Origin of the sequence: Enterobacter sp. CC120223-11 (assembly GCF_900215375.1) — a bacterium.
In the GTDB taxonomy this organism is placed as follows: domain Bacteria; phylum Pseudomonadota; class Gammaproteobacteria; order Enterobacterales; family Enterobacteriaceae; genus Scandinavium.
The window spans coordinates 145,793-202,260 of record NZ_OBEF01000008.1 but is presented as its reverse complement, the minus strand read 5'-3'; the positions used below and the strand labels follow the sequence as shown (position 1 = coordinate 202,260).

Annotated in this window: 56 protein-coding genes and 1 pseudogene (1 of these 57 cut by a window edge); 26 read left to right on the top strand and 31 right to left on the bottom strand. The window is 55.4% G+C overall.

Annotation, left to right across the window (positions count from 1 at the left end; translation table 11 throughout):
• The 5 genes from pntB to CRO87_RS11830 form a co-directional block, all read left to right on the top strand.
• A protein-coding gene (gene pntB / locus CRO87_RS11850; protein WP_097163147.1) for a Re/Si-specific NAD(P)(+) transhydrogenase subunit beta crosses the window boundary here: on the top strand, window positions 1–659 show its 3' end. It extends 730 nt beyond the left edge of the window; 659 of the gene's 1,389 nt are visible here — the last part of the coding sequence; its start codon lies off the left edge, out of view; its stop codon occupies window positions 657–659.
• A gap of 108 nt (window positions 660–767) precedes the next feature.
• Window positions 768–1,406 (top strand): leucine efflux protein LeuE, encoded by a 639-nt coding sequence (leuE, locus tag CRO87_RS11845; RefSeq protein WP_097163146.1) that lies wholly within the window; start codon window positions 768–770, stop codon window positions 1,404–1,406.
• Window positions 1,407–1,904: 498 nt separating this feature from the next.
• Window positions 1,905–2,180 carry a metal/formaldehyde-sensitive transcriptional repressor gene (locus CRO87_RS11840; RefSeq protein ID WP_097163145.1) on the top strand — a complete coding sequence of 92 codons (276 nt, stop codon included), beginning with the start codon at window positions 1,905–1,907 and terminating at the stop codon, window positions 2,178–2,180.
• 24 nt (window positions 2,181–2,204) lie between these two features.
• Window positions 2,205–3,323 carry an S-(hydroxymethyl)glutathione dehydrogenase/class III alcohol dehydrogenase gene (locus tag CRO87_RS11835; protein WP_097163144.1) on the top strand — a complete coding sequence of 373 codons (1,119 nt, stop codon included), beginning with the start codon at window positions 2,205–2,207 and terminating at the stop codon, window positions 3,321–3,323.
• Between the two features lie 155 nt (window positions 3,324–3,478).
• Complete coding sequence (locus tag CRO87_RS11830; RefSeq protein ID WP_097163143.1) at window positions 3,479–5,170, top strand: methyl-accepting chemotaxis protein; 1,692 nt, start codon at window positions 3,479–3,481, stop codon at window positions 5,168–5,170.
• A 43-nt stretch (window positions 5,171–5,213) separates the two neighbouring features.
• On the opposite strand, the gene CRO87_RS11825 is transcribed toward CRO87_RS11830, so the two are convergent.
• Window positions 5,214–7,589 carry a glucose/quinate/shikimate family membrane-bound PQQ-dependent dehydrogenase gene (locus tag CRO87_RS11825; RefSeq protein WP_097163142.1) on the bottom strand — a complete coding sequence of 792 codons (2,376 nt, stop codon included), beginning with the start codon at window positions 7,587–7,589 and terminating at the stop codon, window positions 5,214–5,216.
• A 318-nt stretch (window positions 7,590–7,907) separates the two neighbouring features.
• Between CRO87_RS11825 and CRO87_RS11820 the strand changes: the two genes are divergently transcribed.
• Window positions 7,908–8,096: a YdiH family protein gene (locus tag CRO87_RS11820; protein ID WP_097163141.1), complete on the top strand. Its 189-nt coding sequence runs from the start codon at window positions 7,908–7,910 to the stop codon at window positions 8,094–8,096.
• Between the two features lie 73 nt (window positions 8,097–8,169).
• Here CRO87_RS11820 and uspE read toward each other — a convergent pair whose 3' ends face one another.
• The 6 genes from uspE to CRO87_RS11790 form a co-directional block, all read right to left on the bottom strand.
• Window positions 8,170–9,120 carry a universal stress protein UspE gene (uspE, locus tag CRO87_RS11815; RefSeq protein ID WP_097163140.1) on the bottom strand — a complete coding sequence of 317 codons (951 nt, stop codon included), beginning with the start codon at window positions 9,118–9,120 and terminating at the stop codon, window positions 8,170–8,172.
• A 139-nt stretch (window positions 9,121–9,259) separates the two neighbouring features.
• Window positions 9,260–10,012, bottom strand: coding sequence for a fumarate/nitrate reduction transcriptional regulator Fnr (gene fnr / locus CRO87_RS11810; RefSeq protein WP_097163139.1), 753 nt, complete (start codon window positions 10,010–10,012; stop codon window positions 9,260–9,262).
• A gap of 193 nt (window positions 10,013–10,205) precedes the next feature.
• A complete protein-coding gene (gene ogt / locus CRO87_RS11805) occupies window positions 10,206–10,721 on the bottom strand; it encodes a methylated-DNA--[protein]-cysteine S-methyltransferase (protein WP_097163138.1) in 516 nt (171 codons plus the stop codon).
• 9 nt (window positions 10,722–10,730) lie between these two features.
• Window positions 10,731–12,257, bottom strand: coding sequence for a p-aminobenzoyl-glutamate transporter (abgT, locus tag CRO87_RS11800; protein WP_097163137.1), 1,527 nt, complete (start codon window positions 12,255–12,257; stop codon window positions 10,731–10,733).
• 54 nt (window positions 12,258–12,311) lie between these two features.
• Window positions 12,312–13,757: a M20 family metallopeptidase gene (locus CRO87_RS11795; protein ID WP_097163136.1), complete on the bottom strand. Its 1,446-nt coding sequence runs from the start codon at window positions 13,755–13,757 to the stop codon at window positions 12,312–12,314.
• Window positions 13,757–15,067 (bottom strand): M20 family metallo-hydrolase, encoded by a 1,311-nt coding sequence (locus CRO87_RS11790; RefSeq protein WP_097163135.1) that lies wholly within the window; start codon window positions 15,065–15,067, stop codon window positions 13,757–13,759. Before CRO87_RS11790 ends, CRO87_RS11795 begins: the two co-directional genes overlap by 1 nt.
• Before the next feature lie 168 nt (window positions 15,068–15,235).
• Here CRO87_RS11790 and CRO87_RS11785 point away from each other — a divergent pair, with 168 nt between their 5' ends.
• Window positions 15,236–16,147, top strand: coding sequence for a LysR family transcriptional regulator (locus CRO87_RS11785; protein WP_097163134.1), 912 nt, complete (start codon window positions 15,236–15,238; stop codon window positions 16,145–16,147).
• A 381-nt stretch (window positions 16,148–16,528) separates the two neighbouring features.
• Window positions 16,529–17,092, top strand: coding sequence for a DNA endonuclease SmrA (gene smrA / locus CRO87_RS11780; RefSeq protein WP_097163133.1), 564 nt, complete (start codon window positions 16,529–16,531; stop codon window positions 17,090–17,092).
• On the opposite strand, the gene CRO87_RS11775 is transcribed toward smrA, so the two are convergent.
• Window positions 17,089–17,895, bottom strand: a complete 807-nt coding sequence (locus CRO87_RS11775; protein WP_097163132.1) for an IclR family transcriptional regulator C-terminal domain-containing protein — start codon at window positions 17,893–17,895, stop codon at window positions 17,089–17,091. The two genes, smrA and CRO87_RS11775, sit on opposite strands and share 4 nt — an antisense overlap.
• Window positions 17,896–18,063: 168 nt before the next feature.
• On the opposite strand from CRO87_RS11775, the gene CRO87_RS11770 reads away from it, so the two are divergent.
• Genes CRO87_RS11770 through pcaC form a run of 6 tightly spaced genes read left to right on the top strand, consistent with a single transcriptional unit; the run spans window position 18,064 to window position 23,116 of the window.
• Window positions 18,064–18,750, top strand: a complete 687-nt coding sequence (locus CRO87_RS11770) for a 3-oxoacid CoA-transferase subunit A (RefSeq protein WP_097163131.1) — start codon at window positions 18,064–18,066, stop codon at window positions 18,748–18,750.
• Between the two features lie 10 nt (window positions 18,751–18,760).
• Window positions 18,761–19,417, top strand: a complete 657-nt coding sequence (locus CRO87_RS11765; protein ID WP_097163130.1) for a 3-oxoacid CoA-transferase subunit B — start codon at window positions 18,761–18,763, stop codon at window positions 19,415–19,417.
• A gap of 9 nt (window positions 19,418–19,426) precedes the next feature.
• Window positions 19,427–20,629 (top strand): 3-oxoadipyl-CoA thiolase, encoded by a 1,203-nt coding sequence (gene pcaF, locus CRO87_RS11760; RefSeq protein WP_097163129.1) that lies wholly within the window; start codon window positions 19,427–19,429, stop codon window positions 20,627–20,629.
• Between the two features lie 9 nt (window positions 20,630–20,638).
• A complete protein-coding gene (locus CRO87_RS11755; protein ID WP_097163128.1) occupies window positions 20,639–22,003 on the top strand; it encodes a 3-carboxy-cis,cis-muconate cycloisomerase in 1,365 nt (454 codons plus the stop codon).
• Window positions 21,981–22,736 carry a 3-oxoadipate enol-lactonase gene (gene pcaD, locus CRO87_RS11750; protein ID WP_097163127.1) on the top strand — a complete coding sequence of 252 codons (756 nt, stop codon included), beginning with the start codon at window positions 21,981–21,983 and terminating at the stop codon, window positions 22,734–22,736. The genes CRO87_RS11755 and pcaD overlap by 23 nt, the downstream gene beginning before the upstream one ends.
• Window positions 22,736–23,116 (top strand): 4-carboxymuconolactone decarboxylase, encoded by a 381-nt coding sequence (gene pcaC, locus CRO87_RS11745; RefSeq protein WP_097163126.1) that lies wholly within the window; start codon window positions 22,736–22,738, stop codon window positions 23,114–23,116. The genes pcaD and pcaC overlap by 1 nt, the downstream gene beginning before the upstream one ends.
• Before the next feature lie 115 nt (window positions 23,117–23,231).
• On the opposite strand, the gene map is transcribed toward pcaC, so the two are convergent.
• The 5 genes from map to CRO87_RS11720 all read right to left on the bottom strand — a co-directional run bounded on the left by map (window position 23,232) and on the right by CRO87_RS11720 (window position 27,173).
• Window positions 23,232–24,011, bottom strand: a complete 780-nt coding sequence (gene map, locus CRO87_RS11740; RefSeq protein WP_097163125.1) for a type I methionyl aminopeptidase — start codon at window positions 24,009–24,011, stop codon at window positions 23,232–23,234.
• Window positions 23,992–24,210 carry a ParD-like family protein gene (locus tag CRO87_RS11735; protein WP_097163124.1) on the bottom strand — a complete coding sequence of 73 codons (219 nt, stop codon included), beginning with the start codon at window positions 24,208–24,210 and terminating at the stop codon, window positions 23,992–23,994. The genes map and CRO87_RS11735 overlap by 20 nt, the downstream gene beginning before the upstream one ends.
• A gap of 60 nt (window positions 24,211–24,270) precedes the next feature.
• Window positions 24,271–25,524, bottom strand: a complete 1,254-nt coding sequence (gene umuC / locus CRO87_RS11730; RefSeq protein ID WP_097163123.1) for a translesion error-prone DNA polymerase V subunit UmuC — start codon at window positions 25,522–25,524, stop codon at window positions 24,271–24,273.
• Window positions 25,525–25,592: 68 nt separating this feature from the next.
• On the bottom strand, window positions 25,593–26,552 hold the full coding sequence (locus CRO87_RS11725) for an omptin family outer membrane protease (protein WP_176504304.1): 960 nt from the start codon (window positions 26,550–26,552) through the stop codon (window positions 25,593–25,595).
• Window positions 26,553–26,741: 189 nt separating this feature from the next.
• Window positions 26,742–27,173 (bottom strand): universal stress protein, encoded by a 432-nt coding sequence (locus CRO87_RS11720; protein ID WP_097163121.1) that lies wholly within the window; start codon window positions 27,171–27,173, stop codon window positions 26,742–26,744.
• Window positions 27,174–27,482: 309 nt separating this feature from the next.
• Between CRO87_RS11720 and CRO87_RS11715 the strand changes: the two genes are divergently transcribed.
• Window positions 27,483–28,619, top strand: a complete 1,137-nt coding sequence (locus CRO87_RS11715) for an alpha/beta fold hydrolase (RefSeq protein ID WP_097163120.1) — start codon at window positions 27,483–27,485, stop codon at window positions 28,617–28,619.
• 3 nt (window positions 28,620–28,622) lie between these two features.
• Here CRO87_RS11715 and umuD read toward each other — a convergent pair whose 3' ends face one another.
• Complete coding sequence (gene umuD, locus CRO87_RS11710; protein WP_097163119.1) at window positions 28,623–29,054, bottom strand: translesion error-prone DNA polymerase V autoproteolytic subunit; 432 nt, start codon at window positions 29,052–29,054, stop codon at window positions 28,623–28,625.
• A gap of 171 nt (window positions 29,055–29,225) precedes the next feature.
• Between umuD and CRO87_RS11705 the strand changes: the two genes are divergently transcribed.
• A complete protein-coding gene (locus CRO87_RS11705; protein WP_097163118.1) occupies window positions 29,226–30,065 on the top strand; it encodes a DMT family transporter in 840 nt (279 codons plus the stop codon).
• Window positions 30,066–30,162: 97 nt separating this feature from the next.
• The gene (locus CRO87_RS11700) at window positions 30,163–31,152 is read left to right on the top strand and encodes an aldo/keto reductase (RefSeq protein WP_097163117.1); all 990 of its coding nucleotides are present in this window, start codon (window positions 30,163–30,165) and stop codon (window positions 31,150–31,152) included.
• 42 nt (window positions 31,153–31,194) lie between these two features.
• Here CRO87_RS11700 and CRO87_RS11695 read toward each other — a convergent pair whose 3' ends face one another.
• From CRO87_RS11695 to CRO87_RS11685, 3 genes are all read right to left on the bottom strand, one after another.
• On the bottom strand, window positions 31,195–32,151 hold the full coding sequence (locus CRO87_RS11695) for a hypothetical protein (RefSeq protein WP_217992671.1): 957 nt from the start codon (window positions 32,149–32,151) through the stop codon (window positions 31,195–31,197).
• A gap of 44 nt (window positions 32,152–32,195) precedes the next feature.
• On the bottom strand, window positions 32,196–32,927 hold the full coding sequence (locus CRO87_RS11690) for a MerR family transcriptional regulator (RefSeq protein ID WP_097163116.1): 732 nt from the start codon (window positions 32,925–32,927) through the stop codon (window positions 32,196–32,198).
• 215 nt (window positions 32,928–33,142) lie between these two features.
• Window positions 33,143–34,363, bottom strand: coding sequence for a diguanylate phosphodiesterase (locus CRO87_RS11685; RefSeq protein WP_097163115.1), 1,221 nt, complete (start codon window positions 34,361–34,363; stop codon window positions 33,143–33,145).
• A 334-nt stretch (window positions 34,364–34,697) separates the two neighbouring features.
• Here CRO87_RS11685 and ycgZ point away from each other — a divergent pair, with 334 nt between their 5' ends.
• The 5 genes from ycgZ (at window position 34,698) to CRO87_RS11660 (ending at window position 37,266) form a co-directional block, all read left to right on the top strand.
• Entirely contained in the window at window positions 34,698–34,937 is a 240-nt protein-coding gene (gene ycgZ, locus CRO87_RS11680; RefSeq protein ID WP_097163114.1) for a regulatory protein YcgZ, read from the top strand.
• 40 nt (window positions 34,938–34,977) lie between these two features.
• Window positions 34,978–35,277: a hypothetical protein gene (locus CRO87_RS11675; protein ID WP_097163113.1), complete on the top strand. Its 300-nt coding sequence runs from the start codon at window positions 34,978–34,980 to the stop codon at window positions 35,275–35,277.
• A gap of 42 nt (window positions 35,278–35,319) precedes the next feature.
• Window positions 35,320–35,586, top strand: coding sequence for a biofilm development regulator YmgB/AriR family protein (locus CRO87_RS11670; RefSeq protein WP_097163112.1), 267 nt, complete (start codon window positions 35,320–35,322; stop codon window positions 35,584–35,586).
• 100 nt (window positions 35,587–35,686) lie between these two features.
• Entirely contained in the window at window positions 35,687–36,247 is a 561-nt protein-coding gene (locus tag CRO87_RS11665; RefSeq protein WP_097163111.1) for a LuxR C-terminal-related transcriptional regulator, read from the top strand.
• A 92-nt stretch (window positions 36,248–36,339) separates the two neighbouring features.
• Window positions 36,340–37,266 (top strand): LysR family transcriptional regulator, encoded by a 927-nt coding sequence (locus tag CRO87_RS11660; RefSeq protein ID WP_097163110.1) that lies wholly within the window; start codon window positions 36,340–36,342, stop codon window positions 37,264–37,266.
• Here the strand turns inward: CRO87_RS11660 and mdcH are convergent.
• From mdcH to CRO87_RS11605, 11 genes are all read right to left on the bottom strand, one after another.
• Window positions 37,256–38,158, bottom strand: a complete 903-nt coding sequence (gene mdcH / locus CRO87_RS11655) for a malonate decarboxylase subunit epsilon (protein ID WP_097163109.1) — start codon at window positions 38,156–38,158, stop codon at window positions 37,256–37,258. The genes CRO87_RS11660 and mdcH overlap by 11 nt on opposite strands.
• Window positions 38,158–38,775, bottom strand: a complete 618-nt coding sequence (locus CRO87_RS11650) for a malonate decarboxylase holo-ACP synthase (protein ID WP_097163108.1) — start codon at window positions 38,773–38,775, stop codon at window positions 38,158–38,160. The genes mdcH and CRO87_RS11650 overlap by 1 nt, the downstream gene beginning before the upstream one ends.
• A 1-nt stretch (window position 38,776) precedes the next feature.
• Window positions 38,777–39,736 carry an AEC family transporter gene (locus CRO87_RS11645; RefSeq protein ID WP_097163107.1) on the bottom strand — a complete coding sequence of 320 codons (960 nt, stop codon included), beginning with the start codon at window positions 39,734–39,736 and terminating at the stop codon, window positions 38,777–38,779.
• Between the two features lie 138 nt (window positions 39,737–39,874).
• Window positions 39,875–40,675 (bottom strand): biotin-independent malonate decarboxylase subunit gamma, encoded by an 801-nt coding sequence (gene mdcE, locus CRO87_RS11640; RefSeq protein WP_097163173.1) that lies wholly within the window; start codon window positions 40,673–40,675, stop codon window positions 39,875–39,877.
• A complete protein-coding gene (locus CRO87_RS11635) occupies window positions 40,675–41,508 on the bottom strand; it encodes a biotin-independent malonate decarboxylase subunit beta (RefSeq protein ID WP_097163106.1) in 834 nt (277 codons plus the stop codon). The genes mdcE and CRO87_RS11635 overlap by 1 nt, the downstream gene beginning before the upstream one ends.
• Window positions 41,501–41,800 carry a malonate decarboxylase acyl carrier protein gene (gene mdcC, locus CRO87_RS11630; RefSeq protein ID WP_097163105.1) on the bottom strand — a complete coding sequence of 100 codons (300 nt, stop codon included), beginning with the start codon at window positions 41,798–41,800 and terminating at the stop codon, window positions 41,501–41,503. Before mdcC ends, CRO87_RS11635 begins: the two co-directional genes overlap by 8 nt.
• Before the next feature lie 10 nt (window positions 41,801–41,810).
• Window positions 41,811–42,671: a triphosphoribosyl-dephospho-CoA synthase gene (locus CRO87_RS11625; protein WP_097163104.1), complete on the bottom strand. Its 861-nt coding sequence runs from the start codon at window positions 42,669–42,671 to the stop codon at window positions 41,811–41,813.
• Window positions 42,671–44,326 (bottom strand): malonate decarboxylase subunit alpha, encoded by a 1,656-nt coding sequence (gene mdcA / locus CRO87_RS11620; RefSeq protein WP_097163103.1) that lies wholly within the window; start codon window positions 44,324–44,326, stop codon window positions 42,671–42,673. The genes CRO87_RS11625 and mdcA overlap by 1 nt, the downstream gene beginning before the upstream one ends.
• A gap of 312 nt (window positions 44,327–44,638) precedes the next feature.
• Window positions 44,639–44,932: a hypothetical protein gene (locus tag CRO87_RS11615; RefSeq protein WP_097163102.1), complete on the bottom strand. Its 294-nt coding sequence runs from the start codon at window positions 44,930–44,932 to the stop codon at window positions 44,639–44,641.
• A 384-nt stretch (window positions 44,933–45,316) separates the two neighbouring features.
• A complete protein-coding gene (locus CRO87_RS11610) occupies window positions 45,317–48,109 on the bottom strand; it encodes an autotransporter outer membrane beta-barrel domain-containing protein (protein WP_097163101.1) in 2,793 nt (930 codons plus the stop codon).
• A 406-nt stretch (window positions 48,110–48,515) separates the two neighbouring features.
• A complete protein-coding gene (locus tag CRO87_RS11605; protein ID WP_176504303.1) occupies window positions 48,516–49,139 on the bottom strand; it encodes a helix-turn-helix transcriptional regulator in 624 nt (207 codons plus the stop codon).
• A 756-nt stretch (window positions 49,140–49,895) separates the two neighbouring features.
• Between CRO87_RS11605 and CRO87_RS11600 the strand changes: the two genes are divergently transcribed.
• Window positions 49,896–50,531, top strand: a complete 636-nt coding sequence (locus CRO87_RS11600) for a LuxR C-terminal-related transcriptional regulator (RefSeq protein ID WP_097163099.1) — start codon at window positions 49,896–49,898, stop codon at window positions 50,529–50,531.
• Between the two features lie 353 nt (window positions 50,532–50,884).
• On the opposite strand, the gene CRO87_RS11595 is transcribed toward CRO87_RS11600, so the two are convergent.
• A complete protein-coding gene (locus CRO87_RS11595; RefSeq protein ID WP_097163098.1) occupies window positions 50,885–51,922 on the bottom strand; it encodes an AI-2E family transporter in 1,038 nt (345 codons plus the stop codon).
• Window positions 51,923–52,320: 398 nt separating this feature from the next.
• On the opposite strand from CRO87_RS11595, the gene mdtJ reads away from it, so the two are divergent.
• The 3 genes from mdtJ (at window position 52,321) to CRO87_RS11575 (ending at window position 55,266) form a co-directional block, all read left to right on the top strand.
• A complete protein-coding gene (gene mdtJ / locus CRO87_RS11585; RefSeq protein WP_097163097.1) occupies window positions 52,321–52,683 on the top strand; it encodes a multidrug/spermidine efflux SMR transporter subunit MdtJ in 363 nt (120 codons plus the stop codon).
• Window positions 52,670–52,999: a multidrug/spermidine efflux SMR transporter subunit MdtI gene (gene mdtI, locus CRO87_RS11580; RefSeq protein ID WP_097163096.1), complete on the top strand. Its 330-nt coding sequence runs from the start codon at window positions 52,670–52,672 to the stop codon at window positions 52,997–52,999. Before mdtJ ends, mdtI begins: the two co-directional genes overlap by 14 nt.
• Before the next feature lie 104 nt (window positions 53,000–53,103).
• Complete coding sequence (locus tag CRO87_RS11575) at window positions 53,104–55,266, top strand: EAL domain-containing protein (protein WP_097163095.1); 2,163 nt, start codon at window positions 53,104–53,106, stop codon at window positions 55,264–55,266.
• On the opposite strand, the gene CRO87_RS11570 is transcribed toward CRO87_RS11575, so the two are convergent.
• Together CRO87_RS11570 and CRO87_RS22900 are read right to left on the bottom strand one after the other, a co-directional pair.
• Window positions 55,267–56,091 carry a serine protease gene (locus CRO87_RS11570; RefSeq protein WP_097163094.1) on the bottom strand — a complete coding sequence of 275 codons (825 nt, stop codon included), beginning with the start codon at window positions 56,089–56,091 and terminating at the stop codon, window positions 55,267–55,269. It lies immediately after the preceding gene.
• Between the two features lie 260 nt (window positions 56,092–56,351).
• Window positions 56,352–56,468: pseudogene (locus tag CRO87_RS22900) on the bottom strand (acid-shock protein); the annotation flags it as partial.

Here is a 56,468-nt window from a genome sequence, read left to right as displayed (position 1 = left end):
CCGGTGCGCTGGTCGGTTCGTCCGGTGCGATCCTGTCCTACATCATGTGTAAAGCGATGAACCGTTCGTTTATCAGCGTGATTGCAGGCGGTTTCGGTACTGATGGTTCCTCCACCGGGGCTGATGAAGAAGTCGGTGAGCACCGCGAAATCAGCGCAGAAGATACCGCTGACATGCTGAAAAACTCCCACTCGGTGATCATCACCCCGGGCTACGGCATGGCGGTAGCGCAGGCGCAGTATCCTGTGGCGGAAATCACTGAGAAGCTGCGCGCGCGCGGCATCAAAGTGCGTTTTGGTATTCACCCGGTTGCCGGTCGTCTGCCAGGCCACATGAACGTGCTGCTGGCAGAAGCGAAAGTGCCGTATGACATCGTGCTGGAAATGGACGAAATCAACGACGACTTCCGCGATACCGACACCGTACTGGTGATTGGCGCCAACGATACCGTGAACCCTGCGGCGCTCGACGATCCGAAGAGCCCGATTGCCGGTATGCCGGTGCTGGAAGTGTGGAAAGCGCAGAACGTAATTGTGTTCAAACGTTCCATGAACACAGGTTACGCAGGCGTGCAGAATCCGTTGTTCTTCAAAGAGAACACCCACATGCTGTTTGGCGATGCCAAAGCCAGCGTGGATGCGATTCTGAAAGCGCTGTAATCCGGCTTATAAGTTTGTGCGTTTAAAGCCGTCTCCCGGTGAAAGGGAGGCGGCTTTTTTGTTATGATGCCCGTCACATTTCGAGCGGCAACGTGAAGGGAGAACAGCGTGTTTGCGGATTTCGGCGTACTGAATTACTGGACCTACCTGGTGGGCGCGATTTTTATCATTCTGGTGCCGGGGCCAAATACCTTTTTTGTGCTCAAAACTGGCGCGGCCTACGGCATTCGCACAGGCTACCTCGCCGCGCTGGCGGTATTTATTGGTGATGCGGTGCTGATGTTTCTTTCGTACGCGGGCGTTGCCACGCTCATCAAAACCACGCCGGTGCTGTTTAACATCGTTCGCTATCTTGGCGCGTTGTACCTGCTGTATCTCGGGATGAAAATGCTGTGGGCGGTCATCAAACAGAAGGCCGGTGAACACTTGCATCACGCCGATCAGCGCAGCACTATCTTCAAGCGTGCCCTGACGCTCAGCCTGACGAACCCGAAAGCGATTCTTTTCTACGTGTCATTCTTCGTGCAGTTTATCGACGTGAACTCAAGCACGCCGGGGCTGGCGTTCCTGATCCTGGGCGTGACGCTGGAAATGGTGAGTTTTATCTATCTCAGCTTCCTGATTGTGTCCGGCACGCTGGTGACGCGTTTCGTCGGCAGCCGTAAGAAGTTGGTCAAACTGGGCAACAGCCTGATTGGGCTGGTGTTTGTTGGCTTTGCGGCACGCCTGGCGTCGCTGCAGTCCTGATCCTGTCTGAACGCGGGTATCATGCCCGCGTGCTTTTCCATGCCATTTCCGCTTTTACAGATCCCGAAACAGTCTCTGTATTGATTCAATAAATATCCCGCCAGAACGCTTTTTTAATCCAGAAGGGCATTTACCGCTTTAATATTTTGCTTAAGCGTTTTACCTGCCACGGCTTTAACACAAAAAGTTCTCGAGGGGGTTGAATCAGAAACATACGAGCACTCAACCTCGCTGGAGTAAGCGCCGAGCACCTGTGGCGGGGTTGCTGCCGGATCGACGGAAATCATAAGGACAAGATAATATAAGGGCGTCATAGGAAATATTAAGTCCATTTAGTGGATGAATTTTAATCAGTGCGGATTATAACAATGTTCCCGCACAGCAATCCCTTTTTCAGGGGCTAGTTTCGGACCTTATTATACCTTTTGCATGTAAAACCTGATGTTTAGTGAATATAAATGGTGGTACTATACCCCCCTACAGTATCAAGGAGGCCGAATGCCACATTCACCTGAAGACAAAAAGCGTGCACTGACGCGCGTGCGGCGCATTCGCGGGCAGGTTGATGCCCTTGAGCGGGCGCTGGAGTCTGGCGATCCGTGCCTGACTATTCTGCAACAGATCGCCGCCATTCGCGGGGCCGCCAATGGCCTGATGGGCGAAATGATTGAAATGCACCTGAAAGATGAACTGGTTGCGGGCGACACCACCGCCGATCAGCGCGCCGTCCGCATGGCGGAAGTCGGTCATCTGCTACGATCGTATTTAAAATAACTGACAACAAGGGAAGAGACGGAGATGAAATCACGTGCTGCAGTTGCGTTTGGCCCGGGCCAGCCGCTGAAAATTGTCGAACTTGACGTCGCACCGCCGAAGAAGGGCGAAGTGCTGGTCAAAATTACCCACACCGGCGTGTGCCATACCGATGCGTTCACCCTCTCTGGTGACGATCCTGAAGGCGTCTTCCCGGCGGTTTTAGGTCACGAAGGCGGCGGGATCGTGGTGGAAGTCGGCGAGGGCGTGACCAGCCTGAAGCCGGGCGATCACGTCATTCCGCTGTACACCGCCGAATGCCGCGAGTGTAAGTTCTGCAAATCCGGCAAAACTAACCTCTGCCAGGCCGTTCGCGCCACCCAGGGCAAGGGCCTGATGCCGGATGGCACCACGCGTTTCTCCTACAACGGCGAACCGATTTATCACTATATGGGCACCAGCACCTTCAGCGAGTACACCGTCGTTGCCGAAATCTCCCTGGCGAAAGTGAACCCGCAGGCGCCGCTCGATAAAGTCTGCCTGCTGGGCTGCGGCGTGACTACCGGGATCGGCGCAGTTCACAACACGGCAAAAGTGAAAGCAGGTGATACCGTTGCCGTATTTGGTCTTGGCGGCATTGGCCTGGCGGTGATTCAGGGCGCGGTGCAGGCGCAGGCAGGCCGCATTATCGCCGTCGACACCAATCCGGAGAAATTCAAACTGGCGGGTGAAATGGGTGCGACCGATTTCATCAATCCGAATGACTACGACAAGCCGGTTCAGGACGTGATCGTTGAACTGACCGACGGCGGGGTTGATTTCAGCTTCGAGTGCATCGGTAACGTCAACGTGATGCGCGCGGCGCTTGAGTGCTGTCATAAAGGCTGGGGCGAAAGCGTGATCATCGGCGTCGCCGGTGCCGGACAGGAAATCAAAACCCGTCCATTCCAGCTGGTAACCGGACGCGTATGGCGCGGTTCGGCATTTGGTGGCGTCAAAGGGCGCACCCAGCTGCCGGGCATGGTGGAAGATGCAATGGCGGGTAAAATCAATCTCGACCCGTTCATCACCCATCGTCTGCCGCTGGAACAGATCAACGAAGCCTTTGATCTGATGCATGAAGGTAAATCTATCCGCACCGTTATCCACTTCGGCGATAACTGATGCGCGGGCCAGCGGCGTTCTGCCGCTGGCTTTCTTGTTTAATGTCCAAAATGTGACCCACGTAGCGCTTTTACCGGTAAGCAATCGGCACGCCAGGCCGATGACAATCTTACGGGCGTTTTGATACGTCTTTACTATAAGAGAGTCGATAAGCCATGGATAAATCAGCCGCAGGGCAAAAGTCGCAAACCGTCAGTTTTTTACATCACATCCGTCTCGTACCGCTGTTCTCCTCCATTCTCGGCGGGATCCTGTTGCTTTTCGCTCTGAGCTCAGGCCTCGCGGGCTATTTTCTGCTGCAGGCCGACCGCGATCAAAATGATGTGACCCAGGAGTTAGAAGTTCGCATGGGGTTGTCGAACAGCTCCAACCATCTGCGCACCGCGCGTATTAACCTGATCCACGCCGGAGCCGCCAGCCGTATCGCCGAAATGGACGATATGAAGCGCAACATCACCGAAGCGGAGCAGCGCATCAAACAGTCTCAGGAAGGCTTTGCCCAGTACGTGAACCGCGAAGTGAAGACTCCGGCAGATGAGGCGCTGGATGGTGAGATCAATGCGCGCTATAAAGCCTACATCGACGGCATGCAGCCGATGCTGAAATATGCCAAAAACGGCATGTTTGAAGCGATCATCAACCATGAAAATGAGCACGCGCGCCAGCTGGACGCCGCTTATAACGAAGTGCTGTTAAAGGCGATTCAGATCCGCAGTGAACGGGCTCGTCATTTGTCTGAAACCGCTCATAACCGCACGCAGCTTGGCCTTGCCTTTATGGTCGGGGCGTTTGCGCTGGCCGTTGTGCTAACGCTGCTGACTTTTGTCGCGCTGCGCCGGACGGTGATCAACCCGCTGCGTCGCGCCTTGCACCGTATTGAGCAGATTGCAGATGGCGATTTGACGTTGCCAGAGGAAGCCACGGGCCGAAGTGAAATCGGTAAACTGAGTTACGACCTGCAAAAAATGCAGCACGCGCTGGCGGAAACCGTTGGCACAGTGCGGCAGGGCAGCGAAGAGATCTACCGCGGTACCAGTGAAATTTCTGCGGGCAACACCGACTTGTCCTCACGCACTGAGGAGCAGGCTGCGGCGATCGAGCAGACCGCCGCCAGCATGGAGCAGCTGACCGCCACGGTGAAGCAGAACGCCGATAACGCGCATCATGCCACCAAACTGGCGGAGGATGCCTCCGGGAAAGCCACGCGCGGCGGGCAGATTGTCTCTGGCGTCGTTTCGACAATGGGTAACATTTCTGCCAGTTCGAAGAAAATCTCTGAAATTACCGCCGTCATTAACAGCATAGCCTTCCAGACCAACATTCTGGCGCTGAACGCGGCCGTTGAAGCGGCGCGTGCGGGTGAACAAGGCCGTGGCTTTGCTGTCGTTGCCAGCGAAGTTCGCACCCTTGCCAGCCGAAGTGCGCAGGCCGCTAAAGAGATTGAAGGGCTTATCAGCGAGTCCGTGACGTTGATCGAGCGTGGTTCCGGTGAAGTGGTTGCGGCGGGCAGTACCATGAGTGAAATCGTGGAGGCGGTCAAACGCGTCACCGATATTATGCTGGAAATCGCCGCAGCCTCCGATGAGCAGAGTCGCGGCATTTTGCAGGTTAGCCAGGCAATTACGGAAATGGATAACGTTACTCAGCAGAACGCCTCGCTGGTGGAAGAAGCATCTGCCGCAGCCGGTTCCCTCGAAGAGCAGGCCGCACGCCTCACGGAAGCCGTTGGCGCGTTTCGTCTGCAGCATGCCAGCAGCGTGAGTCGTCAACCCGCTGCGCCATCTGCAAATCGCTATCAGCCACAGCGTCCGGCGTTAGCCGACGGTGATAACTGGGAAACCTTCTGACGGCAGATGGCATAAAAAAGGGACCTTTACGGTCCCTTTGTCGTTACTGCTTGTCCGGTAAGGCGTAAGCGATAATGTTATCGCCACGGTCGGGAGACTGACGAGCGCCGCCCGCGTTGATGATGATGTACTGCTTCCCGGTTTTCGGCGACATGTAGGTCATCGGCCCTGACTGGCTGCCAACCGGCAGACGTGACTTCCAGATCTCTTTCCCGGTGGCGGTATCGAACGCGCGCAGGTAGAAATCCTGAGTACCGGCGAAGAACAGCAGCCCGGACTGAGTGGAAAGCGATGCGCCGAGCGTCGGCATACCAATCGGGATTGGCAGATGCATCCGAATCCCCAGCGGGCCGGTATCTTCGACCGTTCCAACCGGAACCTGCCACACCAGCTTGCCGCTTTTCAAATCGACCGCTGACATCGTGCCGAACGGCGGTTTCTGGCAGGGGATGCCCAGTGGCGAAAGGAAACGCTCACGCATCGCGCCAAACGGCGTGCCGTCCATCGGCACAATCCCCATCTCAATTCCGCTGGCGTTTTTCGCCACCTTCGCACGGGGAACCATATAGTTAGCCAGGCCCAGACGCATATCGTTGACGAACATCAGGCCGTTATTCGGATCGACGGATACGCTGCCCCAGTTCATGCCACCGAGCGAACCCGGGAACTGCAAAGAACGGTCAAGACCCGGTGGCGTGAAGACGCCCTGGTGGCGCATCTCCTTGAACTGAATGCGACACAGCAGCAGGTCAATTGGCGTGGCACCCCACATATCGGATTCTTTCAGGGTCTGGTTGCCGATCATCGGCATGCCCACGGAGTACGGCTGGGTAGGGGAATAACGTTCTCCGGCGATGTTGCCCGCAGGCACCGGACGCTCTTCAACTTTTGCCACTGGCTCGCCGGTTTCGCGGTTGAGCATGAAGATCATGCCCTGTTTGGAGGTCTGCACCAGCACAGGCGTGGTGCCGCCTTTACCGTCTGGCAGGTCAAACAGCAGCGGTTGCGACGGCAGGTCGAAATCCCACAGGTCATGGTGCGTGGTCTGGAAGTGCCAGCGCACCTGGCCGGTGGTGGCATCAACGGCCACAATCGACGAACTGTATTTATCGTCCAGCGCGGTGCGCTCTCCACCGAAGAAGTCAGGCGTGGCGTTGCCGGTTGGCAGATAAATCAGGTTCAGCTTCGCGTCATAGGACATGGCCGACCAGACGTTTGGCGTACCGCGCGTATAGGTCTGGCCTTCCGGCGGCTCACCGGTCAGGTTTGAGTTACCCGGATCCCACGCCCAGGCCAGCTTGCCGCTGTGGACGTCATAGGCACGTACCACGCCCGGTGGTTCGCCAGTGGAGAAGTTGTCTGCGACACGCCCCCCGACGACTACGACGTTACCTGCCACCAGCGGGGTTGATGTTTGCTGGTAATAGCCGGGTTTGATTTCACCCATGCCTTGGCTTAAATCCACGACGCCGTGAGTGCCGAAGTCTTCGCACGGTTTGCCGGTGTCGGCGTTAATGGCAATCAGGCGCGCATCCGTTGTTGGCAGGAACAGACGACGAGGGCAGGCAGCGGGTTGGCTGTCCGGTGCGGGGGCAGTCGCAGCCTGCGTATCTTCGTAGTAGCCGAGCCCACGGCAGCGCTGCCAGTTTGGTGCTGTCGCCTTCGAATCATAACGCCACTTTTCCTTGCCGGAATCCACGTCCAGAGACAGCACTTTGCTGTAAGGCGTGCAGACGAAGAGTGAGTCGCCAACCTGCAACGGCGTGTTCTGATCTTCAGCGCCGGAACCGTTACTTTTCGGAATGTCTCCGGTATGTGCGGTCCAGGCTACCTGCAGTTGATTCACGTTCTGTTTGTTTATCTGATCGAGCGCAGCGAAACGATCTCCGTGAGTCGTGTTCCCCCAGTGCTCCCAATTTTTCTGCGCTTCAGCCGGGGTGACCGGTTTCACAGGCACGGGTTGCGAAGCATCGACCAGCGTTTGCGGACGGAACATCCCACCGGCGCTCGCCAACAGAATGACTGCCAGCACTGCCGCCATCGCGAAGGCAGGTGCTTTGCGTACCGATGTTTGCTGGCCAAGGAAAGGCCAGAGCAGCAGGCTCAGAAACGCCAGCACGCCAAAGGTAAAGAGCCGTGAAAACAGGGGCCAGAATTCCCAGCCCGCGTCGCTGACGGCCCAAATCACAGAGGCGATAAACGCCACACCGTAAAGCACGATCCCGCGGCGGTTGTTGCGGGCAATCTGCCAGGCCGCAATCAGCAACACGATACCCATTATCGCGAAATATCCGCTGCCGCCAACCGTGGCGAGCTTTATGCCAAGACCACCCACGGCGAGACCAATCAGCGCCATCAATATCACTACCAGCCACTGAAGGATTCTGGGTAATCCTTGCGGCCGACTGCCTGTTGTCATTTCTGTCTCCTTTATTGCCGTCAAGCCATAATGAATCATATGGTTCTTTATCAACGGTTTTTAGCTTTGATTATTATGTTTAACGCTCTTAATAGAGCGTGCGATTCACTTTAATGAACCATTTGGTGAATTGGCAGGTATGATAGATCTGTTAAATTGCATTGCGCAATTGTTAAAAAATAATTTCGCATGAAATGATCAGCGCAGAAACGAAAAGCAGGACTGAGGTGAAAAATTCAGGCCTGTGTTGTTTTTGGTCAAAAAACAATCAGTGTGGGGTGCTATACTTTTCGGGTTATCAACGTAAACGAGGATACTATGGATACCGAATTAACCCCCAAGCAGTTGGCCGTCGAATTTCTGCGCCGTGAAACTAACCCGTTAACCCCGGCAGAATATCTGAAGCGAGTGAAGCAACTTGAACTTGAGTTTGCAGGCCTGATGGCGCTGTCATCACTCGAACTTAAAGAAGAGATCGACTACGCCTGGCGTCTGGGTATCCACTGATCCTGAAGTCAGACATAAAAAAACCGGCGAGGAAACTCACCGGTTTTTTGTTAATTGCCTGACGAGTTAAGACTTAATCGTCTTCGTCATCGTCAAGTTCCACCGGGGTCTGATACTGATCCGGCTTCAGCGCCAGCAGGTCGCAGCGTAGATGGTCGATAACCTGTTCCGCCGTGTTGCCGAGGAATGCCGCCGACAGGCCAGTGCGTCCGACTGTGCCCAGCACCACAATCCCTGCCTGCAAATGCTCAGCCAGGTCCGGAATGACCTCTTCCGGCAGGCCTTTCTCAACGTGGGTCATTTCCTCTGAAATGCTGTACTTCTGTCGCAATGACTTCATGGCAAGCAGATGCTGGCCGCGAATGGCATCGTTGTACACGCTCGGATCGAAATCGGGCAATTCAATCGCGATGTTAATTGGCGTCACGGGATAAGCGCCTACCAGGTGCACTTCGGTGTGGTTGATCTGATCGGCAAGCTGCAACGTTTCTCGTACCAGCTTGTCGTTGAGAGCGTTGTGATATTCCTCTTCACTGGCGAGGTTTACCGCTACGATGGCTTTGCCGCCTTCCGGCCACGGCTGATCTTTCACCATCCAGACCGGGCATGGGCATTTTCTCAGCAGGTGCCAGTCGGTAGGGGTGAAAATTACGGCTTCCAGTTTGTCGTGCTGATGGGCCATTTTCAGCAGCAGATCGTGCCCGCCGCTCATCACTTCCTGAATAATGGCTTCGAAGGGACGGTTATGCCAGACGACTTTGATGTCAATCGGTACACCGGCCTCTACGTAGAATTTTGCCTGCTCGCGGATCCATGCGGTCCGCTGGCTGATGACGCCCTGACGCATAGCCGTACGCTCGTCAGGTGACAGAAGGGTGGTCATCTCATACGAAAAATCGTAGATCGGCAAAAAGGCTTTAATGGTTCCACCAATCCGTTGATGGAGGTAAACAGCGCGCCGTAATGCGGGTTGATCGTCCTGGTTAGGATCGATGGCTACCAGCATGCTTTGATACTTTGCCATACAGGGTCTCCTTACAACTGTTACCACAGTCTGTAAATAAAAGATAACCCATCCGGAGTGAATGAAACAGGGGATAACCTTCGCCAGATCAATAAATCACAAAAATTTAAGCGATCTGGCGAAAGGATAAAGAGAGGTGTCAGGCGACGTTGCGGGCGTGTCCGGCCAGGACGGCCAGCGCATCGCTGTTCTCGATGGTAATGTATTTACCTTTTACCGCTAACATGCCGCTTTTCTGGAAACGACCAAGCAGACGGCTGATGGTTTCTACCGTCAGGCCGAGGTAGTTACCGATGTCGCCACGGGTCATGGTCAGACGGAACTCACGCGGAGAAAAACCGCGCTGGGCGAAACGGCGGGAGAGGTTATAGATAAAGGCCGCCAGGCGCTCTTCCGCGTTTTTCTTCGACAGCAGCAGGATCATGTCCTGATCGCCTTTGATCTCGCCGCTCATCAGACGCATCATCTGCTGGCGCAGATTCGGCATTTTACCGGAGAGATCGTCGAGGGTTTCGAACGGGATTTCACAGACCATGGAAGTTTCCAGCGCCTGCGCGAAGCTCGGGTGATGGCCGGTGCCAATGGCGTCGAAACCGACTAAATCGCCCGCCAGGTGGAAGCCGGTGATCTGCTCGTCGCCCTGTTCGGTGATGGTGTAGCTTTTGATCGTCCCGGAGCGAATGGCATACAGAGATTTCAGCTCATCGCCCGCTTTAAACAGGGTTTGCCCTTTCTGAATCGGCTTTTTACGCTCGATGATATTATCAAGCTGATCGAGCTCATGTTCATTGAGGGTGAACGGGATGCAGAGCTGGCTGATGCTGCAATCCTGGCAGTGGATAGCACAACCGCCAGACTGGATGCGTCGAATAATTCGCTTTTCCGGGATCATAGATTTGCTCAGGCTTTAATTGATATTGGTCAATTTTAACATCTTTTTGGGGAGCAGGTAAGCCTTCAAAATTCGATTCACGCAATATAAACAAGGGAAATAACTGAAGCGTTATATCCCCATGAAATTTATGAATTTAAACTGGAAGCCATTTGCGAATAATTACCAAATGCTTCCAGAAAGGCACTAAATATCAAAGCAGCAGATAGCCTTCATGGCGCAATAGCCACTCTTTGCGCTGCACGCCGCCCGCATAGCCGGTCATGGTGCCGTTGCTGCCAATCACGCGGTGACAGGGCACCACCACGCTGACAGGATTTGAGCCGTTAGCAGCGCCTACAGCCCGCGCCGCGCCAGGTCGCCCAAGGCGTTCGGCAAGCTGACCATAGTGCATCACCTGGCCGCAGGGAATGGAGCGCAATGCCTTCCAGACTTCGCGCTGGAAGTCGGTGCCACCCGTGGCGCTTGGCAGGCAGTCGATAATGCTGAGATCGCCGTCGAAGTACTCCTTCATCTTCTGACTCAGTCCGTTAGGATTGCTGGCAGCCACGCGCTCGTAACCTTCCGTGCGGTAGTGCAGATCCAGCAGCTGAACCATGCGGTCGCTGTGCTCTTCCCACTCGACGGCGCGCAGGTTGAACTGTTCATCGCAGAGGATCCACAGCGGCCCGAGCGGGGTCGCAATTTTGTCTTCCAGCAGTCTCAGCATCTGATTTCCTTAGTTCAGCCGCGGATAAATCCCCGGCCCGATGGGCAGGCCGACAAGATACCACGCGACCAGCATCAGCAACCATACTCCTAAAAAGATAAGCGGATACGGCAGCACCAGCGAATAGTAGGTACCGAGTTTCGCCTCCGGCTTATAACGCTGGAGGAAGCCAAGAAACAGCGGCACGAACGGAGAGACAGGAGCCAGTGGGATCACCGACGAATCGGCCACGCGGAACAGGACCTGCGCAAACGCCGGGTGAAAGCCCAGCAGCATAAACATGGGCACGAAGATCGGGGCCAGAATCGACCAGATGGCCGAGCCGCTGGCGATAAACATGCACAATAAAGCAGAGAGCAATGCCAGCCCGACAAACGCCGGGACGCCACTCATGCCCGCCGTTTCCAAAATATCGGTCAGGCCAACCGCCATAAACTTGCCCATATTGCTCCAGTTGAACATGGCGACGAACTGGGCGAGGGGGAAGACCATAACGATAAATCCGGCCATCTCCTTCATTGGTTCGATCATCAACTGGGGGATGTCGCCCTGGCTGCGGATCTTCTTCGTTGCCAGGCCATAAGCCAGCGACACCACGAAGAAGAAGAAAATGATCAGCGGCACAATGCCTTTAATAAACGGGGAAGGCAGAACGGTGTGCAGCACCGGGTCACGCAAAATGCCGTTTTCGGGCACGACCAGCAGCGCAATCAGGCCAATAAACAGCAGCGAGACGACTCCCGCCACCCGCAGGCCAAAGCGCTGTTCGGCGCTGAGCGTTTCCAGTTTTTCCTCATTACTGCCTTGCCACACACCCAGACGCGGCTCGACGATCTTATCGGTAATCAGACCCCCGACAATCGTCAGCACAATCACCGAGCTGGCCATAAAGTACCAGTTGTCGATGACGCTCACGTGCATTGCCGCGTCCATCGTTTTCGCCGCTTCGGTGCTGATCCCTGAGAGCAGAACATCAGTCGTCACAATCAGCAAATTCGCAGTAAAGCCGCAGCCCACGCCCGCAATTGCCGCCAGCAAACCGGCCACGGGATGACGCCCGACGGCGAGGAAGATCAGCGCCCCCATCGGCGGCATGATCACCAGCGCGGCATCGGACGAAATATGGCTAAAGAAGGCGATGAACAGCACCATATAGCTGGCGTAGCGGGCGCTGACGTGAGAAGCCATCTTCACCATCAGCGCGGGCAGTAGCCCGACGCGTTCGGCAAGACCTGCGCCCAGCACCAGCGCCAGAATCGCGCCGAGCGGTGCAAAGCCGCTGAAGTTTTTAATCACGTTAGGCAAAAACCAGTGCAGCCCTTCAACGCTCAGCAGGTTTTTCACCGCAACCGTGGAGCCGTCTGCAGGGCTTTTCACGCTCACGTCAAACGCTGACAGCACGGCGGTGGCTATCATCAGCGCCGCAATCAGGTACACAAACAGCAGGAAAGGGTGCGGCACTTTATTACCAATCTTTTCTACCCAGCCATACAGCTTACCGGTGGGGGAATGCGAAGGTATGGAAGACATACTCATGGGCGTTCCTCAGGAGTCGTTGTGTTTGTTGTGTTATGAATTGTTTTATAATGATTATTTAAGTGGTGACGGTGTCACATTTTTTGGGATCGGGCACTGATAAGGCCTTTCCTCAAGCTTTTGCGCCAGCTCTGCCTGGCAGGCTTTCAGCAGTTCAGAATCGTTAAACAGATGAATAGCCGTGGCGCCCATAATTTTCCCTGCGTGCAGCATACCTTTGTGCGCAATGGACGTGCGGCCCTGGCTCACCAGTTGCCAGGTATGCAGCGGCGTGCCGACGGCAAAACAGGGGCTGAAGCACTGGGCTACCGGCGCTTTCCAGCTGACGTCGCCCACGTCCGTGGAGCCCGGCAGCACTTCGCCATTCGGCACATAGGGCGCAACCTCATCAATCAGCAGCGTTTTCTGATGACGACGTGCAAAGGCCGCGCCTTCTTCTGCACCGGTTCGGGCGATATTTTGCAGGCTGTTTTGCAGATCGTTCTCGCTCAGGGTGGCGCGGATCGTGGTGGCGAACGCCAGTTCGTCTTCGCTCCATGCAGGCGTGCCATAGTGCTGAACGGCCTGATACATTGCCGCCTCCAGCGTGCGGTTTGGCAGATAGCTGGAGCAGGCTTTCTCAAAGCGACAGCTGACCTTCGTTTCCGTCATCAGCGCCGCACCCTGGGCGATTTTTTCAATGCGCTGATAGATCTGCTGCACGTTGGCCATTTCAGGGGCGCGGATCAGATACAGCACTTCCGCCTGCGCCTGCACGACGTTCGGCGAAATACCGCCGGTGTCGGTAATGGCGTAGTGGACGCGGGCTTTCTCGATGATGTGCTCATTGAGAAAATTGGTGCCGGTGGTCATCAGCGTGACCGCATCCAGCGCGCTGCGGCCCAGATGTGGGGAGTTCGCCGCGTGTGCCGCCACGCCGGTGAAGCGCCAGGCCGCCTGAATGTTTGCCAGCGTGCTGGTGCTGAACATCCCGGCGAAGGCTTCCGGATGCCAGGTCACGGCGGCATCCACGTCATCGAACAGGCCTTCACGCACCATAAAGGTTTTGCCGGAGCCACCTTCTTCGCCAGGACAGCCGTAAAAACGCAATGTGCCTTCGCGACCGTTTTGTTCCAGCCAGGCTTTGGCGGCAATGGCGGCGGCAAACGCAGCGGTGCCGAGCAGGTTATGCCCACAGCCGTGACCGTTTGCGCCTGGCGTGGAAGAGGTGGGTTCCGCGCAATGCGCCTGCTGGCTGAGGCCTGCCAGCGCATCATATTCACCCAGCACGGCGATAACCGGTTTGCCGCTTCCAAAGCTTGCAATAAAGGCATTCGGAATACCGCCCGCTTCGCGCTGGACGTTGAAACCTTCTGCTTCAAGCGCACTCGCCAGCCGCTCAGCCGACCAGAACTCTTCAAACCGCGTTTCCGGGTGATCCCAGATTTCATCTGCGATGTCGCTGAACTGCCGTTGGCGTGCGTGAAGGATATCCGCCACAAAGTCGTAAATCTGCTCCATTATTTTGCTCCTTCCGTCGGGCATTGCATCGCCACGCGGGCGAGGGTTTCCACAGCGATGCCGAGCACCTGCTCGTCAAAATCAAACCTCTCATTGTGATGCCCGGCGCTCAGATCGGTGCCGAACACCATGTATGAAGCGAGGCCGCCATGTGTCTGAACGCGCGCCATCATCAGCGTGGCGTCTTCGGATCCCGCAGGCGCGGGCACGTTATCGGTCGCTTTTTTCACGCCCGGCACCTGAACAGTTTGCTCACGCAGGAAACTCACCCATTCGGGAGAAGGGGAACTTGCCGTGGCGGCGCCCATCAGCCTGACATCGGCGCTCACGTCGTACATCGCCGCCGCACCTGCAATCACGCTCTGCGCTCGATCGAATACGTACTGGTTGACGGCTTCGCTTTCGCCGCGCGTTTCCACTTTGATCAATGCTGATGAAGGCACCACGTTGCGCCCGGTTCCTGCCTGCATTACGCCGACGTTCACCCGTGACGCCCCCGCGCTGTGCGGCGCAATGGCATGCAGGGAAATCGCTGCCTGCGCCGCGGCGAGCAGCGCATTGCGGCCTTCTTCTGGTTTTCCTCCCGCGTGTGCGGCAACGCCGGTAAAGCGCACGTCAAACTTACTGGTGGCCATAAAGTTATCGGCACCGCACAGCACCGTGCCTGCTTCCACGCCGGTGCCGATATGCACCGCCGTAAAGTAATCGACATCGTCGAGAACACCTGCGGCAACCATTGCGCGAGCCCCACGTGTGCCTTCTTCCGCTGGCTGGAAAATCAGCTTGATCGTCCCCCGAAGTTCTGCGGAAAAGTGCTTCAGTACGTGGGCCAGACCCAGGCCGATGGCGGTGTGGCCATCGTGGCCGCAGGCGTGCATCATGCCTGCATTGCAGGAGGCGAACCCATCACGGTGTGGGCGATGGCTGTCGTCCAGCTGTTCATTGAGATCGAGTGCGTCCATATCGACGCGAAAGGCGAGAGTTGGGCCGGGGCGGCCTGTATTAAGTGTCGCAACAACGCCGGTAAAGCCGCCTTCAAAGGCGGGCAACCAGCGTGCCGGTGCACCCTGCTGGCGGGCCCGTTCGAACTGTTCGGCAAGCGTTGCTGCATCGGGCAGGCCCATTCTGCTTTGCTCATCTACTACATCGCGACCAACGGCAAGTTGATACCCGAGGCCGTCGAGGATCTCCGCGACGCGGGAGGCCGTACGAAATTCCAGCCAGCCGGATTCGGCATACTGATGAAATTCACGACGCCAGGCGCGCAAATCTGTCGCCAGCGACGCTACATATTCGGTAAGTAATGGCATAACGTTTCCTGTTATCGGTAAAAAGTGTGAATCGCTTCACGCTGTGATAGTTTTTACTTATCAGTAATAACTTTTTAACGTTTCGGTCATTACCCTGCCATATCCCTTTGCATTACAGTAGATGCCAGTTTCTTGTGTCTGATAAACAGTGGTTATCACGGAGCGGGCATGACCTTTCAGGTGAAAATTCATCAAATTCGGGCGTTTGTGGAAGTGGCCAGGCAGGGCAGCATCCGCGGGGCAAGCCGCACGCTTGAGCTTTCACAGCCTGCGCTGACTAAATCAATAAAAGAGCTGGAGGAGGGCATTTCTGCCCAGCTGTTTATTCGCCGCAGTAAAGGCGTGGCGTTAACCGAATGCGGGGAGAGCTTTTATCAGCACGCGAATTTAATTCTGGAAGAGCTTCGCGCCGCGCAGGACGAAATTCAGCAGCGGCAGGGGCGATTAACCGGACGCATCAATGTGGGAATGGGCGCAAGCGTGGCGCGAACGCTGATGCCGCCGGTGATTAATCGCTTCCATCAACAGCATCCGGGCGTGACGGTGCGAATCATGGAAGGCCAGCTGGTGTCGATGATCAATGAACTCCGTCAGGGCGAACTGGATTTTACCATCAACAGTTATTATAAGGGGCCTTACGATCACGAATTTACGTTTGAAAAATTATTTGAAAAAAACTTCGCTATATTTGCGAGAAACGGTCATCCGGCGCTGGGTGCAAAATCCATTAGCGAATTACTTAAATATAACTGGACAATGCCGACGCCACGGGGAAGTTATTATAAGCAGCTGGAAGAGTTATTTAGCCACCGGGCGCAAATACCGACCGTCGGCGTGGTGTGTGAAACTTTCTCATCTTGCATAAGCCTTGTTGCGCAAAGTGATTTCTTAAGTATTCTGCCGGAAGAGTTAGGCACCGACCCGCTGATTGCTCACCGTCTGGTACTCATTCCTGTCGCAGAACCCTTGCCGAAAGCCGCGTATTATCTGATTCAGCGCCGGGACGCACAGCAGACACCGCTTGCGGCGGCATTAATTACGCAATTTCGTCGACAAAGCCAGCAATTATTTCGTGGGTGATTATTGAGTGAGAAATAAAAAAACAGGATCTGTCGACATCCGCCAGACCCCGCAGTATACACAGCAATATTTCCGTAACGTGTTCCCGCCGCTCATTCCCCCGTGCAGGTAATACAGTTATAGCGAATCTGAGAATAAATACCAGTACTTTTGGGTGATATATTTCACGTTTCGTTTACATTTTCATTTCATGTTACCGCTAATTAATTTCAGTTAAGTGATGGTTAACTGTTGCTGTCTGTTATTCGACGCTTTCCTGATTCAGAATATATTCTTCAGGAAGTCAGTTTCCGAAAAAAGTCAAAAGCGTTGAGGATGAGGCAGGGCGCGGCTATAGTAGCGGCTCAGCAGTGGCGGTCGATGTAGCGGGAGGCGATGATGATGAACCCTGACGACAAATTTCTCTTTCTTGACGCCATGGAGGATGTCCAGCCCCTGAAGCGCGGCAATGATGCGCTCTGGCAACCCACCCGTAATACGAGAGCGCCCGCGCATATCGACACGCTGCAGCTCGACAACTTTCTCACCCTCGGTTTCCTCGATATCGTCCCCCTCGGCACGCCGCTTGAGTTTAAGCGTGAAGGCCTGCAAAACGGCGTGCTCGACAAGCTGCGCGCGGGGAAATACAGCCAACAGGCAAGCCTGACTTTGCTGCGCCACTCCGCCGAACAATGTCGGCAGATGCTGTACGCATTTATTCTTCAGGCGCATCGGGATGGTTTACGCAACGTACTGATTATTCATGGCAAAGGCAAAGCCGACGGCTCGCACGCCAACGTTATCCGCAGCTATCTTGCGCGCTGGCTCACGGAGTTTGAAGACGTGCAGGCGTTTTGCGTTGCGTTGCCGCACCACGGCGGCAGCGGGGCGTGCTATGTGGCGCTGAAAAAATCCGAACAGGCGAAACAGGACAACTGGGAGCGTCACGCCAAGCGCAGCCGCTAGCGCAGCAGCAGCGTCAGCTCTTTCGCCGCATTTTGCAGCTCCGGCAGCACACGTGCCAGCATGTCGCTGGCCGATACCTGGCCCGCATGTACCCCAACGTTGAGCGCCGCCACGCAGTGCCCCTGAGGATTAAACAGCGGTACCGCCAGCGATCGCAGCCCCATTTCCAGTTCCTGATCGTTGAGCGCGTAGCCCTGCTGGCGCACGCGTTTCAGCTCTGTCCGAAGTTTACTCACCGAATCCACCGTCTGCGGCGTGTAGCGAATCATCGTCACCCGCGCCAGCATGTCGTTCAGCTTCTCTTCCGGCTGGTGGCTTAGCAGCACGCGGCCCATTGACGTCGCCCAGGCGGGCAGGCGGCTGCCGATATCCAGATCGATGGTCATAATTCGCGAACTCGATGCGCGCGCGATGTAGAGAATGTCATCGCCGTCGAGGGTGGCAATTGAACAGGACTCGTTGAGCATTTCGCTCAGGTGTTTCAGCACCGGCTGGGCAGAGCGTGCCAGCGGCGTGGAGGCCAGCCAGGCATGACCGAGCGATAAAATGCGCGGTCGCAACTGGAAGTTTTTGCCGTCTTCAGCATACACAAACCCCAGTTTTCCGAGCGTATACAGGCAGCGGCGCACCGCCGCGCGCGGGATCCCCGTTTTTTGGCTGATCTGGGAAATCGACAGCAGCGGGCGCTGCGGCGTAAACGCCTGAATCACCTCCAGCCCGCGCGCCAGAGAAGCCATAAAGTTCGGATCGCCCTTGAACGGATCGCTCTCGCTGTTCAGCACGTCGTCAGGATGTTTGCTCATGTTTTTGCCTCCGATCACAGTTTGCGGTTAAAGATACAGGATGTTCGATAATCGCACCATATTTCGATTATCGCCCTTGACCGGCATCGTTAAGCGGGTCACATTTTGGGCGAACAACGCATAAAAGTGCGATAACCGCACATTTTCAGCACGACAAGGAGCGACCTGATGATCGACAAAAGCGTCCCGACGCCGGAACAGGCCATCGCCGGGATCCCCGACGGTGCCACCGTGATGATTGGCGGCTTTGGCCCCGCCGGACAGCCCACCGTCCTGATTGATGCCCTGATTGCCCAGGGCGCACGCGATCTCACCATCATCAATAACAATGCCGGGAACGGCGAAGTGGGGCTGGCGGCGCTGCTGAAGGCTGGACGCGTGCGAAAAATGATCTGCTCGTTCCCGCGCCAGGTGGATTCGCAAATCTTTGACGATCTTTATCGCCGGGGGAAAGTGGAGCTGGAACTGGTGCCGCAGGGCAACCTGGCGGCGCGCATCCAGGCGGCAGGCGCCGGGCTTGGCGCGGTGTTCACACCCACTGGCTACGGCACGCCGCTGGCCGAAGGCAAAGAGACGCGCGAGATAGACGGTCGCCACTACGTGCTGGAATACCCGATTCATGCCGATTTCGCGCTGATCAAAGCCCATCACGCGGATCGCTGGGGCAACCTCATTTACCGCAAAGCGGCGCGCAACTTCGGGCCGATTATGGCGACGGCGGCAAAAACCACCGTAGCGGAAGTGTCGGCGATTGTGCCATTAGGCCAGCTTGACCCGGAGCACGTTGTGACGCCGGGCATCTTCGTGCAGCGCGTTTTCTCGCTGGAAAATATCAACGCGGCCAAAAGCGCCTGAGGAGCAAACCATGCAAAAACTGACCCGTGACGAAATGGCCAGACGCGTGGCGCAGGACATTCCTGAAGGCGCGTACGTCAATCTTGGCATTGGCCTGCCCACGCGCATCGCCAACTACCTTCCGGCCGATAAAGAGATTTTCCTCCACAGCGAAAACGGCCTGCTGGGGATGGGGCCAAAACCTGCGCCGGGGGAAGAAGATCCTGAGCTGATTAACGCCGGGAAAGAGTTTGTGACGTTACTGGAAGGCGGCTGCTATTTCCACCACGGTGACTCCTTCGCCATGATGCGCGGCGGCCATCTCGATATCTGCGTGCTCGGTGCGTATCAGGTTTCTGCGAGCGGAGATTTAGCCAACTGGAGCACCGGCGCACCGGACGCCATTCCGGCGGTCGGCGGGGCGATGGATCTGGCCATTGGCGCACGCCAGGTCTTCGTGATGATGGATCACCTGACTCGCGACGGCGACTGCAAACTGGTGGAGCAGTGCAGCTACCCGCTAACCGGTATTGGCTGCGTCAGCCGCATCTATACGGATCTTGCGGTGATCGACATCACCCCACAGGGCCCGGTCGTCCGTGAAATCTTCAACGGCCTCTCCTTTGAAGAGCTACAGCGGCTGACGCCCGTCAAACTGACTTTCAGCCAGCTCGCGCAAAGCGCATAAGGAATCATGATGACTCAGGCATTTATCTGTGACGCGGTGCGTACGCCGTTCGGACGCTTTGGCGGCACGCTTGCAACGGTGCGCGCAGACGACCTGGCGGCGCTGCCGCTGAAGGCGCTGCTGGAACGTAACCCGGGCCTCGACCCCTCATGTATCGACGATGTGATTTACGGCTGCGCGAACCAGGCAGGGGAAGATAACCGTAACGTGGCGCGTATGGCGCTGCTGCTGGCGGGCTTACCGGAAACGGTGCCGGGCAGCACCGTCAATCGGTTATGCGGCTCGAGCCTTGATGCCATTGGCATCGCGGCCAGGGCTATCAAAAGCGGTGAAACGCAGCTGATGATTGCCGGGGGCGTGGAAAGCATGTCCCGCGCGCCGTTCGTGATGGGCAAAGCGGAGAGTGCGTACAGCCGCAGCATGAAAATGGAAGACACCACCATCGGCTGGCGTTTTATTAACCCGCTGATGAAAGCGATGTATGGCGTGGATTCCATGCCGGAAACCGCCGAAAACGTGGCGGATGAGTTTGGCATCTCCCGCGCCGATCAGGACGCGTTTGCCCTGCGCAGCCAGCAGAGAACCGCCGCCGCGCAGGAAAAGGGGTTGTTTAACGACGAACTGATCGCCGTAAATGTTCCGCAGCGCAAAGGCGAGCCGCTTCATTTTGCTCGAGATGAGCACCCGCGCAGCACCTCAATGGAATCACTGGCTAAACTGAAAGGGGTTGTGCGGGCCGACGGCAGCGTGACGGCGGGGAATGCTTCTGGCGTTAACGACGGAGCCTGCGCGCTGCTGCTGGCAAGCGAGCTGGCGCTGAACGCTCACGATTTGCAGCCGCTGGCTCGCGTTGTCGGTGTGGCAACCGCGGGCGTTGCGCCGCGCATTATGGGCTTCGGTCCGTCGCCTGCGGTGCGCAAAGTGCTGGCACAAACTGGCTTAACGCTCGAACAGATGGATGTGATAGAACTTAACGAAGCGTTTGCCGCTCAGGCGCTGGCGGTGACCCGCTCGCTGGGGCTGGCGGACGATGCGCCTCACGTGAATCCGAACGGCGGGGCGATAGCGCTTGGGCATCCTCTGGGCGCTTCCGGTGGCCGTCTGGCGATGACCGCCGCCTATCAGCTGAAACGCACAGGTGGCCGCTATGCGCTCTGTACCATGTGCATCGGCGTGGGCCAGGGGATTGCGCTGATTATTGAACGGGTTTAAGGAGCAGGCATGGATTTGTTGACCCCGATGTTGCGCGGGAGTGCGTTAACGGCGCTGTTCAGCGACGCACAAGCCGTGCAGGGGATGCTCGACTTTGAAGCCGCGCTGGCGCGGGCCGAAGCGGCGTGCGGCGTCATTCCATCAGAAGCCGTTGCGGCGATTGAACGAGCCTGTGACGTTCGCAGCATTGATATGACTGCCCTTGGCGAAGCGGCGGCCAGCGCCGGTAACCTCGCCATTCCGCTGGTGAAACAGCTGACCGCGCAGGTGAAACAGAACGATCCCGACGCGGCCCGCTACGTTCACTGGGGCGCAACCAGCCAGGACGTCATCGACTCCGGGTTTGTGCTCCAGCTGCGTGAAGCGCTGCTGAAAACGGATGAGATGCTGGCGAACCTGCTGGCCGCGCTGGCGAAGCAAACCACACTTCATCGTGAAACCGTGATGCCAGGGCGCACCTGGATGCAGCACGCGCTGCCCGTTACCTTTGGCCTGAAGCTTGCCGGCACGCTGGATGCGCTGCTGCGCTGGCAGGTTCGCCTTCGTGAAATTTCATCACGTGCCTTAACGCTCCAGTTTGGCGGCGCGGCGGGCACGCTGGCATCGCTGAACGACCACGGCCCGGCGGTGGCGGAAGCCTTAGCCCAGGAGTTGAACCTGACGCTGGCAGACACGCCCTGGCACAGCCAGCGCGACAGGCTGCTGGAAATTGGCCACTGGTACGCGGGCGTGTGCGGCACGCTCGGCAAATTCGCCAGTGATTTTTCGCTGCTGATGCAAACTGAAGTGGCGGAAGTCAGTGAGCCAACGGCACCCGGTCGCGGCGGTTCTTCCGCGATGCCGCATAAACGTAACCCTGTCGGCTGCGCGGCTATTCTCACGGCGGTACAGCGCACGCCTGGCCTGATGGCAACGCTGTATGCCAGTCAAATTCAGCAGCATGAAAGGGCGCTCGGCGGCTGGCAGGCAGAGTGGGAAGTACTGCCGGAACTCATTACGCTTGCGGGTGGCGTCATAGCGCAGAGCGAGCAACTGGTGCGCGGCATGCAGGTGGATGCCGTAAAAATGCGTGCGGACCTCGACATTACGCATGGGCTGATCATGGCGGAGTCCGTCACCCTGGCGCTGGCAAAATTTATCGGCAAGCAGGACGCCCATCACCTTATCGAAACGCTGTGTCATCAGGCGCTGGATCAAAAGTGCCCGCTGTTGCAGCTGTTGGAAAACGACCCGCGCCTGACGGCGCATTTTACCCCTGCTGAACTGACCGCGCTGCTGGACCCGTCGAAGGCCACCGGCAGCGCGACTTATTTTGTGCGTCAGGTACTGGCGCGCTATCAGGAGCAATGCCATGACCATTCATTATCAGATTGATGGCCCGGAGGATGCGCCGGTGCTGGTGCTGTCGAACTCGATGGGCACCTCGCTTTCTTTATGGCAGCCACAGATGGCGGCGCTGACCGCCCATTTTCGCGTGCTGCGCTACGACATGCACGGCCACGGGCAAACCACCAAACGCGGTAAAGTCTCGCTCGCCCAGCTTGGCGAGGACGTGATTGCGCTGCTCGATCATCTGAATATCGACAAAGCCTGCTTCTGCGGCATTTCGGTGGGGGGGCTGATTGGACTCTGGCTGGCCCGCTTCGCGCCTGAGCGTTTTTACGGTCTGGCGGTGGCAAACACCGCGGCAAAAATTGGCGATCAGGCCAGCTGGCTTTCGCGTGCTCGCGCCGTACGTCAGGAGGGAATGGACGTGGTGGCAGCAGGCACAGCCGACCGCTGGTTCACTCCCGCGTTTCGTCAGCACAACCCGGAAGTGGTCGAGCAGCTGGTTCACGCCCTGACGCATATGGATCCCGAAGGGTATGCCGAAGGCTGCGAAGCGCTGGCCGCTGCTGATTTGCGTGCGGAAGTCAGCGCCATTACTGCCCCGGTGCTGATCATTGCCGGGCAACGTGACCCGGTGACCACCGTCGCCGACGCCGACTATCTTTATAACAACATTGCGGGCAGCCAGCGGGTGACGCTTCCGGCTTCACATCTTTCAAACGTAGAAGCGGCAGACGAATTTTCTGCGGCGCTGCTGACCTGGCTTAAGGGAGAATAATGGACGACGAAAAACGCTATCAGCAGGGCATGGACGTACGCCGCAAAGTGCTCGGCGATGCCCACGTCGATCGGACGATCGACAACCTTTCGCCGCTGAACGAAGAGTTTCAGAACTTTATCACCCGCTACGCCTGGGGCGAAACCTGGACCCGGCCCGGTCTCAGTCACCACACGCGCAGTATGATCACCATCGCCATGCTGATTGCGCTGAACCGCGAAGCGGAGCTGAAAATGCACCTGCGTGCGGCGTTCAACAACGGCGTGACGAGGGATGAGCTGAAAGAGCTTATCATGCACTCGGCGCTCTATTGTGGTTTGCCTGCCGCCAACGCCACGCTGCATCTGGCGCAGCAGGTGTTTGATGAGATGGATGCTTGAGTGAGTGTGATTTTTTTGCCCGGCGGCGCAAAGGCTTGCCGGGCCTACTGATGTGCATCCCGACAGGGTTTTGCAGGCCTGCGCAAACGAAGCGCCGCCAGGCCATCAACCCGTCTTAACCGGGGATGACCTCTCCTTTGCGCAGCGTCAGCACTTCAAAGCCGTCCGCCGTCACGGCGATGGTATGCTCCCACTGCGCCGACAATTTTTTGTCGCGGGTGACCACCGTCCAGCCGTCTTTTTTGGTTTTGATTTTGCTGTCGCCCTGATTGACCATCGGTTCGATGGTAAAGACCATGCCTTCGCGCAGCACGTCGCCAACGCCTGGTTTGCCGTAGTGCAGGATCTGCGGATCTTCGTGCATCTCTTTGCCGATGCCGTGCCCGCAGTACTCGCGCACCACGCTGTAGCCGTTATCTTCGACATATTTCTGAATGGCGTGCCCGATATCCCCCAATGTGGCGCCTGGCTTCACCACCTGAATACCTTTCCACATCGCCTCGTAGGTTTTGTTCACCAGGCGGCGGGCCAGCGGGGAGACGTCGCCAATCAGGTACATTTTGCTGGAGTCGGCAATCATGCCGTCTTTCTCAAGCGTGATGTCGACGTTCACAATGGCCCCGGTGCGTAAATGCTCCGTTTCCTTCGGAATGCCGTGGCACACCACTTCGTTCACCGACGTATTCAGCACGTATGGATAGTCGTACTGGCCTTTGCTCGCCGGGCGGGAGTGAAGCTCATTGACGATATAATCTTCCACCTTGTTGTTGATAGCCATAGTGGTGACGCCCGGCTGGATAAACGCGTCCAGCATATCGAACACGGAGGCCAGCAGCTCCCCGGCGTGGCGCTGGCGGGCGAGTTCGTCGGCTGTTTTAATGGGAATTGATGGCATTGATCACCTCCAGTAAGCGGTCAGATCCTGATTTCAGCATCATCATTTTGATTTGCTGATAGTTCAGCTCCGGGTAGAGTTCGCTCATCATACCGAGGCGGATCCAGTATTCAGCTTGTGCGTTGACCGAACGCGACATCGCTTTGCTGGCATCACGAATGTCTTCGTGCAGCAGGTCAGAAATTTTGACGATTCCCATGAATATACACACCGTATATGAAACATATATAAATCGTATATCAATCGCCTGAGGATGTCTTTAGTCAATTGTGCGTGGAACGTCGCTCAATCGGGTGGTCCACGCCGGGGAAAGCATGGAGCGTTTCATGGTCCATGTGGGGGAAACGCCCTGACCGGCGAACCACAGCTTGTTGCCTTTTTTGTTCTGCGCATCCATCAGCGCCATTAATTGTTCACCATGCGGGCGCGGGCCGAACTCATCAAACAGATTGAGCTGCGCCACGCCCTGGCTGAAAAAATCGCCCAGCATCACGCCTGCTTTCTGATAGCGCGGCCCTTGTTTCCAGATGGCGTTAAGACAGCGGGTCGCGGCGGCGATAATATCGCGCGTGTCCTGGGTGGGCGTGAGCAGGCGAATGCCGCTGCTGTTGCTGTAGTAGGGTTCGTGCTCATCGTGCGGGCTGCTTTTGATAAAGGCGGCGACGTAGCGGCAATACTGGTGCTCATGGCGCATTTTCTCCGCCGCGCGCGCCGCCCAGGTGCAGATGCCTTCACGCACTTCGCGGTAGTCGCTGGTGCGCTTGCCAAAGGATCGCGAGCTGATAATTTCCTGTTTCACCGGTGCGTATTCTTCAAATTCCAGGCAGGATTCACCGCGCAGCTCACGCACCGTGCGCTCCAGCACCACGCTGAAATTTTTACGGATAAACCACAGGTCGCAGTCCGCCAACTTCAGTGCGTTATCGACGCCCATCGAGCTGAGTTTTTTACTGAGCCTGCGGCCCACGCCCCAGACTTCTTCCACAGGCACTTTTTCCATCAGTTTTCGCTGACGAACGGGGGAGGAGAGGTCAACCACGCCTTTGGTTGCCGGGTACTTCTTGGCGGCAAAATTAGCAAGCTTGGCGAGCGTTTTGGTGGGGGCGATACCGACCCCGACGGTGAGCAGCGTGCGCTGGAAAATGAGATCGCGGATCTCGCGGCCCGTTTTTTCCAGATCCTGAATACCCGTGAGATCGGCAAAAGCCTCATCAATGCTGTACACGTCCACTCGAGGGCAGCACTCCTCCAGCGTGCTCATCACCCGATGGCTCATGTCGCCGTACAGCGCATAGTTGCTGCTGAAGGTGACAACGCCCTGGCGTTCCAGCTGAGTTTTCTGCTTAAACCACGGCTCGCCCATTTTGACGCCGAGCTTTTTGGCTTCCGCCGAGCGCGAAATGATGCAGCCGTCATTATTGGAAAGCACCACTATAGGCCTGCCAATCAGCTCTGGCCGCCAGGCGGTTTCGCAGGATGTGTAGAAGTTGTTGACGTCGATAAGGGCAAGCATGGTGATTATTTTCCGCGATACTGTATAAATAAACAGTATCGCGGAAAAAGGGAAGGATCAAGGGACGTTTACCACAAATACTGCACGCCTGCCGACAGGCTCCACGCCCGGCTCTGTATGCCGCCGCCACCCTGTCCGTATTCGTGGCCATTTTCATCCCACTGGTTAATATCGCCGTGTTTGTTGGGGTAGAACGTATACGCCGCCTCGGTGAAGAGTTTGGCGTGCGGCGTGACCCAGTACCCGGCGTTGACGGTGCCCGCCCACATCTCGGCGTTATTGTTGCCGGTTGATGAAACGGTGTTGGTCAGGTAGTGCACGTCATGATCGGTGGCGTCTACCCAGTGGCTGTATTTGAGCAGGCCGCTGAGTTCAAACTGAGAAAAGGCGTAGTAGCCCGCAAGCCCTATATAGGGCGCTTTGAAGACCTGACGATAGCCGAGGACGGTCTGTCCCGCCGGGAAGGTGCCGCGTTGCCGGGGCAGGTTGGGGTCGTAGTTGTCGTCTGCGTCCGTTCCTGCATAGTCGTAGCTGCCGCCGTGGGCGGTCCAGCTGGTGCGGCTCTCCTGATACCCGGCTATCGCCCCGAGTTTGTACGCTGGCTGATTGAGCGCCCAGAAGCGCAGGCTGAGATCGTATTCGTTAGCTTCATTCACCGTCGCCGGGCTGGTGGAGTGATCGGTGTAGTGGCTTGAGTTCGGATCCTGCCAGTCATAATCATCAATGTGGCCGCTGCCGGAGGCCAGCGTCGTCCAGCCCCGGGCATTCAGGCTAAGCCAGGACAGCAGGTCGTAATTGGCCTCTGCTTTTATAATCGCGCTGTTTTTCACCTTCCAGTCCAGGCGACTGAGCTGCTTGCCGCCGTCGTAGACATACTCTTTGGCTTCGCCCCCCAGATAGCCGAGCGAAGCGTTCAGCGAGAGGCCATCATGTTGATATTGCGTCGGCTCACCGCTGAGATAGGGCGAAGCGCTGGCGCAAAAAGAGACGGTAAGGGAGAGCAAACAAAGTACCGGATGATTTTTCATGGTGTCTCGCCGTGGGATCAGGGAGTGAGAAGCTGATGAAGAATACCGGAAGTTTAGCCGCGCCTGCGGCAAATGCCATTGAGCAAGGGCCTTTGGCGTAATGATGCTCATTAAGAGTTCACAAAAAAAGCAGGGAGGGTGTGAGCAAAGAATTATATTCGCCGCACCCTTTCGGCTGCGGCGACAGAATTAGCGAACTACCAGCACCGGAATGGTGGTGTAGCGCAGAATAGATTCGGCATTGGAGCCGAGCAGATGAGTGCTGATACTCGGGGTTCTCGAACCGATGACGATCGCATCATATTTTCTCTCTTTGCTCAGCCTGATAATTTCATCACGCACGTTGCCAAAATAGACTTTGCAGTGAATATGCTCCGGAGAGATATCGAAGAGACGTTTCAGGTTTGTCATCTTCTTTTCAGACTCTGCCGCCATATACTCTTCCAGCTTCTTGATATCGGCGTTGAAGCCGCGCAGCAGCGAGCGGCTGCTGTTTGGCAGAATATTCACGAGGGTAATCGATGCCCCCTCCGCCTTTGCCAGATGAGTCGCATGGCGTACTGCTTTATCGCTCAAATCCATTTCAAATACATCAACAGGCATCAAAATATTCTTGTACATAAGCCTGACTCCTTAATTCCGATGAGAGGTTTAACTTCTGCCTTCAGAGTGCCATTTGAAATATAAATGAACCCTCAACGTGAATTCACAGAAACTATCAATAAAAGAAAGTAACTGTCTGTTTTGTAAATTGTTGTCGTGAGTCGTCGACATTCTTTCTTTTTATGCGGGTTATTGTGGCTCGTTACAGCCGAGGGCCGTGCTCTATAAAATCACGTTAGCCAATATAATCCCCTCGTTGACCCACGGTTCAGCTTTCTTTGGCGTAGAATAGTGTTCTGAACATAAAAATCGATCAGGGAGTTGTTGATGAACAAAGTCACAGGATCGCTCAGGAAAAGCCTTCTGGCCTGCCTGCTGCTGGCACCTATGGGCGGCGCGTTTGCCGCTGAAACAGGGCTGGTGGTGAGCAAATCGGATCTGGCGCAGGCCGCAGGATTGCAGGAAGCCGCCAGCCAGTATCGCGTGGAATACCGTTCGCTGGATGGCGTAAAAGGAAAAGGAATGCGCGTGGACAGCGCCGCGGTCTTTTTACCGGAAGGCCCCGTGCCGGAAGGTGGCTGGCCAGTGGTGGTGTGGACGCACGGTACCGTCGGCATTGCTCATGACTGTGCGCCGTCGCTGAATGCACGTACGCCGCGCGACAGCCAGTATCTCAATACCTGGCTTTCACTGGGTTACGCCGTGGTTGCGCCAGACTATCCGGGGCTCGGTTCCGCCGGACTGCACCACTATCTGGATGCCCGTGCCGAAGCGTGGAGTACGCTCGACAGCATTCGTGCCGCGCTGGCGACGTTCCCGCTGAAAAATCAGCTGGTGCTGGTGGGACAGTCGCAGGGCGCACATGCCGCCTTTGCCACCGCCGGTTATCAGCCTGACTACGCGCCGGAGCTGAACATCATCGGCACCGTGTTGACTGGTACGCCGTACTTCACGGCGAAAAGTCAGGTTTCCGGCCTGTTCACCACCACCGCGGAGAAGCAGCTCGCCACAGGCGATCCGAAGATCCCCTATGTCTTTTACATTTATCACTCCGCGGCCGATCGCGATCCGAACCTGAAGGCGGCAGACTATTTCCAGAAGGCGGCCCTTGGTCCGCTCGAAGAGGCCAAAAGTCAGTGCATCACGCCATTAACGGAGTTAGTGATGAAGGATAAGCTGACGATGGAAAACAGCCTCAAGCCAGGGATTCAGGATTTACTGAACGCTTCGGTCAGTTCGCTCTCCTATCCGACATTGCACATTAAACACCCGGTATTTATCGGTATCGGCGGGGATGACATCAACGTGCCGACGGCAATGCAGCAGCAGTTTGCCCACGACGTACAGGCCGCGGGCACGCAGGTGAGCCAACATCTCTACCCGGGCCTCGATCACAGCGGGGCGGTGAATCCGTCTTTGCGAGACTCTGTGCCTTTTGTGCTGGGGTTAAAGGCGAAGCAATAACTTTCAGCCCGCATGCCGTGCGGGCTGGGTGATCACCGTCGTCACCACGCCTAAGATCTGCACGTCGTCATTCTCATTGATCGGGATTGGCGCATAGTTGGGGTTTTCCGGCATCAGGTGTGGATGCGGGTGCAGCCGCAGCCGCTTGACGGTAAACCCGCCGCTCAGGCGGGCCACGACGATATCTCCATCGCCCGCGCGCAGGCTGGCATCCACCAACAGCATCGACTCGGGCACAATGGCCGCATCGCGCATCGAATCGCCGGATACTCGCAAAACGTACGTCGCCGATGGGTGCGCGATCAGGCTTTTTACCAGGTCGATGGCCTCATCCATATAGTCCGCCGCCGGGCTGGGAAAACCGCAGGAGACGCGCTCGGTAAAGAGAGGCAGGGTCACTGCGCATTCGGTTTCTGTGGAGGGGATTGGTTTCATGGGTTAGCTTTCTTCGTGATACTGTGTTTATATACAGTATCGTGAAATAATCACACGGACACAAGCGCGCAGCGGCCATTTGGGCTAAACGTATTGATGCAGCGGAACATTTAGTTTCGGCAATGCGATACCGTACAATGCGGGACTCACGCCAATCACAAGAGACAAAGCATGACGGGCAAAATTACCCTGGCGATGCTGGCCTTCGCGGCAAACTCCATTCTGTGCCGGGTGGCGATCAAAGGGCTGCATATCGATCCTTTCTCCTTCAGTACGCTGCGGCTGCTGGGGGGCGCCTGCGTGCTGTTTATTCTGCTCAGAAAACCCCTGCTGAATCGCCCGGTGGAGTGGCGGTTGCCCAACACGCTGTTTCTGGCTCTCTACGTGTTTGCGTTTTCATTGGCCTATATTCACCTCGGCGCGGCGGAAGGCGCGCTGCTGTTGTTCGGCACGGTCCAGCTGGTGATGACGGGCTGGGGCTTTTTCCGTGGTGAAAGGTTCAGCGGCCTGAAGTGCGCAGGTATTGCGCTGGCGGTTGCGGGCATCGCTTTCTTGCTGCTGCCCGGCGCGAATTCACCGCCTTTGCTTCCGGCGTCGATGATGGTGCTCGCTGGCGCGGGCTGGGCGGCGTACAGCATTGCCGGGAAAAGCGTAAATAATGCGACTGCCGCCACCGCCGGGAGCTTTATTCTGGCAACGCCGCTGGCAATCATTTTGTCGTTGCTCCTGCATCAAAGTGCCCATGCCGATACCAGCGGCGTGCTGCTGGCGCTGGTTTCCGGCGGCCTGACCTCGGGCGCGGCCTATGCACTTTGGTATGCCATCGTGCCGTCATTAACCGCATCAACCGCCAGCACGGTGCAGCTCAGCGTGCCGTGTCTGTCGGCGTTGGGCGGTGCGCTCTTTTTAGGGGAGCATCTCTCGCTGCTGCTTCTCGTGTCCAGCGCGACGGTGATTGCCGGGATCGCCATCGCGATCTTCGCAGACAAGCGTGCGCGTGAGCATTCATGAATCATACTCATAACTACTAGTGTATTTCCCCCTCTAATCGAATCAGTTCCCGCGCGTTATGCTTTTCCTCCAGACAGGATTACAGAGGAGAATCACCATGCAAAAACGTTTACTCGGCAGCTCAGGCCTTAAAGTATCGGCCCTGGGGCTCGGCTGTATGGGGCTGAGTCACGGCTACGGCCCGGCGACGGAAACAAAACAGTCCATTGAACTGATTCGTACGGCGGTAGAGCGTGGCGTGACCTTTTTCGATACCGCCGAGGTGTACGGCCCGTATCTGAATGAAGAGGTGGTGGGCGAGGCCCTGAAGCCTTACCGCGAGCGGGTGGTGATTGCAACCAAGTTCGGTTTCACTTTTGGCGATGACAACAAACAGCAGATTTTAAACAGTCGCCCGGAGCATATTCGCCAGGCGGTGGAAGGATCGCTTAAGCGACTGAAAACGGACGTGATCGACCTGTTGTATCAGCATCGCGTCGATCCGGACGTGCCCATTGAGGACGTTGCTGGCGCAGTAAAAGATCTGATTGCCGAAGGTAAGGTGAAGCACTTTGGCCTGTCGGAAGCGGGTGCGAACACGATTCGCCGCGCACACGCCGTACAGCCCGTCACGGCGCTGCAAAGTGAATACTCGATGTGGTGGCGCGAGCCTGAGCAGGAAATCTTACCGCTTCTGGAGGAACTGGGGATTGGCTTTGTGCCGTTCAGCCCGCTGGGGAAAGGATTTTTAACCGGCGCTATCAGTTCCGGTACCACCTTTGGCGCAGACGACTTCCGCAGTCAGGTGCCGCGGTTTGTCGCTGAGGCGATAAAAGCCAATGAGCAACTGGTCAGGCTGCTCGGCAAACTGGCGGCAGAGAAGGGGGTCACTCCGGCGCAGATTGCGCTGGCCTGGCTGCTGGCGCAAAAACCGTGGATTGTGCCGATTCCGGGCACCACCAAACGGCATCGCCTGGAAGAGAACATGGGGGCCACGGATATTTCACTTTCAGCGACGGAACTGCACAAAATCAATCAGGTGCTGGAGAGCGTAAAAATTACCGGCGACCGCTATCCTGCGGCGTTGCAGGCGCGCGTCGGGCGCTAACATTGACGGGCCTGCGAGGAGCGGCAGGCCAACGCGAAACGGCTATTTCTCTGCCTTCAGCCACGGAGACTGTGTGCTCCAGAAGATAATATTCGCCCCGAGGTAATCCTCTGCAAACTGCGTGAACTCCTCGCGAGTGAACTTCTTGTGGGTTTTCGGGTTGGTGTAGCTCAGCGTGGGCTCCTGCACCGCCATTGCCACAAAATCCAGCTTGCCTTTGTACTGGTGGAAGAACGGATACGAATTTTTCATCTGCGCCTGCTTGCCCGGGACGATATCCGGGCCGCCGAGGCCAATTTTATTCTCCGCTGCCAGGGCAAAAAGGCGCGACATATACTGATGGTCGTTGTTCCATTCGCATGGCCAGAAGTTAACGTACTGCACCACTCTGGAGTGCGTGAAGGCCTTACGGGCAAACTGAATGTTATCGAGGGTGGCGGTGAAGTAGCGGTCGCAGCTGAAGCCGCTTTTCGGGTCCTTCATGTCGATATCAATGGCCGTTTCTGGCAGGTTGATACCCGCCACTTTACCGTCGAATTTAGCGGCCAGGGCGCTTAACAGCGCCTGATATCGGGCGCGAACGTCGGCATTCCACTGCATGGCCACCCAGCCCTGAGCGGGCGCTTTGCCTTCACCTGGGTTATCGGTCTGGGCCACTAAACCACCGGCGTATGCGGGCGTTTGCAGATAAGCAGGAATGTTGCGCGCCTGCGCTTCAAAAAAGCGGTCCTGAATCTGAATAAACAGCTTTTTATGCAGGGCGTCAGTCTGAGCCAGATCCTGCTCGATGGCGCTGAAATCATACTTCCCCTGCGCGGGCTCCAGCTGTTTCCATGAATAGACGATCTGTACACCGTGAATGTCCGGGCGTTCCAGCAGCGCGTGGTGATCGGGCAGTTCACCGGAAGAAGTGTAAAGGAAGTTCTGTGGTGGGGTGGCAAGGGCGGCGTGGGCGACAAACAGCGTTGCCGCCGTGGCGCATATCATTCTGCGAAGCATGGTTCTCTCCCTGTTTTTGTCATCACTCCTGAGGTCGAAGCCGCTCAGGGTTGATGAAAAATAAGCGAATATCCCTGTTCATGCCAATGCTGCAACAGTTCCTGCTGGCGACGGGTAGGGGTGATTCCGGTCCAGACAATCAGCTGCTGGCCTGGAAACAGTTCCGGGCGCGGCGAATCGAGGGGATCGGTCAGCACGGCGATATGCCAGCCCTGCTGCGACAAACGCCAGGCTTCAAGCCACAGCCGCGTTCTGTCTTCGGTATCCCAGCCAATAAGCAGGGCATCTTTGCCGGATTTTTTGCGTGATTCCGCGAGGCTGACGGCAACGAACTCCGTCAACACGCCGTCCAGCATGCTGCACATGATGCGGGCGGTATTGTGGTCGAGACCCAGGCGCAGGCGGGTAGGCACATACACATGGTCGATAAGATCTTCCGCGCGGTATTCACGGCTTAGCGCAACGATTTTCGCCCGCATTCTGGCCGGGTGCGCAGAACGCAGCACCGCCATCATCTCTTCCTGGAGGGTACTCCAGTCGTCATGAACGGCAACTTTGCTCTCTTCAAGCAGGGCCTTAACCTTACCCACGGGCACGCCACTTTTAATCCAGCGCTTAATCTCTTCGATACGCTGAACATCTTCTTCATCGAACTGCCGATGACCGCCTTCGCTACGCTGAGGTTTAAGCAAACCGTAACGCCGCTGCCAGGCTCGCAGGGTGACAGGGTTGATTCCGCATCGTTCGGCGACATCGCCGATGCTGTAAAAGGCCATAGACTCCCTCATACGTTGACCGATACGTCCTTGCTAAGATAACGAATCAGACGTGCTTGTACAACTTATGATTTATTGTACAGCAGCTCAACTTAAGGGTAGCAACATAATCCTTAACAAAGGGTGAACATAATCCGAAACAGGGCTGACGTGGGGAAATTGCAGAGGCGGCCGCCCACATAATCAGAATGCTGTGAGCGGTTTTTTCGGGGAAACTACAGCAGGCTTTTCTTTTCGGGCCAGGCGACAGGGGGAATGCCGCAGAAGCAAGGGCGGGCAAACAGATGGCCCTGGAAGTGAAAAATGCCTGCTGACTCAAGCCACATCCACTCTTCAGGTTTCTCCACGCCCACGGCTGAGACGGCGATTTCAAGCGATGCACAGCATTTGATAATGGCCTGCACGATGGCCTGGCGTGGGCCACTTTTATGCACATCACGAATCAGATCGCGGCTGATTTTGATGCGGTCCGGCTGGAACTGGGCCAGCATTAAAAGTCCGGCAAAACCGGCACCGAAATGGTCGATAGCAACGCTTATCCCGGCGGCTTTAAGGGAGCGCACCGCCTGGGTGAAGGCGTCGAACTGGGAAATAGCCTCGCTCTCCGTGAACTCAACGATCACCTGCTCGGGCACCAATCCGTTGAGCTCGATTGACTGCAGCAGTGTCGCAACGGCATCGGGAACGTTCACCAGCGTCATTGGCAGCAGATTGACGCTGATGGTCTGGTCATGCAGTTCGAGCGCTGAAGCCAGCGCAAAAGCGGCCTGTTTGCTGTTGAGGTCGGCTTCATAAACTGCTTCACCGCTGAGGGCGCTGAAATAGGCCTCCGGCGAATCTCCGGACGCGGTACGCACCAACGCTTCGAGGGATACAATCTCCTGGGAGAGCGGGTCGATAATTGGCTGGAACGCAAAGCCGCAGTCGGCATGCTTCATCGCCACCTGAGGGTCGACGTAGCGTGCTTCGGTGTCCGTGACGAACGCCCAATCGATGCTGGCGGGAACTTCGAAGTAATTTGGCTTTTCAGTTGCCGCGACGAAGGTTCTGAAGAACTGAAGTGCACGGTCATTAAAGGTGAGCTGATATTTTGAGGTGCCTTTGTCGAGGATCGTCTGCAGCACCTCGTCGCGATCGTGCTCCCGCAAATCAAAGAGTTCCATGCCGACTTTGCCAAAGCGACGTGAGGGACCGTAGTCGTACAACAGTTCCACCACGTTGTAATGGCGACTGTCCTCGCAAATGGTCTGGTAAATCGCCTTGACCGCCTCGTCTGGCCCTTCAAGTAACTGAAAGAAATGGGTGCCGTTGAACAGCAGGATGCCGGTCACATCCGCTTCGCGATTTTTAACACTGGCAGCAGCAACCATGCTCTCAAGGGCTTTGACGGGGACGTCATCGCAAAAGTGGCTGCGGTAAATAATGGTAGTGAGCATGATTTTTCACTTAGAGAAGAAGACGCTTCATCCTGGCAGATTGCTAAAGGGATGTCTTGCACTTAACACATTAAATTAACAAATGTTTTACGTTGAGTGAGACCTGTACATATGGAGGGAAATAGCGCTCTAAATTTTTGTACAGAATTGAAGATGGTGATGTACATAATTTTTAAGATAAAGCCTTATTTACCAAGTGTAAGGCACTGAAATTTATGTATTAGCATTTTTTGCTAAAAAACTTATCATGCATTTGTACAGATATTATGTACAATTTTTCTAAGTTTGTATAACGAGCCCTTAACCCTTTTACTGATTCGTACAGGAGCGACATATGCAGCAGAATGGTTACATCCCGGATACCGCCAGCGCGATTGCGCAGTATTTCAGTAAGGCCAACATGCCGACCCAGCAGGAAACCCTGGGCCAGATTGTGGTGGACATTCTGAGCGATGGTCGCAACCTCAACCGCAAATCCCTGTGTACCAAACTGTTGAGCCGTCTTGAGCACTCCTCATGTGCGGAAGAGGAAAGCCACTACAACGCCCTGATTGGGCTGCTTTTCGAACGCTAACCCAGCGCTTCGGGCGTAACGGCAAGCAGAGAGCGCAGTCATGAACAGAAACGACATTGAACAACTCACAGATGAACTGATCGGCGAGGCGGTGATTTCGCTGTTGAAACGCAAAGCGCCGGTGAGCTCAATGGCTTTACTGACAGAACTTCGCACCATGCAGGCCGTCGAACGGGATCCTCGTCGGCGTGGCGCTTTTCCGCAGGTCGTCGCCTACATCGAAGGCGTCATGGTCGACAACAACGGGCAGGAAGCTCAGGCAGGTAAAATGAACCACCAGGAGAGAGTACAAGTTATTGCGGAAGGGACGACTGCAACGGGCAAAGACAATATCCATTAACCAGCAATGTCATTATTAACGGTGAAACAGATGAACACAGCAATGATTCAGCAACCCGATATTTACAATGCTCTGGCCGATAATGCGCTATCAGATTATTTCCGTCATGCGGGGGATGTGCTTGCCGAAGAATCGGTGGTGTTAGGGGCTGCAATTCGTACCGTTATTATTTCCGGGGAACATATCAATAATAAAAATATTATGCTGGCTCTGATTCGTCGACTGGAATCGACAGAAGATATTGTGCAGGCCGATATTATCAGGAAAACCCTGGAGATTGTCGTCGGCCACACCATGGACGATATTTGACCCATTTTTTACTGTCGATTTAATCCTGATTCTCGTACCCGACGGGCTGTGAACTCACAGGCCTTGTGCTCTCAGCTTACAGAATAAAGGAAACCGTACGATGCGCGGCGAAGACTACACACAGCACGATCATGCCGATATCTGGCTGACGGATAATTATCTCAGAATGGGGTTGGTCCATATTCTGGAAAAAATCAATTTTGACAACACCTCGTTACGTTATGTCTTCTTGAGCGAGCAACAATATACGGATGTATTAAATCACAACTACGATCTGACAACGCACCGGATTGTACTGCTCACGGACGGCACACCCTTTAATTTCCTGAGCGCGACTCCGTTTTATCAACTGCCAAAACGGGTGACGGTGAATGAGTTGCAAAATTTTATCATTTCCATCGGCTATCTTGCCGATAAGCCGCTGGCGACGAATAAACCTGTATTGCTGACCGCCAGGGAAAGGCGGCTGATCGATTTGATCAAAGAAGGCAAAAAAATGGCAGAAATGGGAAAATATCTCAACCTGCATATTAAAACGGTGTATCAGACACGCCAGACGCTGATTAAAAAAATAGGCTGTACGGGCTCCATTGATTTTTTGCGCACGCTGCGCAGCGATGTCTTTAAAAACTGGCTGGTGGAAAGCCATCAATATCATTGAGCCTGAAATAATCCTGGCGCAGGACCGTTTCAACGGGCAACCAGTAAAAGCAGGTATAATGACTGCACCTGGCCCGACAGAAATGGACTGCAATGAAAGACGACATTAATCAGGACATCACCTTTCGCAAGCTCAGCGTCTTTATGATGTTTATGAGCAAGGGCAACATTGCCCGCACCGCCGAGGCGCTGGAACTGAGCAGCGTCAGCGTTCACCGGGCGCTGCACACGCTCGAAGAGGGCGTTGGCTGCCCGCTGTTTGTGCATAAAGGACGCAACCTGCTGCCGCTGCCTGCGGCCTGGACGCTGCTGGAGTATTGTCAGGATGTCATCAACCTGATGAATAAAGGTCTGGAGGCGACCCGCAAGGTGGCAGGCGTCGGGCGCGGGCGTTTGCGCATCGGCACGCTTTATTCGCTGACGCTGGAAACGGTGCCGAAAATTATTATGGGTATGAAGCTCCGCAGGCCTTCGCTGGAGCTGGATTTAACCATGGGCTCCAACCAGATGTTGCTCGATATGCTGGAAGACGACGCGCTGGACGCCATCCTTATCTCCACCAACGAAGGCGAGTTTGCAGGCTCGAAATTTGACGTGATCCCACTGTTTCACGACGATATTTTTCTTGCCGCACCCGCCAGTGAAAAACTCAACTCAGCGCAGGCCGCCGATCTGCGTGACTACGCTGACCGCAAGTTTGTCTCTCTGGCGGAAGGGTTCGCCACCTATGCAGGCTTTCAGGAAGCTTTTCATATTGCGGGTTTTGAGCCGGAAATTGTCACCCGGGTGAATGATATCTTCTCGATGATAAGCCTGGTGCAGGCGGGCGTGGGCTTTGCCCTGATGCCGGGGCGGATGAAAAAAGTCTATGAGAAAGACGTCCAGCTTCTGAGGCTGGCGGAACCGTATCAGATGCGCCAGCTGATTTCGATTGTCTATTCCCACCACCGCGAACGCGATCAGGATTTACTGGCGCTGGCGGCGGAAGGGCGCATGTACGCCCGGAGTCTTAACGGCTGAGTCGCTTAACCAGATGCTGCGCCACTTCAACGCTGTTTCTTTCCATACAGATGGCATCACCCTGCCAGCCCGCGAGGTGCGTCAGTCCGGTTAACACGCTGCCGGGCGGCATCTCAATGGCCAGTCGCGCATCGCGCTGATTGGCGGAAACCATCGCATCCTGCCATTGCACGGTGCGGGCCATGTTATACGCCAGATCGTCGGCGATTTTTAGCGGTTCCCACAGGACGCGCCCCGTCGATCCGCTAAGATAAGCACGAGATGGGCGTGACAACGTCACCGATTCAAACGCCCGGGCTAATTCTGCCGCGGGTTTATCCAACAAAGCACAGTGCGAAGGCACGCTCACCGCCAGGCGCGTGGCCTTGCTGGCTCCGGCCTCCAGCGCTTTGTGCGCCACGGCAGCCATATCCTCATCCCGCCCGGCGATCACGATCTGCGTTTCGGCATTGAGATTGGCAATATAAGTGCCGCTGCCCGTCATCAGCTTTTCCACCTGACTGAGCTGAAGGCCAACGATCGCCGTCAGGCCGTAGCCGTGCGGATAAGCCTGCTCCATCAAATCACCGCGCAGGGCCACCAGCCGCAGTGCATCGTTAAAATCCAGCGCCCCGGCGATCACCGCAGCAGGGTACGCGCCAATCGACAGGCCGCTGACGATGTCCGGTTTGACGTCATGACGAATAAGCTCACGCGCCCACGCCACGCCCGCAATCAGCAGACAAAGCTGTACCGCGCGGGTGTGTTTCAGGGCATCTGGCGTATCGAGCCGATCGGTTTCATCGCCAAGCACGGCGCGCACATCAGCAAGAACGGCATCGCCGTCGGGCAGGTTTTGCAGCATGCCCGGGCGCTGGGTGCCCTGGCCGGGAAAGGTAAAGAGGATTTTCATCAGGGCTCCCTGTGCCACGGCGTTGCGGTGAGATGCGGGCCGGTGGCGGTTTTCAGCAGAACGCGTCCTTCGCGCAGCCACTCGTTTAGTGCAAACGCGCCGAAGGGCGTTTCAATCTGTGTGTCGGCCCGGCACGGCAGCGTTTCTACCTGCGCCTGCCACTGCCGCAACTCATCGTCAGTCAGCGGCTGCGGGGCGCGGATCAGCAGATCGAGATCGCTGTCGGCGTGCAGAACGGGAATTTCGGTGGCAAGGGCATAGGCCGTACTGCCGGTAATGCCCCAGATCCACGGCCACGCAAAGGTGGTCAGTAAAATAGCCGCCTGAACAGGCGGCTGAGAAACAAATGGGGAGTGCAGCAGGCGCTGGCGTTCGGCCAGTTCTTCCGGCGTCACGACGCGGGAAACGGACTCTGCTTTAATCCATCCGGCGGCGCGCTGTTCGCGCTTCATGCCGCGCACGCCTACCGGAATATCGCCGTTTTCATTCACATCGCGCCGCACCACCACGGGCAAGCCCGTCTGCCATTGGCTGGCCACCCACGCCTCATCAATATTGAGCAGGGCGTCGCGGCTTTTCAGCCACAGTAAATCATGAGGGCGCGGTGTGAATGTCATATTACATGCCTGAAGTTAAGGTGATGAACAGCGGTAACGACAGGATACACAGAACGGAGCTCAACAGCAGCACGGCTTCTGCATCCGGCGACTGCACGCCAAAGCGGTTGCCGAACACCACGCCGAAGAAACCAGCAGACAGCGCAATCATCAGGATCGCGGTGATCGCGACGGAGCCGTGCAGGCCGAAGGCCAGAACGATAGCCCAGGCGATAAAAGGCTGGATCAGCAGCTTGGTGATGGTGGCGATGCCGACCATCGCGTTCAGCTTCAGCTTACGGGCAGACAGAATCACACCGGTCAGGAACAGCGCGGCGGCGGTAGCGGACAGGCCCAGCGGCTTGATAGCGGCCAGCAGCAGGTCCGGCATTTTGATCCCGATCGCCGAGAGGATCACGCCGAGCAGCGGGCCCATCACGATTGGTTTTTTCAGTGAACGCCACATCAGTACCGGCAGCATCGCCAGGGTAGAACCGCTGTTTTCACCGGCGGCGCGTGCTTTTTCACGCTCCAGGATCAGCAGGCAGAACGGCGTCATCAATACGGAACCACAGGCGATGGAGACAGCCACAGAAAGCGAGGTCGCAGAGCCTTCACCCAGCACGCTCCCCAGAATGGGCAGGCCAAGTGCGGCGTAGTTTGGCAGCGCTACGGTCAGCGTCAGGACGGCGGCATCCTGCGGGGATTTTTTAAACACGCTGGTGGCGAGGAAGTAGATTGCCGCGTAGGTAATCCACATAGCACCCGTGAGCACCACAATCAGCGGCGACTGGGCCACAATACCTGCCCACGGAGTCTGCACGGTGGCGCTGAACAGCGCGGCGGGCAGGGCAAAGTCCATCACGAAGATGTTAAGCAGCGACACATTTTTGTTGTCGACCATTTTGGCTTTGCCGGCCCAGAAACCCAGCAGCATGATGATAAAAATTGGCGCGAGCGCATGAACAATTACGTAAGTCATAGATCACCTGTAGTAAGAAAAAAGAGAACATTTGCGATGTTTATAATTTTCTAAAAGCGGCTTGCCGTGGGCGCTATGCTGCGCCCGACGGTTGCCGCTTTCGGCAGGTCTTTTTTTACGTACTTCTGATGTTGCCCCTTACCAGCTGGCGCGCATCCTTTCGCGTACCAGGGCGGAGCTACGGCGATTTTCCGCGCCGAGACGGTTTTTCAGCGTTGGATCCTTACGTGCATCCGAAATTGCTTTCTGCACGGTGAGTTCCACCAGCGCCAGGTCAGCATCGGACGGCGCATCCGGGTTGCTGAGGTTAAGCAGATCGGAAAGCAGGCCGAGGGTGGCGTAGTTGCTGACGTCATAGGCCATTGGCGGAATGGTTGCCGCCAGTTTTTCCAGCGCATCGACGGTACGCAGCGTGATACGCGCGGCGGACTCTTTGCCCATCGCATGCACCAGCACGCCTTTGTCGTTGATGGCAATCAGACGGTTGGCCTGATAGCCGTGCGCCAGAAATGCCCCGGACATCGCCTTGCCGACGATAAGACCGATCACCGGATGGCCCGCCAGGCGCGCTTTGGCATAAGCACCTGCGGCACCGGCCAGCGCCTGGTGAATACCGAACGCTTCTTCGCGACGGCCATAGGCCTGACTTGGCACGTCAATCACCGCCACAATCGGGCGCTTCACGTCGCTGTTGGCGTCGGCATCAATGGTTTCATTCACCACTTTTGCCAGCGTCCAGCCTTCCAGCAGGCCCACTTCGCCTTTCGCGGCGCGCGGGTAGTGATTATTGGCATCCGGCACTACAGCGATGAATCGCACGCTCTCGCCGTTCAGTTCGCCATCGGCAACCTGTACGGAAGGGCACAGGCCGTTCATGCGAGGCGCATTCGGCGCGAGTTTTTCCAGCCACAGGGCTCCACGGCTATTGGACTGAGTCATCATTTCACCTCCCCGGCGAAAAGCTGTTTGATCTGCGCGGTGTCGGCCTGCTGACGGGTGTCGAAGTTGCTCAGACGGGTCAGGAAGTCGGCATATTTGTCGCTGCGGTTTTGCGCCGGAACGCCTTTGGCAATGGCTTCGTTCATCGCGGTTTTCACCGCGTTGACGCCGTCATCCACCAGCGCATCCACCAGGCCGCTGGCATAGCGGATTTCGCCGCCGGTCATGCTCCAGATGAACGGGCGGTCGCGGGAGTCGTACTCTTCGATTCCGGCTTCCTGCTCGATAACCTGCGGACCGTTCAGGCCGAGGCGCGCTTCACGGGTCACAATCAGATAGCTGCACAGCGCGGCGGCGATGGACATCCCGCCGAAGCAGCCGACGGTGCCGGTAATGATGCCGACGACAGGCGTGTAGCGACGCAGATCGACAATCGCCGCATGGATATCGGCAATCGCCGCCAGGCCGAGGTTAGCTTCCTGTAAGCGCACGCCGCCGGTTTCGAGACTCAGCACGGCCTGGGTCGGAATGCCGTTGCGGTTGTCTTCCGCCGCCAGTTCGAGCGCCGCTGCCATTTTGGCACCGGACACTTCGCCCATGCTGCCGCCCTGGAAGGTGCCTTCGATGGCAATCACCACCGCCGACTGGCCGTTAATGGTGCCGCGAGCGACCACCATGCCGTCGTCGGACTGCGGCACCACGCCCTGCGGCGCGAGCCACGGCGACATAATGCCTTCGAACGGATCGAGCAGTTCGCGGTAGCTGCCGTCATCCAGCAGCGCATGGGCGCGTTGGCGGGCCCGTAATTCAATAAAGCTGCGGTCGTTACGCATGAGCCACCTCTTCAAAAACCTGTTCGATACGAATGCGCGCCACGCCCGGCGTCGCGCCGAAATCGTGAATAATTAGCTTGCCTGCGGGCAGGCCATTGGTCAGGTTCAGGCGGTCAAACAGCGCGTTCCAGCGACGGGTGCTGTTGTCCACGGAGGTGGTGATATCAATGCTGAGGGTATCCCCGGCGGCGGCGGTGAACAGCACTTCCATATCACCGGAGCCTACAACGCCTGCCAGAGCTTTGCCGCTGAAGGTGCGGCTGGCAGGAAATGACAATGTAATGTGTTCCATAACATCCTCTTTAAATTGAGCAAGACGCGGGCTGGCTGACCCTGTCGAGAAACAGCGTGGCGGCGAGAAGATCCGCAGCGCCACCGGGCGAAGCGTTCAGCGCGAGCATCTGTGCGTCGAGTTTTGCGAGCGCATCGCGACCCTGAACCGTGGCACAGCCGCCTGCATTCAGCACCGCGCGGGCACCGGTCTGCATCGCTTGCAGGCCCGGCATTCCGGCGCGGGAAAGCACACAGGTGTCGCTGAGCGAGGTCATGATGGCCATCAGCGCATCCAGACGCGCTTCGCTTTCGTTCGCGCCCATCGCACGGGTGCGTAACAGCTGCGGCAGCGCAAGCTGCATCACGTGCGGAAACGCCTGCTGTGCCTCTTCACGCGCGCCGGGCACCCGATACTGATGCGTGGCTTTCAGCCCTTTGCTGAACACCTTCGGCGCGGCGTGGTCCGGTAAACGGGCGAGCAGGGCGGCAGTGTCTGCAATCTGCTGCGCGGAGGCATTGCCGTTCAGCATTGCGCTCGCGCCAATCAGTAAACCCAGTGCCCAGATGGCACCGCGATGGGTATTCACGCCCTTCGTTGCGGCCATCATCTGCTGTTCGCCTTCGCGCCCTAAGCGGCCCACGGTTTCGCGCAGGGCGATATCCGCAGGACGCTGCCAGCTTTGCTGAGCCAGTTGCAGAAACGTCGGGGTCAGGCTGTGCGCCGAGCGCTCCATCAGATCCAGTGTCAGGTCGTGATGGGCACCGTTTCCCCGGCTGTCCACCAGACCCGGCTTCGGGCTTAATCGCGCTTCGTCGATAAGGCAGTCGCGGGCGATGAACGCCAGCTGTTGCGCCTGACCTTCGGCATGAGTCTGTGACAGGAGTTTCATTACCAGCTCCGGAATTTCGCAGGTGGGTTGTACAGGCCGTCGGACCATTCGACCAGGTCCGCCACGCTGCCTGCGGCGAGCAGGGAACGGGTGGCGTCGGAGCGGCGGATGCCCATGTCTTCCGGGTACACCACTTTGCCGCTTTTGCGCAGCTCAGCGACGCGTTTGGCATCCACACCCAGGCCGATGTCGGTGATCCCGGCGACGGCGGCAACCATGGCGCGGCGCTCTTCAAGGCTTTCACCGCGATAGAGATAGGCGATGCCTTCTTCGGTCAGCACGTGGGTCACGTCGTCGCCGTAAATCATGACCGGTGCCAGCGGCATGCCGGAGGATTTAGCCACTTCAACGGCATCCAGCTGTTCGACGAAGCTTGGCTTCACGCCCGCCTGGAAGGTTTCCACCATCTGCACGACGAGTTTTTTACCGCGCTGCATTGGGTCAGGCTCGGTGATCATGTTCAGCCAGGCAGGCGTGGCGTGACGACGACCGTGCGGATCGTGGCCCATATTTGGCGCGCCGCCGAAGCCGGAGAGGCGTCCGCGCGTCACGGTGGAGGAGTTGGCGAGGCCGTCAATCTGCAACGTGGAGCCGATGAACATGTCCACCGCGTACTGGCCTGCCAGCTGGCAGAAGGCGCGGTTGGAGCGCATGGAGCCGTCGGCCCCGGTGAAGAAGATGTCCGGACGGGCGCGGATATATTCTTCCATCCCGAGTTCGCCGCCGAAGCAGTGCACGCTCTCCACCCAGCCGCTTTCGATGGCAGGGATAAGCGTCGGGTGCGGGTTAAGGGTCCAGTGCTTACAGATTTTACCCTTCAGACCGAGCTGCTCGCCGTAGGTTGGCAGCAGCAGTTCGATGGCGGCGGTGTTAAAGCCGATGCCGTGGTTCAGGGACTGCACCTGATGCTCGGCGTAGATGCCTTTGATTGCCATCATCGCCATCAGGATATGTTCCTGTTTGATGAGGCGCGGGTCGCGGGTGAACAGCGGTTCGATAAAGAACGGCTTGTCGGCGACGACCACGTAATCAATCCACGAGCCTGGAATATCAACGCGCGGCAGGTCGCATTCGTCATCGACGATTTCGTTAACCTGGGCAATAACAATGCCGTCGCGGAAGGCGGCGGCTTCCACCAGCGCCGGGGTATCTTCGGTGCTCGGGCCGGTGTAGAGGTTGCCTTTGCGGTCCGCTTTATAGCCGGCAATCAGCGCCACGTTCGGGCAGAGATCGACGTACAGGCGGGAGTAGAGTTCGATATAGGTGTGGATCGCGCCGATTTCCAGCTGACCGTCCTGTAACAGCTGCGAAATGCGCAGGCTCTGTGGGCCGGAGAAAGAGAAATCGAGCTTGCGGGCGATGCCTTTTTCGAAGATATCGAGATGCTCGCTGCGCCCGACGCTCGGCATGATCATATGCAGGTCATGCACTTTCGACGGGTTCACTTCGGCAAGCATACGGGAGAGGAAATCAGCCTGCTTCTGGTTGTTGCCTTCCAGCACCACGCGGTCGCCTGGGGCAATCAGTTTTTCCAGCGCATCCACCAGACCGTCGGTGGGAATGACTTTCCCCTGCACCGAAAGGGAAGCCACGCGGCGCGCTTTCTCGCTGCGGCGCGTGTTCCAGTTCCGGGCCGGACTTTGGCCAGCATTCATTATTAACCTCCTGATTCAGCAAATCATTTTTGCCTGGATTTATGCTGCAGTTAGTCTGCTCCGTAAGGAGTAACCCATCAATTAACCCGGGGTGCAGATTGTTAGCCTTAGAGTAATAATTTCGTACGGAATTATGTGACGGCGATCGAGGATAGAACGGGAAGTGTAGACTACGGCTAAAGAGAGGCAGGGACAGGTGATGAAAATGAGGCTGCGCTGGTGTTCAGAAAAGAGGCAGGGATAAGGATAATGTTACTGGCAACAGTATGAAATGGAAAAGCGTTCCCCGGCCTGAAACCGGGGAAGGGATGCTTAACGCGCGGTAACCGCCGCGGCAGCAACAGGATTATCAGAGCCTGCAACAACGGCGGTGCGTGCGACAGGATGACGGCCACTGCCGGTCGCAACGGCCATCGCGGCCGGGTTATCGGAGTGACCAACAACTTCTGCCCGCGCCACAGTATTTGCACCATTACCGCCGGTCGCTGCAGCCATTGCAACAGGATGATCGGCCGTGGCCACTGCCGTTGTACGGGCAATAGGGTGATTTGCAAAAGCCGGAAGTGCTACGGTCGCGAAAGTCAAAGCCAGAATAATTTTTTTCATGATACCACCTCAATAATATGCCCCTGCTGGCGGGGCAATATGTTGTTCGGGAAGATAAACAGACAGTTCCCAATAGGAATTTAAGACAATGAATTAATGTATTATTTCGCATTAAATCACTGCCGATGACAAGAGGAGGTTTATTTATTATTAAATTGGTGGCGGGCATCTACTGGATTAGTTATGACTGTTTCAACTTTGGTTTTACACCAGAAAGGAGAGCGCAGTATCAACAACATACCGCCAAAAGTGGCCTGACGCTAACGCCGCTAAATCCATACTTTAATGGCAGGGGGTTATTGTATTGGCCGTTATCAAATAAATATAAATTAAGAGGCTGCCTGAAGCAGCCTCTGGGGACATCATAAAGAGCGCTGAATAGATTCAGAATTGATATTTAATACCGTACATCGCGGAGGCGTCATGATAGCCTTTGCCTCCCATCTGTACGCCCACATTGCCCCACATATTCAGCCTGTCGCCGAGTTTGGCCTCAACGCCGGTTTTGATTTCACCAATATTTCGTGCTCCCTGCTGGCTAATGGTTCTGTCGTCCAGCGTGGCTGAGAAGGTGTTGGTGTTGTGTAGCCAGTTCATTTCAACAAAGGGTTCGAACTCCCGGCGCTTACCTTCATCCATTTTGTGATGGCTGTTGATGTAGGCTCGTAATCCCAGACGAGTCTGGACATTTCCGTCACCGCCGAAGCTGACACCGGAACCGTTAGATTCAGTGTGTCCGTGGCTGCGAACACCCATCCAGATAGCCTGCGCCTTAGGTTGCAGATACCAGGTGTTAAGCGTGCCCTGACTGCCGTAGAAACGGCCCATCTCTTCCGTCCAGCCCGCTTCCACGGAAGCCGTCAGGCCACGTGATTTATAGCTTTCAGAGGGCAGGTCATCCCCTTTAACGTGGTTGTTGAACCAGCTGTAAATAAGCCAGCTATCGGTGTACAACCCTTCTTTATGCTCATTATCGGCATACCAGGTGCCGTAAACCCCGACGCTGTAACCACTGAGCGTACCGTCGGCTTTATAGTCGCTCCAGCGGGAACGTGTGTTGCTCTGGTTGTTGGCATAACCCCCCATGATACCGAGATGCCAGCGATCTTTTCCGTCGGTTGACCACTGCGCCACGTCGCCACCTAACTGGGCAATATAGCGGTTGCTTTGCGTGGTCAATTGTCCGGCGCTATGGAAGACGTTGTGCCCGCCAACTTGTCTCAGCCAAAGGCTGGTCACTTTTTTCTCGCCAGTCAGGGCATCGGTATATTGTGTTTCGCCCAGTCGGTCGTGTAACCGCATAACAAACATACCGTTAGCCGCAGCGTGGTTTGCCAGATAGGCGCCAGGCTCAGGGCGAACTAAAGGTGTCAACGGGCCAGGACCAGGTTCAGGCTTAGGGTCAACGCCGGGTTCAGGTTTCGGGTCGACACCGGGTTCTGGCTTCGGTTCCGGTACGGGATCCACCGGTGGAGGCTCTGTCGGCGTCACAGAACTCACCAGATACCAGTTTTCGCCTTTACGCACCACGTCATAGTCATAGGCGCCTGCGACAATACGGCTTGCCTTCGTGAACTCACCGAATGAAGTACCGCCCACTGTAATAATCTCAATGCCTTGCTGGGTGAGTGCACCTTTACCGCCGATGTTGTTAATACTGACCTTAGTGCTGCCGGGCTCTACGTCACCGAGTACGTGCAATTGATCGGTGAGGGAATCATCACCACCCAGGACGGTATTCAGTCTCAGCGAACCATTTGTCCCGGCAAAATTATCCACGACGGTGAGATAAGCCGGAGTAAAACTCTGCTGGTTTTCAGGGGCTCGCCATGCAATTTGCGCATCATTAAGATCCATTCGGGTGATGACGGAACTGGCGGTCATATCCCACAGGCTGTTGTCGCCTTTGATATCCAGATAGATGTAGCCGTTATCTGCCGTGTTGAGTTCACCATTGGCGCTGAGCTGGGTGGAATCAGCTGCGCCGGAGAACAGTGAGCCCTGAATCATTCGCAGGTCAATGGTTCCCTGGCGAGTGGTCAGCATATCGCCTTTCACGTTATAGATGCCTTCGCTCTCAGGGCCTTCCAGGAAGCCAGAACCGATATAGGCTTTTTTACCCGTGGCGAAGAGAGCGTAGCTATCATCGCCATTAACCTGCACGTTGACGTTGCGGGTCAGGTAGAGACGGCCGCCGTCTAATACAAGCTCACTGTTCGCATTGAAGTCATTTGTAGGGACCGAAGGAAAAAGAGTCGCCGCCAACGGACGTACAGGAGCGCCAGATATCGGCCCCCTTTTAACCCCATCTTCGGCCACCAGACCAGAAGCGGCCTTACCCTGGGTTACAACGCTGATGTCGCCCGTTTCAATCAAACCGGTTTTATTCGCGTAGACCGCATGGGCTTTATCGCCTAGCGTTTCCACAAAGGTATTGTGCCCAAGAGTGATGAGTGCAGAATAGGCGTAATGATTATTGCCCCTGGAGTTGTTCATCCAATAGGCAGCGCCGGAATAGATGCCGTATCCGCGACCAACCAGTTGTCCCCCATCGGCAAAACTGCCGTTGGTTCCAGCACCGGCAGTGCGAATAGTGGCATTGTTACCGACGTTAATAACGTTGCCTCTATTATCATCCGCTGGTGCAGAGGAGACAATCTCTGCGGCCAGCCCCATGCCGTCCGCGGTATACACGCTAAGGTCATCACCAAGTATGACGTTCGATGAGCCGCGATTGGAGAGAAAAACGCCGGAGGCTTCTTTCCCGGACGTCTCAATCTGCGTTTTGCCCGTGAAGGTTAATTTGCCATTTTCAGCCTGAATGGCGGTAGCACCCTCTCCGGTGGTCCTGATAATCAGTTGCTCTGCGGGGATGACCGTATCGGCGAAATTACGAAAGTTAATGGCACGGCCATCAAGCGATCCCGGTGAGCCATAACTGATTCCGGTCGTTTCAATGACAACACTTTCCCAGGGATTCAGAAGCTCGGCAGCGTTGCTGTTTAACAGTCCGGTCTCGCCATTACAAACGTACTGAGTATTATTGACAGACATGCAGTCACTGGCATCGGCAAAAACGGAAGCAGGGAATACGCTGCCGATTAATCCAGCAATAATACAGGCTAATGTTGACTTTTTGAATTTTTCGCGTGACGCAGACGCTCCATATGTATTCATAATGGCTTCCTTATAGACGTGATGTCCTGGTGTATCTAATAATTTGGGTGAAATATCTTGGTGCAGATGCTGATTGATAGCGTATTGTTTTTTATTGACGAGGTAAATAATCCCCTCAAACAATAGGATTATTCATTCTGAGGTCGGGGATTACGCGAGGAATCAAAAGTGCAGTGATTTGGTAACATTATGATTGATATGGTTTTTATTTATTATCCATCCAAGAGAAGAAAAGCGGTGCAATATAGGATATAGGAATATTTCGCTTAGCTATATGAAGAGAAATCAGAGTGTGGATTGTATTGAAAAGCGTGAGCGTCATTTGGATGTTATTAATGGGAGAAAGGAAATAAATGCGCCCACTTCTGCAAAAAAATAGCAGAAGCGGGAAAAGGAATAATGTAGTTCAGGAAAGCTTAAGAATTTCTTTTTTCTGGATTAATTCATACAAGCTGCAGACGCCCAGTTTCGTAAAGAGCCTTGCACGCCAGGTATAAACTGATTTGTAGGGCGTATTTAGTCGGTCTGAGATATCTTTTATCGACTCACCTTCTACAATCAGCCTCAGAAAATCCCTGTCCTGATCTGAGAGTGCGTGAACCGGTGATGCATCATTTTTATAGCAGACATCGGTATAATCCACGCTCATAGCCTGGAGCAGTATTTTTTTAATTTCAGACAAAGCGGGTTTAAAGGGGAGCGAATTGTAGGGGAGATCCTTACCATTGCGGATGTCATTGATGATAAAGACTCGGGCAAACTTCAGTGCATCCCGATGCGAGGCGAGATACTCGGTGAGTTCTGCTGCCATCTCCCGGTCAATCAGGATCCCACAGCGATGTTGCTGACTGATCTCCTTCAAGTGTCCGGCGTTGAGGGTGTCCAACAAATGGATATCGCATATTTTATCTGTTTTGGCTAATATTATGGGTTGCATTTCATTAATAAATGCCAACCAGCCAGTACGAAGAAAGTGATTTTTACTGATGACGTATAAAGAAACTGAGTTAATACTTCCGTTGATATTCATTATCATGCACTCCATTTTTTTATAACTTATCATCCTTTTGATGAGTGAACAAAATCCAGCTGACTTATTATTAAATTATTAAAATGAAATACTTATAAAAAGTTTTAAAAAACTTACAATTGATGTGGGAACTTTAAATAAACACGAGTTAATTGTCTGCGCCTCAGAGTTTTGTTTACGATAGGTTTAAAAATGGCATGATCCTGAAGGGGAAGCAGCGCTCAGTTAACGATCAAACAGTGAGTTATGTCGGTTCAGTTGCTTCCTGCTAAAAAAGGCTTTTTTACACTCCTGTACAAATACGATGACGAGGACTGACAGTCCATTAACTTGATCATGCGTTGTTTATAAATTGTTAAAAAATAATGTACCCCAAAACTATTACGCTCTAAAATGTGATGTATATCACAAAATATGAATGAATTATCCTCATTTCAAGGACAGCAAAGCGTGGTGAATTAGGAATTTTTCTACCGCACGTCGTAAATTCGACCGTTATCCAATCGCGCTATTATTTTTTCGATGGCGAAGTGATAGAGGGGATTCTTAGAATAATAATAAAATACAGGGTGTTGCAATGATTGCTATCAGTGACCATCCCATGGTAGTGCATTTCCTCTCTTACTCAAGATTTATCGATATTATTCAAGAGTAAGATATTTCTTCATTTGGTGAGGAATTTGACGATCTATACAAGAAATTTATTTTAACTTAGATTGTTTAAACAATAATGAGAAAGTGTTCAGGGATTTTTTTATGGATAGTGTCAGCTCAAAATGTGATACGGGAAGAATACTCGTAATATCCAGCGATAAATATTTTTACATGGGGATGAGGTCGATATTAACTTCGATGCTGCCTGATATTCTGCAAAAAAACGGTGTAGTGTATGACATTGAAAGTGTTAATATCAGCCAGTTTATCGATCTGCACACTATTTTGTCTGAGGATAACATCGTTGTTATCATCGATTACCATGCCAAAATGGAGTTAAACTCTAACGTTATTAGCCTCATTATGAATTATGGTAAATCAAACTTTAAGCTTATCATCTTTGAACCAACGATTAAGCCTGTCGCTTCTCATGCTTATTTTTCAAAAAAAATGCGCATGAATTTATTGAAGGAAAAGATCTTCACGATGATAACGCAAACAAATTATGCGGATTTCAGAAAGCCTTTCATTGAGGAACTAACCCCAAGAGAAGGACGGTTAATCAATCATGTGCTAATGGGCAGAAGTATCTATGCCATTGCGGAAATAATGGGCATCAACATAAAGTCGGTTTATGCCATACGCGCCAGTGCTTATAAGAAATTCGGCGTGACGTCGTTGCAGGGGCTCTATCACAGCTCTTTCAGGAAGTTCTATATCACCGGAAGAAAAGTATAAATATAGGTCCGGCGAATCCAGTAGTGAAGAAACAATGCGGGAGCACTGGCTCCCGTCTTGTGTTGATGGCACGCCGCCAAAACCTGACTGACTTCACATATTCACCATCCGTATATGTCTCAGCGACTTAGAGGTTTTCTGTTTATGTTACATATACTGACAGGGCCTTATTCTGTATCGGGAATGCATGCAGAGGGGAGTGAATATGAAAGAGCAGGGAGCTGTGGTGGTAAAGATGATTGTTTTTTGGGGTGCACTGATTTTGTTAATGCGACAGGCCATCCTCGCAGGCTGGATTGACAGGCTGATCATGTGAGCATCGGGTGTGTTTGTACATGCCAGCCTGTCAGGGTTTACCCATTCTTATTCAAATCACTCAGCAGCACCGCAATACTCTGGCCGCCTTGCGTGTTTTCAAGACCAATCTTGACGACAATTGTGAGCGGGACCGACAGCAGCATTCCAACCGGGCCGAGCAGCCAGCCCCAGAATATCAGCGATAAGAAGACCACCAGCGTTGAAAGCCCCAGCCCGCGGCCCATAATCCGCGGCTCCAGAATATTGCCGACCACCATGTTAATGGCCAGATAACCCGCCAGCACGACCAGCGCATCATAAAAGGTGCCAAATACCAGCACCTGCAAAATAGGCGGGATCGCGGCGAGTACGGAACCGATGTTGGGGATATAGTTGAGCGCGAATGCCAGCATTCCCCAAATAAAGGCAAAGCGCACATCGAGCGCGGCGAGCATCCCCCAGGCGACGAGGCCCGTTACCACGCTGATGGCCGTTTTCAACACTAGGTAGTGTGAAACGCTGTCGATGGCCCGCTGAATGGCCGCCATGCCCTCCACGGGACGCACCATCATATTCTGCAACTTGGCGGGCAGCTGCGGCACTTCGAACAGCATAAAGACCACCGTCAGCAGCAGCAGAAAAATCGACGACATGGCGTTGGTCAGCTGCGTCAGCAGGCCAGTGACCAGCGTCATTGCGGCATTAGGGTCGATATACTTCACCAGTTCATTCACTGATACCTCAATGCCAAATCGCTGCAGCCAGGGCTCAAGATTTTGCAGCGGCACAATCAGCGACGAACGGTACTGCGGCAGCGTGCGGGCCAGTTCGTTGAGCGAGGTGCCAAGCGTGGCGAGGAGCAGCACCGCCACGAGAATGATCAGGCCAATCAGCAGGCTAATTGCCAGCGCGCGCGGGATGCGTAAGCGTACCAGCCACTGCACAACCGGGTTGAGCACCACGGCAATAAACAGCGCCAGAATAAACGGCACCACGATATCGGCGGCGAAGCGAATGCCAGTGAGGATAATCACCAGCATCCCGAGCATGATGACTATCTTTAATCCATTAAGCGTAATACCCGACTTAGCCATAAAAATCATTCCTTAACCTGTTTTCTACATCATAAAGGGGTATGACTTGAGAATAAACTTATACAAGCTAAACCGCCTCAGTAAAGAATTGAAAAGACTTTGAGTTTATTGTTGTGCTATGCCAGAATTGCACCGTGTTTAACTACTGAGGACAATTTTCATCCGCAATGACGAGAAGCAATCCCGCGGATAATTGTAATTATATGGACATCCTGTTCAAAACCCGAACTCCCTGTCAATCTGTTGTTTTTCCTTCCTTTATCTTACTCTCTGGTGAGCAGTACTGGCGCTCCGCGCTATAGTTCCCTTCTTCGTTTGAGCTAAATTTTAATCATTTTTATTCAGTTTGCGCACGTTGCAAACTGCGACCGATTATATTCTCAGGCAGGAGAAGAGAGATGTTTTACTGGATATTATTAGCCCTGGCGATCGCCGCGGAAATTATTGGTACGCTGTCGATGAAATGGGCCAGCGTCAACAACGGTCACGCGGGTTATATTTTGATGCTCGCCATGATCGCACTTTCATATATATTTCTATCATTCGCGGTTAAGAAAATCGCCCTCGGCGTGGCCTATGCGCTGTGGGAAGGCGTGGGGATTCTGCTGATCACCCTGTTCAGCGTCATGCTGTTTGATGAAAGCCTCTCCGTGATGAAAGTCGCCGGGCTGGCAACGCTGGTGGCGGGCATTGTGCTGATTAAATCCGGCACACGTAAAGCCAAAAGCAAAGCAGCAGAGGTGAGCCATGCCGCAGTTTGAGTGGGTTCACGGCGCCTGGCTGGCAGGGGCCATAGTGCTTGAAATCGTTGCCAATATTTTCCTCAAATTCTCAGACGGCTTTCGCCATAAGCTGTACGGTATTTTGTCGCTGGTGGCCGTGCTGGCCGCCTTCAGCGCGCTGTCTCAGGCGGTGCAAGGCATCGACCTCTCCGTGGCTTATGCCATCTGGGGCGGTTTTGGCGTCGCGGCCACGCTCGCCGCGGGCTGGATCCTGTTTGGTCAGCGTCTGAATCACAAAGGATGGATCGGTTTAGGCTTATTAATTGCCGGCATGGTGATGATTAAACTTGCATGATGTGACGCTGCCCGCATTTGCGGGCAGCGAAAAATGGTGGGTGTATTACGCTATCTGAATAGGGTGCATTTCCCCGATGCCTGTTGCGTGCATGAGGGTTGCGAATGTTGAATCCATCTCGCTGGCGTAATCTTGCCACTGCCAGAGTCCTGTTTGTGATGCTTTTTATGGCTGGCATCGGCCTGATCGTTTCTATTGTCTCCCTGCTTTACCTCTCCCAGCACCTGATCAGCAGTAAAACCAATGAGATAGACGCCCACCGTTCGGCGCTTTCTGTGGATGGTGCCATTCAGACCTCCGTCAACCGGGTGCTGTCTCTGGTGGTGGATAACGCCATCTGGGACGACGCGGTGCATAAGGTTTATCCGCCACAGCTCGATACCCGCTGGTTGTATGACACCTGGGGGGCCGGTTTTAAAATCAATAACCTCTATGACGGCACCTTCGTACTGGACCAGCATTACCAGGTGCTGTGGGGCTCGTTCCACAGCCAGTCGTTTAATGAACACAATCTGACGTTTTTCGGCGAGGGATTGCAGGCGCTGATTGATAAACACAGGGCCGACCTGGCGAGCGGAAAAAATATCTATGCCGGGATCACCCGGACGCGGGAAGGGGTGGCGTTCGTCGGAATTGGCCTGATTCGCCCGATGACCAGCCGCTTGCAGGTTTATGACGCCACCCGACGCTACCTGGTGATCACCCGCCATCTGAATCCGCAAATCCTCAAAGATCTGGGCAATACCTTCCAGATAGCCAACCTTAATTTCACGCCGCAAAAGCACAGTGAAAACAGCGTGCCGCTGAAAAGCTCCGGCGGGCAAATCATGGGCTACCTTAACTGGCAGCCGCGATTGCCGGGCGCTGAGGCGGTGATGGCGGCCTCGCCTGAAATTCGTCAGATTGTGGCCCTGGCCGTGGGGCTGATTTTGCTGTTTATCGTGCTCAGCAGCCTGGGATTGTACAAGCTGGCCCGCGGTGAAAAACAGGCGCGTGAAATCGCGCTCACTGACTGGCTGAGCCACTTACCGAACCGACGGGCGCTTATTGAGCATCTGGAACGTATTGTCCCTCGCAGCGAAGACGCGCTGAAAACCGTGGTGTTTATCGACCTGGATGGCTTCAAGGATGTGAACGACATTTACGGACATGACGTGGGGGATGCGCTGATTGTCCACATTGCCCGCACGCTGCAAATGCAGGTTCCGCCAGGCGGGATGCTGGCAAGGCTTGGCGGGGATGAATTTGCCATGACGGTCAGCGGGGTGGAGTCCGGACAAAAAGCGGCGGCGTTTGCCGGGAGCGTGCTCGATTATCTCAACAGCCCGATACGCCTGGGCGAGCGCACCATTCATATCAGCGCCAGCATCGGCATTGCCAGCGGAACGCTCCTCAGCAGCGGCAGCTCGGAGCTGTTTCGTCGGGCAGATATCGCCATGTATCACTCGAAAATGACCGGGAAAGGGCGAATAACTCATTACGATGCCGAGCTGAACAATGCCCGCGAATATCAGCTCAGCATTGAGAATGAGATTCGCGACGGGCTGGAAAACGATGAATTTGAGGTCTGGTATCAGCCGATTGTCGATGCACGCTCGCAGAAGATGACCGGCGTGGAGGCCCTGGTGCGCTGGCCGCGGCGGCCAAAAGGCGAACTTAAACCCGACGCATTTATCTCAATTGCCGAAACCAGCGGCCTGATTTATTCCCTCGGTCAGTTTGTGCTGCGCAGGGCCTGCGCAGATTTACAGGCTCTGGAGGATCTCAAACTGTCGGTGAACATTTCACCCGCGCAGTTTCGTGACCCGGAATTTGAAAACAAAGTGGCGCAGGTGCTCGAACTGAGCCGCTTTCCGCCGCACCGCTTGCAGCTGGAAGTGACTGAATCCTATGTTCTGGAAAACCCGGACAGAGCGAGGGCGGCGATAACCAACCTTAAACAGCTTGGTACCGCCGTGGCGCTGGACGATTTCGGCACAGGGTATTCAAGCATTGGCTATCTGCGGCGCTTCAATTTCGACACCATCAAAATCGACAAATCGCTGGCGGGGCTGGTGGATAATGACGATCAGGCGGCGGCGCTGGTGAGCGGCACTATTCGCATTGCCAGTGCGCTCGGGATGACGGTGATTGCCGAAGGGGTGGAGAACGAAAAACAGATGAAGCTGCTGCGGCTTGCCGGGTGCGATCAGCTGCAGGGGTTCTGGTTCAGTGTACCGATGCCGATTGCGTCGCTGCTGCAGCTGCGTCAGCAGCGACACTGTTAGCTATTCACCCGCCAGCGCTTCGAGCTTGTCACGAAAACCGGTGACGGAAATCGCGCGGTTATCAGCCCGCCATCTGTCCTTAGCCGCTGGCGCAGAACTCTGGACGCCAATCAGCTGCCAGCCATTCTCCGTTTTCAGCATTAGCGGTGAGCCGCTGTCGCCCGGCAGCGTGTCGCACTGGTGCGAGAGCACGGTGCTTTGCGCCCAGCCGGTTACCAGACAGTTGTCGTGCGTGTAAAGCGAATCCAGGTGATCGAGCGGATAGCCCGACTGGGTGACCTGGCGATCGGCCGTTTTCAGCGCGGCGGTCAGCGCGTCCTTATCTCCGGCGAACAAAGGCAGCGGAGTGATACCGGACGGGGGATTGCGCAGCACGATCAGTCCAAAATCCCAGGGCGCGGCAGACGACGGAACAATCCAGCCCTCGCCATCAGGCTTCAGGCGTTTGCCAAGCGACGGCTCCACGCGGCCCTCAATACCGTGAATTTCATAGCGCCAGACACCTTTTTGCGAAATAAACCGCAGCGCCACGGCTTTGTCAGGCTTGCCTTTCGGTGGTGTCAGCAGACAGTGCCCGGCGGTAAGCGCCAGGTGTGGGGAAATCAGCGTGGCGGTGCACAGATTGCCACTGGCGGTTTCCAGCTGCCCGATGGCATCCCACGGAGACTGTGTCGGATTCGTGACTTTGACGCGGTCGTCATGACCGAAAAATAAGGTTTTAAGATCTTTGGCACTGATGCCCGTATCGTCGCTGTCGTCGTCAGCATGGGTCAGGGGAGAAAAAAGAGAAACGGCCCCCAGTAAAACCACTATGGATCTGCGCATAACACTCTCTGAAGGGGTAATTATGATTATTAAAAGGTGAACCCAATGAGATTACTATAGACGGGATGAATAAAAAGTGGGAGTAAAATCAGCGTACTACACTCAGTACAGGAAAAATCGGGTGGCGACCAGCGCGCAGACGATCAGCAATAAAAGGATGAGCTCAAAACGGTAGCGGCGCAACATCATTGCTCTCCAGAAAAAAACGGCGCTGAAACAGCGCCGATTGAGTAGACAAGACCGTACTACCGGTTGCGAACTTATGCAGCTGGCTGAGCGGCTGGTTTAGCAGCAGTGTGTTTAGTGGTTTTATGATGTTTTTTAGCAGCCTGAGCTTTCTGAGCTACAGCTGGTTTGGTTGCCGCTTTTTTGTGGTG

Coding starts and splice junctions, on each gene's coding strand:
- smrA (WP_097163133.1), top strand. CDS start 16,529: ATGAACCCTGACGACAAATTTCTCTTTCTTGACGCCATGGAGGATGTC.
- CRO87_RS11700 (WP_097163117.1), top strand. CDS start 30,163: ATGCAAAAACGTTTACTCGGCAGCTCAGGCCTTAAAGTATCGGCCCTG.
- CRO87_RS11790 (WP_097163135.1), bottom strand. CDS start 15,067: ATGCCATTACTTACCGAATATGTAGCGTCGCTGGCGACAGATTTGCGC.
- mdtJ (WP_097163097.1), top strand. CDS start 52,321: ATGTTTTACTGGATATTATTAGCCCTGGCGATCGCCGCGGAAATTATT.
- CRO87_RS11785 (WP_097163134.1), top strand. CDS start 15,236: ATGACCTTTCAGGTGAAAATTCATCAAATTCGGGCGTTTGTGGAAGTG.
- CRO87_RS11755 (WP_097163128.1), top strand. CDS start 20,639: ATGGATTTGTTGACCCCGATGTTGCGCGGGAGTGCGTTAACGGCGCTG.
- CRO87_RS11770 (WP_097163131.1), top strand. CDS start 18,064: ATGATCGACAAAAGCGTCCCGACGCCGGAACAGGCCATCGCCGGGATC.
- CRO87_RS11715 (WP_097163120.1), top strand. CDS start 27,483: ATGAACAAAGTCACAGGATCGCTCAGGAAAAGCCTTCTGGCCTGCCTG.
- CRO87_RS11645 (WP_097163107.1), bottom strand. CDS start 39,736: ATGACTTACGTAATTGTTCATGCGCTCGCGCCAATTTTTATCATCATG.
- uspE (WP_097163140.1), bottom strand. CDS start 9,120: ATGGCAAAGTATCAAAGCATGCTGGTAGCCATCGATCCTAACCAGGAC.
- CRO87_RS11735 (WP_097163124.1), bottom strand. CDS start 24,210: ATGGGAATCGTCAAAATTTCTGACCTGCTGCACGAAGACATTCGTGAT.
- CRO87_RS11650 (WP_097163108.1), bottom strand. CDS start 38,775: ATGACATTCACACCGCGCCCTCATGATTTACTGTGGCTGAAAAGCCGC.
- CRO87_RS11575 (WP_097163095.1), top strand. CDS start 53,104: ATGTTGAATCCATCTCGCTGGCGTAATCTTGCCACTGCCAGAGTCCTG.
- CRO87_RS11765 (WP_097163130.1), top strand. CDS start 18,761: ATGCAAAAACTGACCCGTGACGAAATGGCCAGACGCGTGGCGCAGGAC.
- mdcA (WP_097163103.1), bottom strand. CDS start 44,326: ATGAATGCTGGCCAAAGTCCGGCCCGGAACTGGAACACGCGCCGCAGC.
- CRO87_RS11600 (WP_097163099.1), top strand. CDS start 49,896: ATGGATAGTGTCAGCTCAAAATGTGATACGGGAAGAATACTCGTAATA.
- pcaD (WP_097163127.1), top strand. CDS start 21,981: ATGACCATTCATTATCAGATTGATGGCCCGGAGGATGCGCCGGTGCTG.
- CRO87_RS11660 (WP_097163110.1), top strand. CDS start 36,340: ATGAAAGACGACATTAATCAGGACATCACCTTTCGCAAGCTCAGCGTC.
- CRO87_RS11775 (WP_097163132.1), bottom strand. CDS start 17,895: ATGAGCAAACATCCTGACGACGTGCTGAACAGCGAGAGCGATCCGTTC.
- CRO87_RS11825 (WP_097163142.1), bottom strand. CDS start 7,589: ATGACAACAGGCAGTCGGCCGCAAGGATTACCCAGAATCCTTCAGTGG.
- CRO87_RS11605 (WP_176504303.1), bottom strand. CDS start 49,139: ATGAATATCAACGGAAGTATTAACTCAGTTTCTTTATACGTCATCAGT.
- CRO87_RS11795 (WP_097163136.1), bottom strand. CDS start 13,757: ATGGAGCAGATTTACGACTTTGTGGCGGATATCCTTCACGCACGCCAA.
- CRO87_RS11570 (WP_097163094.1), bottom strand. CDS start 56,091: ATGCGCAGATCCATAGTGGTTTTACTGGGGGCCGTTTCTCTTTTTTCT.
- CRO87_RS11675 (WP_097163113.1), top strand. CDS start 34,978: ATGAACAGAAACGACATTGAACAACTCACAGATGAACTGATCGGCGAG.
- CRO87_RS11840 (WP_097163145.1), top strand. CDS start 1,905: ATGCCACATTCACCTGAAGACAAAAAGCGTGCACTGACGCGCGTGCGG.
- CRO87_RS11595 (WP_097163098.1), bottom strand. CDS start 51,922: ATGGCTAAGTCGGGTATTACGCTTAATGGATTAAAGATAGTCATCATG.
- CRO87_RS11670 (WP_097163112.1), top strand. CDS start 35,320: ATGATTCAGCAACCCGATATTTACAATGCTCTGGCCGATAATGCGCTA.
- mdcE (WP_097163173.1), bottom strand. CDS start 40,675: ATGACTCAGTCCAATAGCCGTGGAGCCCTGTGGCTGGAAAAACTCGCG.
- mdcC (WP_097163105.1), bottom strand. CDS start 41,800: ATGGAACACATTACATTGTCATTTCCTGCCAGCCGCACCTTCAGCGGC.
- CRO87_RS11625 (WP_097163104.1), bottom strand. CDS start 42,671: ATGAAACTCCTGTCACAGACTCATGCCGAAGGTCAGGCGCAACAGCTG.
- umuD (WP_097163119.1), bottom strand. CDS start 29,054: ATGAAACCAATCCCCTCCACAGAAACCGAATGCGCAGTGACCCTGCCT.
- pcaC (WP_097163126.1), top strand. CDS start 22,736: ATGGACGACGAAAAACGCTATCAGCAGGGCATGGACGTACGCCGCAAA.
- CRO87_RS11830 (WP_097163143.1), top strand. CDS start 3,479: ATGGATAAATCAGCCGCAGGGCAAAAGTCGCAAACCGTCAGTTTTTTA.
- CRO87_RS11820 (WP_097163141.1), top strand. CDS start 7,908: ATGGATACCGAATTAACCCCCAAGCAGTTGGCCGTCGAATTTCTGCGC.
- mdtI (WP_097163096.1), top strand. CDS start 52,670: ATGCCGCAGTTTGAGTGGGTTCACGGCGCCTGGCTGGCAGGGGCCATA.
- CRO87_RS11685 (WP_097163115.1), bottom strand. CDS start 34,363: ATGCTCACTACCATTATTTACCGCAGCCACTTTTGCGATGACGTCCCC.
- umuC (WP_097163123.1), bottom strand. CDS start 25,524: ATGCTTGCCCTTATCGACGTCAACAACTTCTACACATCCTGCGAAACC.
- CRO87_RS11705 (WP_097163118.1), top strand. CDS start 29,226: ATGACGGGCAAAATTACCCTGGCGATGCTGGCCTTCGCGGCAAACTCC.
- fnr (WP_097163139.1), bottom strand. CDS start 10,012: ATGATCCCGGAAAAGCGAATTATTCGACGCATCCAGTCTGGCGGTTGT.
- mdcH (WP_097163109.1), bottom strand. CDS start 38,158: ATGAAAATCCTCTTTACCTTTCCCGGCCAGGGCACCCAGCGCCCGGGC.
- CRO87_RS11835 (WP_097163144.1), top strand. CDS start 2,205: ATGAAATCACGTGCTGCAGTTGCGTTTGGCCCGGGCCAGCCGCTGAAA.
- map (WP_097163125.1), bottom strand. CDS start 24,011: ATGCCATCAATTCCCATTAAAACAGCCGACGAACTCGCCCGCCAGCGC.
- ogt (WP_097163138.1), bottom strand. CDS start 10,721: ATGCTGAGACTGCTGGAAGACAAAATTGCGACCCCGCTCGGGCCGCTG.
- CRO87_RS11720 (WP_097163121.1), bottom strand. CDS start 27,173: ATGTACAAGAATATTTTGATGCCTGTTGATGTATTTGAAATGGATTTG.
- CRO87_RS11725 (WP_176504304.1), bottom strand. CDS start 26,552: ATGAAAAATCATCCGGTACTTTGTTTGCTCTCCCTTACCGTCTCTTTT.
- CRO87_RS11690 (WP_097163116.1), bottom strand. CDS start 32,927: ATGGCCTTTTACAGCATCGGCGATGTCGCCGAACGATGCGGAATCAAC.
- abgT (WP_097163137.1), bottom strand. CDS start 12,257: ATGAGTATGTCTTCCATACCTTCGCATTCCCCCACCGGTAAGCTGTAT.
- CRO87_RS11665 (WP_097163111.1), top strand. CDS start 35,687: ATGCGCGGCGAAGACTACACACAGCACGATCATGCCGATATCTGGCTG.
- ycgZ (WP_097163114.1), top strand. CDS start 34,698: ATGCAGCAGAATGGTTACATCCCGGATACCGCCAGCGCGATTGCGCAG.
- CRO87_RS11635 (WP_097163106.1), bottom strand. CDS start 41,508: ATGCGTAACGACCGCAGCTTTATTGAATTACGGGCCCGCCAACGCGCC.
- pcaF (WP_097163129.1), top strand. CDS start 19,427: ATGACTCAGGCATTTATCTGTGACGCGGTGCGTACGCCGTTCGGACGC.
- CRO87_RS11610 (WP_097163101.1), bottom strand. CDS start 48,109: ATGAATACATATGGAGCGTCTGCGTCACGCGAAAAATTCAAAAAGTCA.
- CRO87_RS11615 (WP_097163102.1), bottom strand. CDS start 44,932: ATGAAAAAAATTATTCTGGCTTTGACTTTCGCGACCGTAGCACTTCCG.
- CRO87_RS11695 (WP_217992671.1), bottom strand. CDS start 32,151: ATGCTTCGCAGAATGATATGCGCCACGGCGGCAACGCTGTTTGTCGCC.